Consider the following 53,031-nt stretch of genomic DNA (forward strand, 5'->3'; position numbering starts at 1 on the left):
ATACAGAAACAGGGAGTTCTGGTGCCGAGGGTACTATGTCGATACGGTGGGTAAGAACACGGCGAAGATACAGGACTACATAAAGCACCAGCTTGAAGAGGATAAAATGGGAGAGCAGTTATCGATTCCCTATCCGGGCAGCCCGTTTACGGGCCGTAAGTAACGAAGTTGGATGCAAATGTCAGATCGTGTGCGCCTGTTAGGGCGCGGCTGGTAAGAGAGCCTTATAGGCGCATTTGAAAAACCTCCGGCTATGCCGGAGGATATTTATTTATTGTGTTGATGGGTTAGGAATTGATGGAAAGTAAGAACAAGCTAAAGCGTGGGCTAAGTACCCGCCACATACGCTTTATGGCACTGGGTTCAGCAATTGGCACCGGGTTGTTTTACGGTTCGGCAGACGCCATCAAAATGGCCGGTCCGAGCGTGTTGTTGGCCTATATTATCGGTGGTGTCGCGGCGTATATCATTATGCGCGCGCTGGGGGAAATGTCGGTACATAACCCGGCCGCCAGCTCTTTCTCGCGTTATGCGCAGGAAAACCTCGGCCCGCTGGCTGGTTACATTACTGGCTGGACCTACTGCTTTGAAATCCTTATTGTCGCCATCGCCGATGTGACCGCTTTTGGTATCTATATGGGTGTCTGGTTCCCGACGGTGCCGCACTGGATTTGGGTACTGAGCGTGGTGCTGATCATTTGCGCCGTAAACCTGATGAGCGTGAAGGTATTCGGTGAGCTGGAGTTCTGGTTCTCGTTCTTTAAAGTCGCCACCATCATCATCATGATTGTCGCCGGTTTCGGCATCATCATCTGGGGGATTGGCAACGGCGGGCAACCGACCGGTATTCATAACCTGTGGAGCAACGGCGGCTTCTTCAGTAACGGCTGGCTTGGTATGGTGATGTCGTTGCAAATGGTGATGTTTGCTTACGGTGGGATCGAAATTATCGGGATTACCGCCGGTGAAGCGAAAGATCCTGAGAAATCTATTCCGCGCGCGATTAACTCCGTGCCGATGCGTATTCTGGTGTTCTACGTCGGTACGCTGTTCGTCATTATGTCTATCTACCCGTGGAATCAGGTTGGCACTGCCGGTAGCCCGTTCGTACTGACGTTCCAGCATATGGGGATTACCTTTGCCGCCAGCATCCTTAACTTTGTTGTGCTGACCGCTTCGCTTTCGGCAATTAACAGTGACGTATTTGGCGTAGGCCGTATGCTCCATGGTATGGCAGAGCAGGGCAGCGCGCCAAAAATTTTCAGCAAAACGTCGCGTCGTGGTATTCCGTGGGTCACGGTGCTGGTGATGACTACCGCGCTATTGTTTGCGGTATATCTGAACTACATCATGCCGGAAAACGTCTTCCTGGTGATCGCTTCGCTGGCGACCTTCGCCACGGTGTGGGTGTGGATTATGATCCTGCTGTCGCAAATCGCCTTCCGTCGCCGTTTACCGCCAGAAGAAGTTAAGGCGCTGAAATTTAAAGTACCGGGTGGGGTAGCAACGACCATCGGCGGTTTGATTTTCCTGCTCTTTATTATCGGGTTGATTGGTTATCACCCTGATACGCGTATCTCGCTGTATGTCGGTTTCGCGTGGATTGTTGTGCTGTTGATTGGCTGGATGTTTAAGCGCCGCCATGATCGTCAGCTGGCTGAAAACCACTAATCCTTGCGTTCTGTAAGCCGGTTCAGGAGGAAATCCTGATCCGGCTATTCCGAAAGTTATCCGCCTCCGTCCTCCTCCCCCAAATATCCTTCAGATGATGAGTGATCCTGCATTAGGCTATGGCAAGGTGATCAGATTTTCATCACAGGGGAATTATGATGTTAAATGCATGGCACCTGCCGGTGCCCCCATTTGTTAAACAAAGCAAAGATCAACTGCTCATTACGCTGTGGCTGACGGGCGAAGACCCACCGCAGCGCATTATGCTGCGTACAGAACACGACAACGAAGAAACGTCAGTAGCGATGCATAAGCAGCGCAGTCAGCCGCAGCCTGGCGTTACCGCATGGCGGGCGGCGATCGATCTCTCCAGCGGGCAACCCCGGCGGCGTTATAGTTTCAAATTGCTGTGGCACGATCGCCAGCGTTGGTTTACACCGCAGGGCTTCAGCCGAATGCCGCCAGCACGACTGGAGCAGTTTGCCGTCGATGTCCCGGATATCGGCCCACAATGGGCTGCGGATCAGATTTTTTATCAGATCTTCCCTGATCGTTTCGCCCGTAGTCTTCCTCGTGAAGCTGAACAGGATCATGTTTATTACCATCACGCAGCCGGACAAGAGATCATATTGCGTGACTGGGATGAACCGGTCACGGCGCAGGCGGGCGGATCAACGTTCTATGGCGGCGATCTGGACGGTATCAGCGAAAAACTGCCGTATCTGAAAAAGCTCGGCGTGACGGCGCTGTATCTCAATCCGGTGTTTAAAGCTCCCAGCGTACATAAATACGATACCGAGGATTATCGCCATGTCGATCCGCAGTTTGGCGGTGATGGGGCGTTGTTGCGTTTGCGACACAATACGCAGCAGCTGGGAATGCGGCTGGTGCTGGACGGCGTGTTTAACCACAGTGGCGATTCCCATGCCTGGTTTGACAGACACAATCGCGGGACGGGTGGTGCTTGTCACAACCCCGAATCGCCCTGGCGCGACTGGTACTCGTTTAGTGACGATGGCACGGCGCTCGACTGGCTGGGCTATGCCAGCTTGCCGAAGCTGGATTATCAGTCGGAAAGTCTGGTGAATGAAATTTATCGCGGGGAAGACAGTATTGTCCGCCACTGGCTGAAAGCGCCGTGGAATATGGACGGCTGGCGGCTGGATGTGGTGCATATGCTGGGGGAAGCGGGTGGGGCGCGCAATAATTTGCAGCACGTAGCCGGGATCACCGAAGCGGCGAAAGAAACCCAGCCGGAAGCGTATATAGTTGGAGAGCATTTTGGCGATGCACGGCAATGGTTACAGGCCGATGTGGAAGATGCCGCCATGAACTATCGCGGCTTCACATTCCCGTTGTGGGGATTTCTTGCCAATACCGACATCTCTTATGATCCGCAGCAAATTGACGCCCAAACCTGTATGGCCTGGATGGATAATTACCGCGCCGGACTTTCTCATCAACAGCAACTGCGTATGTTTAATCAGCTCGATAGCCACGATACTGCGCGATTTAAAACGCTGCTCGGTCGGGATATTGCGCGCCTGCCGCTGGCGGTGGTCTGGTTGTTCACCTGGCCTGGTGTACCGTGCATTTATTACGGTGATGAAGTGGGACTGGATGGTAAAAACGATCCGTTTTGCCGTAAGCCGTTCCCCTGGCAGGTGGAAAAGCAGGATACGGCGTTATTCGCGTTGTACCAGCGAATGATTGCGCTGCGTAAGAAAAGTCAGGCGCTGCGTCGTGGCGGCTGTCAGGTGCTGTATGCGGAAGATAACGTGGTGGTATTTGTCCGCGTGCTGAATCAGCAGCGTATACTGGTGGCAATCAACCGTGGCGAGGCCTGTGAAGTGGTGCTACCCGCGTCACCGTTTCTTAATGTCGTGCAATGGCAACGCAAAGAAGGCCATGGGCAACTGACAGACGGGATTCTGGCTTTGCCTGCCATTTCGGCTACGGTGTGGATGAACTAAAGCATCTGTTTTATTTGTTACGTCGTTAGTCACCAGCCCTGACACTACGCAGCGCAAAAAAGCTGCTCAATGTCAGGGCTGAATTTGTTAAATATTTGTCCCGATCGATATGAGCGATTTTTGGTATTCTTTGCCCATGATGTTATGTACAACATGCTCCAGGATAACCCTGTAGTGGAGCAAAGATATGACAATTTCAAATTCGAATTTATTAAAACCGTTTATTACTGGTACTGAGTTGCCACCTTTTAAAGAGGATGTTTTTTCTAAAACAGAAGAACAATTTAAAAAAAGCCCCCATGGCAAATTGCTTTTCATTTCCGGAAATGAAAACTTAGTAAACATTTCAGCGGAAAAAATCGATGAAATAAAAAATAGCAAAGATTTCTTTTCAAATATTGTAAATATAATAATTTTACTCATTAAGCATCCTGATAAAATTCTGCCCATTCTTCATGGTTGTCCTGTAGAGTCCATCGAACTCATTAAGAATGCGAAACGAACGGGGCAATGGTCATATGAGATGACTGATAAGAACGGGCAGAGTATTGAAGTGTCCTATATTTTCACTGATACCATAGATAATAATTATGATGGAAAATTATGCTTAAAAATCTGTAACCCCTGCAACCAAAATGATTCTAGTACACATGAATATAAAATAGATCATCAACAGTTGAAAAATCACATAAGGCAACTTGAGGAGTGGGCCCTTCTTGAAAAGTTTTATGATAACAACGCTTATTATTCTAAACGTACAAAACAATTAGAGAAGAAAATTGCCGATGCGGGGTTTATAGCAGGGAAGGTTAATGCCGATAACTTTAATGTAAAAGAGTTTAAAGACGATATAGCCTCGATGCTTTGTGAACAGCCCCCCATGCGAACACACCAGATATCTTCATCCGGATACTTATCTGCCGATAAAGTACCCGATCTCTATAAGACAAATTTGGAAGACGCGCAGAGAGATCTGAAAACAACACCGGTTGACATCGATGGTGTTAGTCTAAAACCAAAAACTCGGGAAAAAATTGCGGAAAAAATTGCGAAAAAAACTGAGGAAGAAAATGCGAAAAAAATTGCGAAACAAAATGCGAAGACCATTGAGGAGAAGAATAGTGAAAAAAACAAGAAAGAAACAAATCCTGAGGATAATTTTGTCTTAAAATTCTCACCGGAAGAAATCAATGAGATGCTCCTGGATTACAGCGATGAAGAACAAAAAAAATTAAGACCTTTTTTCACTAGTGATCATATCTATTGTTTGTTTGATGCTTTTAGTCAGGGTTTGTATAATGTTGCTCGTAATGGCAGTCCACGGTATGCAGGTTTACTACGTCAAATAGCATCCAAGTGTGCGATATTACAAGATTTTGACCAACAATTGTTCTGGCGCACGTTTTCAGGAGGAGTCTTCCATCGACGTATCTCTGTGAACAGCGAGCCAGAAAAGACAGATGTATGGCGATTCAGTACACAATTTGATTTTCCACATATAAATGACAACGGAGAGTTGTCCAGAACGGTACTCATGTTCGAGGGGGTTGCTGAAAGCAACTTTAAAGATATCGCCAATCATTCCAGCGAATGTTTTTCTTACAGTTGTTATGCCGCCCCGCTGGATGCGAATGCTAAAAAATAGTGACGCCGGAGCTTGAAGTTTCAGAGCGCCTTGCGTGACGCCTGCGCCATCATCCGCGGATAAAACTGCCAGAAGCGGGTTTCGAGGGCGGCATAATGGGCGTTTAAATCGTACCAGGAGTCACGCAGGGCATCCAGACGTGGGCGACGGCTTGCCATGCCGTTTAACACGTTCTGGATGAAATCCATATCGCGATAGCGCACCAGCCACTGCTCTGACCATAAGTAGTTGTTCAGATTGATAAAGCGCGGCGGTGAGTCCGGCAAAATCGTCATCACTTGTTCGCGGGCATAACAGACAAATTCCTGTAGCGGAAAGTCCGGCGACAGCTGCGACCAGTGGCGGGAAAGAAAGTGATCCCACATGACATCCAGGGTAATAGGCGCAACGCGGCGGGTTTCACTACGAAACCATTCCCGTGCTTCGCGGACTTCCGGCAGATTGTCGGTTAGTACATCAATGCGCCGATGCATATGAATGCCAGCCACGACGTCGGGCGGAAAACTTTCTTCAGGATTTCCGCGTACGAAATCAGCCAGTAAATTGCCAGAAAGCGAGCTTTCCGCCAGGTGAGCTAGATGCAGGTGAGCTAAAAAATTCATATACACTTCATCCTTCAAACTGCCTCTTCGTTGGCTGCCTTCACTCACCCCAGTCACTTACTTAATGTAAGCTCCTGGGGACTCATTCAGTTGCCATCTCGATGCATCTTGAATGATTTTGTGTATAGATTATGTCATCCATCAAGGAGGGTAAAGGTTGCAGGGAGAGCGCCCCGGCACTAGACTACCCGCCTCTTATTTTAGTCTGAGTCAGTGTCATGCGCGTTACCGATTTCTCCTTTGAATTGCCCGAATCCCTGATTGCCCACTATCCCATGCCTGAACGCAGTAGCTGTCGTTTACTGTCGCTGGACGGGCCGACGGGCGCGCTGACGCACGGTACTTTCACCGATTTACTCGATAAGCTCAACCCCGGCGATCTTCTGGTTTTTAATAATACCCGCGTGATCCCGGCGCGCCTGTTTGGGCGTAAAGCCAGCGGCGGCAAGATTGAAGTGCTGGTTGAGCGGATGCTCGACGACAAACGCATTCTTGCGCATATTCGCGCCTCGAAAGCGCCAAAACCTGGCGCAGAACTGTTACTGGGCGATGACGAAAGTATCAACGCAACAATGACCGCGCGCCACGGCGCACTGTTTGAAGTTGAATTTAATGATGATCGTTCGGTACTGGATATCCTCAACAGCATCGGCCATATGCCGCTGCCGCCGTATATCGACCGTCCGGACGAAGACGCTGACCGCGAACTTTATCAAACCGTTTATAGCGAAAAACCGGGCGCGGTTGCAGCCCCGACCGCTGGTCTGCATTTTGACGAACCTTTGCTGGAAAAATTACGCGACAAAGGCGTGGAGATGGCGTTCGTCACCCTGCACGTTGGTGCGGGCACCTTCCAGCCGGTGCGCGTCGACACCATTGAAGATCACATCATGCACTCGGAATACGCTGAAGTACCGCAGGATGTGGTAGACGCGGTACTGGCGGCGAAAGCGCGCGGTAACCGGGTGATTGCGGTTGGCACCACCTCGGTACGTTCACTGGAAAGCGCGGCTCAGGCGGCGAAAAACGATCTCATCGAACCGTTCTTTGACGACACCCAAATCTTTATCTATCCGGGCTTTCAGTACAAAGTGGTCGATGCGCTGGTGACGAACTTCCACTTGCCAGAGTCGACGCTGATTATGTTGGTTTCGGCCTTTGCCGGTTATCAACACACCATGAGCGCCTATAAAGCAGCGGTAGAAGAGAAATATCGCTTTTTTAGTTACGGTGATGCGATGTTTATCACGTACAATCCGCAGGCAATTAATGAGCGCGTCGGGGAGTAATTCCGCGGCGCTGGTTTAAAACGTTGGACTGTTTTTCTGACGTAGTGGAGAAAAAATGAAATTTGAGCTGGACACCACCGACGGTCGCGCACGCCGTGGCCGCCTGGTCTTTGATCGTGGCGTAGTGGAAACGCCTTGTTTTATGCCTGTTGGCACCTACGGCACCGTAAAAGGGATGACGCCGGAAGAAGTTGAAGCCACTGGCGCGCAAATTATCCTCGGCAACACCTTCCACCTGTGGCTGCGCCCGGGCCAGGAAATCATGAAACTGCACGGCGATCTGCACGATTTTATGCAGTGGAAAGGACCAATCCTTACCGACTCCGGCGGCTTCCAGGTCTTCAGCCTTGGTGATATTCGTAAAATCACCGAACAGGGCGTGCACTTCCGTAACCCGATCAACGGCGACCCGATTTTCCTCGACCCGGAAAAGTCGATGGAGATTCAGTACGATCTTGGTTCGGATATCGTCATGATCTTTGATGAGTGTACGCCGTATCCTGCTGACTGGGATTACGCAAAACGCTCCATGGAGATGTCTCTGCGTTGGGCGAAGCGTAGCCGTGAGCGTTTTGACAGTCTCGGAAACAAAAATGCGCTGTTTGGTATCATTCAGGGCAGCGTTTACGAAGATTTACGTGATATTTCTGTTAAAGGTCTGGTAGATATCGGTTTTGATGGCTACGCTGTCGGCGGTCTGGCTGTGGGTGAGCCGAAAGCAGATATGCACCGCATTCTGGAGCATGTATGCCCGCAAATTCCGGCAGACAAACCGCGTTACCTGATGGGCGTTGGTAAACCAGAAGACCTGGTTGAAGGTGTGCGTCGCGGTATCGATATGTTTGACTGCGTAATGCCAACCCGCAACGCCCGAAATGGTCATTTGTTCGTGACCGATGGCGTGGTGAAAATCCGCAATGCGAAGTATAAGAGCGATACTGGCCCACTCGATCCTGAGTGTGATTGCTACACCTGTCGCAATTATTCACGCGCTTACTTGCATCATCTCGACCGTTGCAACGAAATATTAGGCGCGCGACTCAACACCATTCATAACCTTCGTTACTACCAGCGTTTGATGGCGGGTTTACGCAAGGCTATTGAAGAGGGTAAATTAGAGAGCTTCGTAACTGATTTTTACCAGCGTCAGGGGCGAGAAGTACCACCTTTGAACGTTGATTAATATTAATAATGAGGGAAATTTAATGAGCTTTTTTATTTCTGATGCGGTAGCGGCAACGGGTGCACCGGCGCAAGGTAGCCCGATGTCTTTGATTTTGATGCTGGTGGTATTCGGTCTGATTTTCTATTTCATGATCCTGCGTCCACAGCAGAAGCGCACCAAAGAACACAAAAAGCTGATGGACTCCATTGCCAAAGGTGATGAAGTTCTGACGAACGGTGGCCTGGTTGGTCGCGTAACCAAAGTAGCGGAAAACGGCTACATTGCTATCGCGCTGAATGACACCACTGAAGTAGTTATTAAACGTGACTTCGTAGCTGCCGTCCTGCCGAAAGGCACCATGAAGGCGCTGTAATTAAAATTTTTCCCTAAGGGAATTGCCGTGTTAAACCGTTATCCTTTGTGGAAGTACGTCATGCTGATCGTGGTGATTGTCATCGGTCTGCTGTATGCGCTTCCCAACCTGTTTGGTGAGGATCCGGCTGTTCAGATCACTGGTGCGCGCGGAGTCGCCGCCAGTGAGCAAACGCTGATCCAGGTCCAGAAAACGTTACAAGAAGAAAAAATAACTGCTAAGTCTGTGGCACTGGAAGAGGGCGCTATTCTTGCGCGCTTCGACTCCACTGACACCCAGCTGCGCGCTCGTGAAGCATTAATGGGCGTTATGGGTGACAAATACGTCGTGGCGCTTAACCTTGCCCCGGCAACGCCGCGCTGGCTGGCAGCTATTCACGCTGAGCCGATGAAGCTCGGCCTTGACCTGCGTGGCGGCGTTCACTTCCTGATGGAAGTGGATATGGACACCGCGCTTGGCAAACTCCAGGAACAAAATATCGATAGCCTGCGCAGCGACCTGCGCGAAAAGGGCATCCCGTATACCACCGTTCGTAAAGAAAACAACTACGGCCTGAGCATCACTTTCCGCGATGCTAAAGCTCGTGATGAAGCCATTGCGTATCTGAGCAAGCGTCATCCGGACCTGGTGATTAGTAGCCAGGGCAGCAACCAGCTGCGTGCGGTAATGAGCGATGCTCGCCTTAGTGAAGCGCGTGAATATGCGGTGCAGCAGAACATTAATATCCTGCGTAACCGTGTAAACCAACTTGGTGTGGCGGAGCCGGTGGTTCAGCGTCAGGGTGCTGACCGTATCGTTGTTGAACTGCCAGGTATTCAGGACACCGCGCGTGCGAAAGAGATTCTGGGTGCGACGGCAACGCTGGAATTCCGTCTGGTAAACACTAACGTTGATCAGGCCGCAGCGGCATCCGGTCGCGTACCTGGCGACTCTGAAGTGAAACAGACCCGCGAAGGTCAGCCAGTTGTGCTGTACAAACGCGTAATTCTGACCGGTGACCATATCACCGACTCCACTTCCAGCCAGGACGAATACAACCAGCCGCAGGTTAACATCTCGCTCGACAGCGCAGGTGGCAACATTATGTCTAACTTCACCAAGGACAACATCGGCAAACCGATGGCGACCCTGTTTGTGGAGTACAAAGACAGCGGTAAGAAAGATGCAAACGGTCGTGCGGTTCTGGTGAAACAGGAAGAGGTGATTAACATCGCCAACATCCAGTCTCGTCTGGGTAACAGCTTCCGTATCACCGGCATCAACAACCCGAACGAAGCCCGTCAGCTGTCACTGCTGCTGCGTGCCGGTGCGTTGATCGCGCCGATTCAGATTGTTGAAGAACGTACAATTGGCCCGACCCTGGGTATGCAGAACATTGAGCAGGGGCTGGAGGCTTGCCTTGCCGGTCTGCTGGTTTCTATTCTGTTCATGATCATCTTCTATAAGAAGTTTGGTCTGATTGCGACCAGTGCTCTGATTGCCAACTTGATCTTGATTGTCGGCATTATGTCGCTGTTGCCAGGCGCAACGCTGAGTATGCCAGGTATCGCGGGTATCGTCTTAACTCTTGCGGTAGCGGTCGATGCGAACGTACTTATCAACGAACGTATTAAAGAAGAGTTGAGCAACGGACGTACTGTTCAACAGGCAATTGATGAAGGTTATCGTGGCGCATTCAGTTCTATCTTCGATGCGAACATCACCACGCTGATTAAAGTCATCATCCTGTACGCAGTGGGTACCGGGGCAATTAAAGGGTTCGCGATTACTACCGGTATCGGTGTGGCGACGTCGATGTTTACCGCGATTGTCGGTACGCGTGCCATCGTAAACCTGCTATATGGCGGCAAGCGCGTCAAGAAGCTGTCAATCTGAGGAGTGCGATGTGGCACAGGAATATACTGTTGAACAACTAAACCACGGCCGTAAAGTCTATGACTTTATGCGCTGGGACTACTGGGCTTTTGGCATCTCTGGTCTGCTGTTAATCGCCGCTATCGTTATTATGGGCGTGCGCGGCTTTAACTGGGGGCTGGATTTCACCGGTGGTACGGTTATCGAAATTACGCTCGAAAAACCGGCTGAAATTGACGTAATGCGTGATGCATTGCAAAAAGCCGGTTTTGAAGAGCCGATGCTGCAAAACTTTGGTAGCAGCCACGACATCATGGTCCGTATGCCGCCTGCTGAAGGCGAAACCGGCGGTCAGGTGCTGGGCAGCCAGGTCCTGAAGGTGATTAACGAATCCACCAATCAGAATGCGGCAGTGAAGCGTATTGAGTTCGTCGGTCCGAGCGTGGGGGCAGACCTTGCGCAAACCGGTGCGATGGCGTTGATGGCGGCGCTGCTGTCTATCCTCGTGTACGTAGGTTTCCGCTTTGAGTGGCGACTGGCGGCAGGGGTTGTTATTGCGCTGGCGCACGACGTTATCATTACGCTGGGTATTTTGTCGTTATTCCATATCGAGATTGACCTGACCATTGTGGCATCGTTGATGTCAGTTATCGGTTACTCGCTTAACGACAGTATCGTGGTATCGGACCGTATTCGTGAAAACTTCCGCAAGATCCGTCGCGGTACGCCTTACGAAATCTTTAACGTGTCCTTGACCCAGACGCTGCACCGTACCTTGATCACATCCGGTACTACCTTGATGGTTATCCTGATGCTGTACCTCTTCGGTGGTCCGGTACTGGAAGGCTTCTCGCTGACCATGCTGATTGGTGTTTCCATCGGTACTGCATCTTCCATCTACGTAGCATCGGCGCTGGCTCTGAAACTGGGTATGAAGCGCGAACACATGCTGCAGCAGAAAGTGGAAAAAGAAGGGGCGGATCAGCCGTCAATTCTGCCGTAATCAAGTTCCCGTTGATGTTGAAAATCCCGGTCAGAAGATCGGGATTTTTTTTGATGTATGGAGATTGCGAAAATCCCCGCATCTTGGGAAACTGCGCGTAACCCTACATTTCATCCAGGTAACTTTTCATGGCTATAATCCCAAAAAACTATGCGCGGTTAGAAAGCGGCTATCGCGAAAAAGCATTAAAAATCTATCCGTGGGTCTGCGGTCGCTGTTCTCGCGAGTTTGTTTATTCCAACCTGCGTGAACTTACCGTTCACCACATTGATCACGACCATACCAATAACCCGGAAGACGGCAGTAACTGGGAGTTATTGTGTCTTTATTGCCACGATCACGAGCATTCAAAATATACCGAAGCAGATCAGTATGGTACGACCGTTATCGCAGGGGAAGATGCGCAGAAAGATGTCGGTGAAGCGAAGTACAACCCATTCGCTGACCTGAAAGCGATGATGAACAAGAAGAAGTGATAAAAACGCAAAATTGCCTGATGCGCTACGCTTATCAGGCCAACGTAATCTCAGCAATGTATTGAATTTACGTGCTTTTGTAGGCCGGATAAGGCGTTTACGCCGCATCCGGCATGAACAAAGCGCACGTTGTTAACAAACTGAAATGCCGGATACAAGATCCGGCATTTCATTCATCAGAAGTTGTAACCTACTACCAGGTAACCACCCCAGCCGGTAGAGCGAACGTTGAAGTTGCCGTTGCCGAAGTTCAGTTCTGCATCGTCGTTCCACTGACCACCGTCGTGCCAGTAACGAGCTACGACAGAGTAGTGCCAGTGATCGTAGTTCAGAGCCAGAATATGGCTGGAAGCGATGGAGTTATTGGTACGGGTCTTAATACCGTTGATTGCATTACCGCTGTCATCCCCTAAATCGGAACCCCAGTCGAAGTTGGTAAAGCCGATGTAGCTCAGCTGACCGCCCCACAGATCGGTAATCGGCACAAAGTATTTAATTTTGAAACGGTAACCGTCCCACTCGTTTTCATTCGCTGCGCCATAGTTCTGCCACTGGTATTTCGCATAGACGTTCATGGACAGGCTCATCGGCAGGCCAGTATCGATATCGGTACCCAGACCCATGTACCAGGTGCTCTGGCGACCATCTTTATTACGACCCATGTCGTAAATGTAGTTGTTCGCGAAGTACCACTCTTTGAACGGACCAAAGCTAAGGTCAGTATTGGTCAGCTTGTCGATGGAGAAACGTGGTTCGATTTCCATAAACAGCGGAGAACCGTGGTTCCAGATACCTTTTGCATCGGAGTTACCGCCGAAGAATACCGGCGCATCCGCATAACCATAGAAGTCGAACCAGTCTTTTTTAGCGAATGCTTCGTACTCAAGGTAGGTATCGTTGCGGATCTGCGGTCCGAAACGGGTGTGATAGCTTCCGACAACGTTAACGCTCTGGTGCCACCAGTCGGAAAGATACTGCGGTTTGTCGTTTTCAGCTGCGTTGACAGTAAAAGACGAAGAGAGCGCCAGTACCGCACCGGCTGCCAGTAATGTTTTTTTCATATGTATGCCACTGTTTGAAAATCCCTTGCGGGAGTGAAAAAGGCGCAAATTGCGTTTCTAAATATTTCGTATACAGAGGAGCCTATTATAAAAATCATTGCTCACAAAAATATGTTTCGTTTCACAGTTCTATCATTTACGTAATCGATTGCGTTCACGTTTACACACATTCGGGCGGGGATTGTACTGACTTTCACCCTTGTTGCAAACTTTTACTATCAATCTGGGTGATGTAAGCAGAGTAACAAAATGACGGGGAAAGATGTTGCGGGACGCACAAAACGCCCCGCGAAACGTTTACTGCATAACAGGTTGAATGTCGTGGATACGTACAAAGCCTAACTGATCCACAGAAATACCCTTTAACTGTAACGGAATATCAACATCGCTGGGGGCGAGGACGCTGGCAGGGGCGTTAATCAATTGATTCTGCACATTGATTTCCTGAAAGTTGTCTATTGTTCCCTGAATTTGCCCATATTCAACAGTTCCGCTGAATGCGGGCAAGGGATCATTCGACTCGCCCTGAATACGTAGCGTCAGGGTGGTGCCATCTGTATCAGGCGTAATATTCACCAGCGACATACGTAAAGTACCGATCTGGCTTTCCAGTCTTGCTGGTGTTTTCGCTCCAGGCAGAAGGTAAACCCCACTGCTGGATTTTGCATTCAGCCTGTTTTGCTGAGTGATTTTGACTGTTTCTTTATCCGGTGCGCCGTAAAACCCCGTCCTTCAGGGCGGGGATATAAGGCGCGGTTTTCCACCTGACCAGGTGTTTGCTGTTGTTCAATGTATTGGCGGATGACGGATATTGGCGCACCTCCGCAGCTACTGGCAAAATAGCCAGGACTCCACAAAACGCCTTTGTAGTAATACCTGACTGCAATATCTGGTCGATCTCGTCGCAGTAACCTACCCGATACGCCTTTGAGGCTGTTTACCAGACTGGATATCGCCAGTTTGGGAGGTTAGTTAATTAACAAATGGACGTGATCTGGTTCGCCATCCATTTCAACCAGTTCAGCTTCAAAATCAGCACATACATTTGAAAAGTAAGTGCGTAGTTTTTCTGTCGCGTCATGGTCAAAAATCTGGCGTCGGTATCTGGTGACAAAGACCAGGTGAACATGCATCAGGAAAACACAATGCCTTCCACGCCGGATATCGGTTTCTTTTTTCATAGACCAAAGTATCATTTGACCTGTGAAACGATTACAGGCATTTAAATTCCAGTTAAGACCAGGTGGTCAACAGGAGTGTGAAATGAGGCGCTTCGCAGGCGCATGTCGTTTCGTTTTCAATCGTGCTCTGGCGCTTCAGAATGAGAATCATGAGGCCGGTAATAAATACATCCCTTACGGGAAAATGGCTTCCTGGCTGGTTGAGTGGAAAAATGCCACTGAAACGCAATGGCTTAAAGATGCCCCGTCACAGCCATTGCAACAGTCACTGAAAGACCTTGAGCGGGCTTACAAAAACTTCTTCCAGAAGCGGGCTGCTTTTCCCCGATTCAAAAAGCGGGGACAGAATGATGCATTCCGCTACCCGCAGGGCGTTAAGCTCGATCAGGAAAACAGCCGTATTTTTCTGCCGAAACTGGGCTGGATGCGCTACCGGAATAGCCGTCAGGTCACGGGTGTTGTGAAAAATGTCACGGTCAGCCAGTCCTGCGGTAAGTGGTACATCAGTATTCAGACAGAAAGTGAAGTATCAACTCCGGTTCACCCTTCAGCATCAATGGTCGGGCTGGATGCTGGCGTGGCTAAACTCGCCACGCTGTCAGATGGCACAGTCTTTGAGCCTGTAAACAGTTTTCAGAAAAACCAGAAGACGCTGGCGAGACTTCAGCGACAGTTAAGCCGCAAGGTCAAATTCAGCAACAACTGGCAGAAGCAGAAACGCAAAATACAGCGACTGCATTCCCGTATCGCAAATATCCGCAGGGACTACCTTCACAAAGTCACAACGACCGTCAGCAAAAACCACGCAATGATAGTCATTGAGGATTTGAAGGTCAGCAACATGTCAAAGTCAGCAGCGGGTACGGTCAGCCAGCCGGGGCGCAATGTCCGGGCAAAATCAGGTTTAAACCGTTCGATACTGGATCAGGGCTGGTATGAAATGCGCCGCCAGCTTGAGTACAAGCAGCTCTGGCGTGGCGGTCAGGTGCTTGCTGTTTCGCCAGCGTACACAAGCCAGCGTTGCACGTGCTGTGGTCATACAGCGAAAGAAAATCGCCTGTCACAAAGTAAATTCAGATGCCAGGTATGTGGATATACAGCGAACGCCGATGTAAATGGCGCTCGTAACATTTTAGCGGCGGGGCACGCCGTTCTTGCCTGTGGAGGGATGGTGCAGTCAGGCCGCCCGTTGAAGCAGGAACCCACCGAAATGATTCAGGCGACAGCCTGAACGTAGCAGGGATCCACGTCCTTCAGGGCGTGGAGGATGTCAATGAGTTGCGTCATCTCCTGGTTCAGCGTGCTGACGCTGTGTTTCATCTGTCGCACTTCGCTTTGCTGCACACAGGCGCTAAGGCTGAACAGGCTTCCCAGCAGGAGCAGTCGAAAAACGTTAGTATTCATAGGTCGTCCCTTTCTCGTCGCAATTAGTCTAATGGTAGAGGGTAAAAGCAGTGAAAGCATCGATCCTTTATCTCAAAAGCGTTGCGCCTTTGTTGTATCGTCAGTTCAGGGTAAAATAGATTTCTGTTAACCACCTGGTCAGGACGCCGTATGCATTGCCCATTCTGTTTCGCCGTGGACACTAAGGTAATTGACTCTCGTCTCGTGGGCGAGGGCTCATCTGTACGCCGCCGTCGGCAGTGTCTGGTGTGTAATGAACGTTTCACCACCTTTGAAGTGGCGGAGCTGGTTATGCCGCGTGTTGTAAAAAGCAACGACGTGCGTGAACCGTTTAATGAAGAGAAATTGCGTAGCGGAATGCTGCGGGCGCTGGAAAAACGTCCGGTGAGTTCCGATGATGTCGAAATGGCAATCAATCATATTAAATCGCAGCTGCGCGCCACGGGTGAGCGCGAAGTGCCGAGCAAGATGATTGGCAATCTGGTGATGGAGCAATTGAAAAAGCTCGATAAAGTCGCCTATATCCGTTTTGCCTCTGTCTACCGCAGTTTCGAAGATATCAAAGAATTTGGCGAAGAGATCGCGCGCCTGGAGGACTAAGCCGTGCAGGACGAGTATTACATGGCGCGGGCGCTAAAGCTGGCGCAACGAGGACGTTTTACCACGCATCCCAACCCGAATGTCGGGTGCGTCATTGTCAAAGATGGCGAAATTGTCGGTGAAGGTTACCACCAACGAGCGGGTGAACCGCATGCCGAGGTACACGCGTTGCGCATGGCTGGCGAAAAAGCCAAAGGCGCAACGGCGTATGTCACACTCGAACCCTGTAGCCATCATGGTCGTACGCCACCGTGTTGTGATGCATTAATTGCTGCGGGCGTGGCGCGCGTGGTTGCCTCGATGCAAGATCCTAACCCGCAGGTAGCTGGGCGAGGGCTATATCGCCTGCAACAGGCTGGTATTGACGTCAGCCACGGCCTGATGATGAGTGAAGCCGAGCAATTGAATAAAGGCTTTCTCAAGCGGATGCGCACCGGCTTTCCTTATATTCAGTTAAAACTTGGCGCATCGCTTGATGGTCGCACGGCGATGGAGAGTGGCGAAAGCCAGTGGATCACTTCGCCTCAGGCGCGACTCGATGTACAACGACTGCGCGCACAAAGTCATGCCATTTTAACCAGCAGTGCCACGGTGCTGGCGGATGATCCGGCCTTAACGGTGCGTTGGTCTGAACTGGATGAACAAACTCAGGGGCTCTACCCGCAACACAATCTCCGCCAGCCGGTACGTATTGTGATTGATAGCCAAAATCGCGTGACGCCGGAACATCGCATTGTGCAGCAGCCCGGCGAAACCTGGTTCGCGCGTACGCAGGAAGATTCTCGTGAGTGGCCGGAAACGGTGCGTACCTTGCTGATTCCAGAGCATAAAGGTCATCTGGATCTGGTTGTACTAATGATGCAACTGGGTAAACAGCAGATTAACAGCATCTGGGTGGAAGCGGGGCCAACGCTCGCTGGCGCATTGCTGCAGGCGGGTTTAGTCGATGAGCTGATTGTCTATATCGCACCTAAACTATTAGGCAGCGACGCCCGTGGATTATGCATACTACCAGGGCTTGAGAAATTAGCTGACGCCCTCCAATTTAAATTCAAAGAGATACGTCATGTAGGCCCGGATGTTTGCCTGCATTTAGTGGGTGCATGATCTCCCGGCTCGAAAGGGAAGCAGCGCACGAAATATTATGCTAAAATCCGCCCCCCTGCGGGGCCATACTCGAACCCGAAGGAAGAAAATGAACATTATTGAAGCTAACGTTGCTACCCCGGACGCTCGCGTCGCCATCACCATCGCGCGTTTCAACAACTTTATCAATGACAGCCTGCTGGAAGGTGCAATTGATGCACTGAAACGTATCGGTCAGGTAAAAGATGAAAACATTACCGTTGTTTGGGTGCCTGGTGCCTATGAGCTGCCGCTGGCGGCGGGTGCACTGGCTAAAACCGGTAAATACGACGCGGTGATTGCGCTGGGTACGGTTATTCGTGGTGGCACTGCCCACTTTGAATATGTCGCTGGTGGTGCAAGCAACGGCCTGGCGCATGTTGCCCAGGACAGCGAAATTCCGGTTGCTTTTGGGGTTCTGACCACTGAAAGCATTGAACAAGCGATCGAACGTGCTGGCACCAAAGCTGGCAACAAAGGTGCAGAAGCTGCACTGACCGCGCTTGAAATGATTAATGTATTGAAAGCCATCAAGGCCTGAAATTAGTAAGGGGAAATCCGTGAAACCTGCTGCTCGTCGCCGCGCTCGTGAGTGTGCCGTCCAGGCGCTCTACTCCTGGCAGTTGTCCCAGAACGACATCGCTGATGTTGAATACCAGTTCCTGGCTGAACAGGATGTAAAAGACGTTGACGTCCTGTACTTCCGTGAGCTGCTGGCCGGGGTGGCGACTAACACCGCATACCTCGACGGACTGATGAAGCCATACCTGTCCCGCCTGCTGGAAGAACTGGGCCAGGTAGAAAAAGCAGTACTGCGCATTGCGCTGTACGAGCTGTCTAAACGTAGCGATGTGCCATACAAAGTGGCCATTAACGAAGCGATCGAACTGGCGAAATCGTTCGGCGCAGAAGACAGCCATAAGTTCGTCAACGGCGTACTCGATAAAGCAGCACCTGTGATTCGCCCTAACAAAAAGTGATATCCAGGCCGGTAGATTCACGGAAGACCGTTCCGCGATCGCCGGCCTTTTCTTTTTTACCTGCTGAGGCATAACGTATGGCATGTGGCGAGTTCTCCCTGATTGCCCGTTATTTTGACCGTGTAAGAAGTTCTCGTCTTGATGTCGAACTGGGCATTGGCGACGATTGCGCACTTCTCAATATCCCCGAGAAACAGACCCTGGCGATCAGCACTGATACGCTGGTGGCGGGCAACCACTTCCTCCCTGATATCGATCCTGCTGATCTGGCTTATAAAGCACTGGCGGTGAACCTAAGCGATCTGGCTGCGATGGGGGCCGATCCGGCCTGGCTGACGCTGGCATTAACCTTACCGGACGTCGACGAAGCGTGGCTTGAGTCCTTCAGCGACAGTTTGTTTGATCTTCTCAATTATTACGATATGCAACTCATTGGCGGCGATACCACGCGTGGGCCATTATCAATGACGCTGGGTATCCACGGCTTTGTTCCGATGGGACGAGCCTTAACGCGCGCTGGGGCGAAACCGGGTGACTGGATCTATGTGACCGGTACACCGGGCGATAGCGCCGCCGGGCTGGCGATTTTGCAAAACCGTTTGCAGGTTGCCGATGTTAAAGATGCGGACTACTTGATCAAACGTCATCTCCGTCCATCTCCGCGTATTTTACAGGGACAGGCACTGCGCGATCTGGCAAATTCAGCTATCGATCTCTCTGACGGTCTGATTTCCGATCTCGGGCATATCGTGAAAGCCAGCGACTGCGGCGCAAGTATTGACCTGGCATTGCTGCCGTTTTCTGATGCGCTTTCTCGCCATGTTGAACCGGAACAGGCGCTGCGCTGGGCGCTCTCTGGCGGTGAAGATTACGAGTTGTGTTTCACGGTGCCGGAACTGAACCGTGGCGCGCTGGATGTGGCTCTCGGACATCTGGGCGTACCGTTTACCTGTATCGGGCAAATGACCGCCGATATCGAAGGGCTTTGTTTTATTCGTGACGGCGAACCTGTCACGTTCGACTGGAAAGGATATGACCATTTTGCCACGCCATAAAGATGTCGCGAAAAGTCGCCTGAAGATGAGTAATCCGTGGCATCTGCTTGCTGTCGGATTCGGAAGTGGATTAAGCCCAATCGTTCCTGGCACGATGGGATCGCTGGCGGCGATTCCGTTCTGGTATCTGATGACCTTTTTGCCCTGGCAGCTCTATTCGCTGGTGGTGATGCTGGGGATCTGTATCGGCGTCTATCTTTGTCATCAAACGGCGAAAGACATGGGCGTGCACGATCACGGCAGCATTGTCTGGGACGAATTTATTGGTATGTGGATCACGCTCATGGCGCTGCCGACCAATGACTGGCAGTGGGTCGCCGCCGGGTTTGTGATTTTCCGTATCCTGGATATGTGGAAACCGTGGCCGATCCGCTGGTTTGACCGCAATGTACATGGCGGCATGGGGATCATGATCGACGATATTGTCGCCGGGGTAATTTCCGCAGGCATCCTGTACTTTATCGGTCATCACTGGCCGCTGGGTATTCTTTAATGCCATTGACCGGGAGGTGTAGGCGATTCCAGACCACCCGGTTTGATTTATAAATGAACAGTGCCCCAATTTTGGGGCACTCTGTTAAAGTAAAACCCGACATCACCGAATATATTATACGGCGATATTTTAAGGTGTATCTTTGTCACTCATAATTCACGTACACTCAAATATCGTCAGTCGACGAACTCATAATAATTGCTCATATTCTCTGACTGTTGCCGAAAAATATCATCAAAGTTATCCTTAATGGTTTGGTTTATAGTGTTGAATAAATTTTTAGAAAGTTCATCTATTTTGTCTTGAATCTTTGGTTTTATTTCATCTTGAATTTCACGGGTAACCAAAAGTTGGTCCAATTGATCATCCATTTTGTATTTTGCAATTAATTGTGCAGTTAAAGGTATTTTCTTTAAATAATCATTTTTTGTTATTTTATACTGGTCGATAAAATATTGTCTGGCTTGTTCTTGTTTATAGTTAAAAATCTCATTGTATTTTTTTCTGCTTATTTTTCCTTCAAGATTCATTGCTTGATTGAATATGCTCTTTAAATGCTGATTATAGAAAATAAAATTATCAATATCTTGTATTATTTTAGTGGTTGTTGATTTTTCATCAAATTTTAATGACTCAGGGTTTTTATCTGATTCAATATAGTCAAGAATAATTTTTGCTAATGGGCTAATATCTTTTTCTTCTGTTGATTCTGCTTCTGCTTTTAATATCGGATTAAAAAGGTCGGTACGGTAAAGTTTCGTGCCTTTCATCCTGACGATGTCAGGAAGAATAGTGTTTGAAAGATTAGCCTCGCTAAAGTCCACATTTTGGCAATCACTTTCTGATAAATCTGCCCAATTGAAAGTGGTTTTAACACAGGAGCAGTTAGTTAGAATCATCCCTTTCGTTTCATTCCCATGTGATTTCTGATAAGTTATCCTTTGTATTATTTGATCTGCTTCTGGATATTGCATCTCAGGTTCTTTTTCTTTACCATATATCACCGCATTATCAAGAATTGCGCCAGTGCAATTCATATTTGTTAGATCGCATTTGATAAATCTACAACTGTTAAAATTCGCATTTGTACAATTCGTATTTGTAAACTTGACGCTATCAAAATAAGTATGTTCGAAGTTGACATTTGAGCAGTTACAGTTTCCCAGATCTATACCGAAATCTATATCGGGATCTTTATTGGGATCTTTACCGGAAATATTGCTGTGTGCTAGATATAGACCGCTGAAATCGTAATATCCATTGTCATCCTTTTCTATTGGGAGTGAATAAGTCTTTACTACCTCGTTAACAATAGAGATAGTTCCACGTATCATCAGATTTTCTCCGACTTTATAAAAAATAATGTTATGTTTGATGGTGCTGTTGTATGGCTCTGGCAATGAGGATGCAATTTTATTCCAGAAACAACAAAGCGTGGTCTGCTTTTGTTTGGGCGAGAGGTTATCAAATTTCAGGTTTAAATATGAGTCTAAATCTGACGATGCATCTATATTAAAATTGGGATCTGGAGATGACGCTGAATTATAATTTAGAACTGACAATGTATTGATGTATTTATGAATCGATTTAAATGCTTTTTGTTTATCACTGCCCAGAAAAAAATCACGAATTTTGTTCCATAGCCTTTCGATAAGATTTTGATTTAAATCGTGCTTCATTGAGTTTCTTAAATCTGCAACCGGTACATCAGTAAACAGGATCGGTTGTTTGGTGATAGTTTTCATCATGATTGTAATCCTCTTACGTTGACTAAATAAGACAGTTTTAGGGAGTATTACCTGGAGAAACTATCAAAAATCGCTCAAAGGGATGAAGATGATGAATAGCTGCAAACTCATTCACGAAGAATTTCTCTTGCAGAGGTGGATTATGGTTACAGAAGATGATGGGAGGTACGTTGTCCCCATCATCGCAGACGATGGGGAATTCAGCAGATAAAATGGCTGAAAAGCGAAATTTACTTAAATCCTACTACCGGATGCGGTTTATACGGCGTTTCCAGTTCAGCAATCTGTTCCGGCTTCAAGGTGATATCCACCGCGTTCAGCAGCTCATCAAGCTGTTCTTCCCGCGAAGTTCCGATAATCGGTGCGGCAATGCCCGGTTTACTCAACAACCAGGCCAGCGCAACTTGTGCTCGTGTTGCACCCAGTTCTTCACTGACGCCCGTTAACCGCTCTGCGATCTGCGCGTCATTTTCATCGCTTTCTTTATAGAGATTTTTCCCCACCTCATCAGACACCAGTCGTGCGGTAGTTTCTCCCCACGGACGTGTCAGACGACCCCGCGCCAGCGGGCTCCATGGAATCACCGCTACGCCCTCCTGGTAACACAGTGGCAGCATCTCGCGCTCTTCTTCTCGATAAATCAGATTGTAGTGATCCTGCATACTGACAAACTGCGCCCAGCCGTGCTGTTTTTGTAGTTCCAGTGCCTGAGCAAACTGCGAAGCGTGCATGGATGACGCGCCGATATAACGCGCTTTCCCGGCTTTTACCACGTCGTTGAGGGCTTCCAGCGTCTCTTCGATCGGCGTGTTGTAATCCCAGCGATGAATTTGCAGGATATCGACATAATCCATGCCGAGACGGCGCAGGCTGTCGTCGATAGAGCGCAATATTTGCGCACGGGATAATCCTTCCGGCAAATCACCAACGCGATGGAACACTTTGGTGGCAACGACCACGTCTTCACGACGGGCGAAATCCCGCAGTGCGCGACCAACGATCCCTTCGCTGCTGCCATCGGAATAGCTATTGGCGGTATCAAAGAAATTTATGCCGCCTTCCAGCGCGCGTTTAATGATGGGACGGCTGCTTTCTTCCGGCAGTGTCCATGCGTGATTACCACGATCTGGCTCGCCAAAGGTCATACAGCCGAGGCAAAGTCGGGAAACGCGAAGGTCGGTTTTTCCTAAGGGGTTGTATTGCATGCTGCCACTCCTGCCATGAATAATTTCTTAAGCATAGCAGGAGTAGAGTAGGGATTATGCCAGCCAGGCCTTGATTTTGGCTTCCATACCGGCGGCATCGAGGCCGAGTTCGGCGCGCATTTCTTCCTGTGTTCCTTGTGGAATAAAGAAGTCAGGCAGGCCAATGTTCAGCACGGGTACTGGTTTACGATGGGCCATCAGCACTTCGTTCACTCCGCTGCCTGCGCCGCCCATAATGGCGTTTTCTTCTACGGTGACCAGCGCTTCATGGCTGGCGGCCATTTCCAGAATTAACGCTTCATCAAGCGGTTTCACAAAACGCATATCGACCAGCGTAGCGTTCAGCGATTCAGCGACTTTCGCCGCTTCTGGCATCAGCGTACCAAAGTTAAGGATCGCCAGTTTCTCGCCACGACGCTTCACAATGCCTTTGCCAATTGGCAGTTTTTCCAGCGGCGTCAGTTCCACGCCAACCGCGTTGCCACGCGGGTAGCGTACCGCTGACGGGCCATCGTTATAGTGATAGCCGGTATAGAGCATCTGGCGACATTCGTTTTCATCGCTCGGGGTCATAATGACCATTTCCGGAATACAGCGCAGGTAAGAGAGATCAAAAGCGCCCTGGTGGGTTTGACCATCAGCACCAACAATGCCCGCGCGGTCGATGGCGAACAGGACCGGGAGTTTTTGAATCGCCACGTCATGCAGCACCTGATCATAGGCGCGTTGCAGGAAGGTGGAGTAGATCGCGACAATGGGTTTGTACCCACCAATCGCCAGACCCGCAGCAAAGGTCACTGCGTGTTGCTCGGCAATTGCCACATCGAAGTAGCGATCCGGGAATTTACGTGAAAACTCGACCATGCCGGAACCTTCACGCATCGCCGGAGTAATCGCCATCAGCTTGTTATCTTTCGCTGCCGTTTCGCACAACCAGTCGCCAAAGATTTTTGAATAGCTTGGTAAACCGCCGCTACTTTTCGGCAAACAACCGCTGGAGGGATCAAATTTAGGCACGGCGTGGAAGGTGATTGGGTCTTTTTCTGCCGGTTCATAACCACGACCTTTTTTGGTCATGATATGCAGGAACTGCGGGCCTTTCAGGTCGCGCATGTTCTTAAGCGTGGTGATAAGCCCCAGCACATCGTGACCGTCAACCGGGCCGATGTAGTTAAAGCCCAGCTCTTCAAACAACGTGCCAGGCACCACCATGCCTTTAATATGTTCTTCGGTACGTTTGAGCAGCTCTTTAATGGGGGGCACGCCAGAGAAAACTTTTTTCCCGCCTTCGCGCAGTGAAGAGTAAAGCTTACCGGAAAGCAGCTGCGCCAGATGGTTGTTGAGCGCGCCAACATTTTCGGAAATCGACATTTCATTGTCGTTGAGAACCACCAGCATATCAGGACGGATATCGCCCGCGTGATTCATCGCTTCAAACGCCATGCCAGCGGTAATCGCACCGTCGCCAATCACACAAACGGTGCGGCGATTTTTGCCTTCTTTTTCGGCAGCGACCGCAATACCAATTCCGGCACTGATGGAGGTTGATGAATGCCCGACGCTTAATACGTCATATTCGCTTTCGCCGCGCCACGGGAACGGGTGCAGACCGCCTTTCTGACGGATGGTGCCGATCTTGTCGCGGCGTCCGGTCAAAATTTTATGCGGATAAGCCTGATGCCCCACATCCCAAATCAATTGGTCAAACGGGGTGTTGTAGACATAGTGCAGCGCCACGGTCAGTTCGACCGTGCCCAGCCCGGAGGCGAAGTGCCCGCTGGAACGGCTCACGCTGTCGAGTAAATAGCGGCGCAGTTCGTCGCAGAGTTTCGGTAAACTCTCTTTCGGCAACAGTCGTAACTCCTGGGTGGAGTCGACCAGTGCCAGGGTCGGGTATTTGGCAATATCAAAACTCATCAGGGGCCTATTAATACTTATTGTTTATTTATTACGCTGGATGATGTAGTCCGCTAGCGCTTCCAGTGCCGAGGTATCGAGTGACTGCTCAGCCAGTTGTTTCAGCGACTGACGGGCATCGTCGATCAGATCCCGGGCTTTCTTCCGGGCTTGCTCAAGACCCAGAAGTGCAGGGTAGGTACTTTTACCAAGTTGCTGGTCGGCACCCTGGCGTTTTCCCAACGTTGCAGTATCTCCTACCACATCCAGGATGTCATCCTGAACCTGGAAGGCAAGGCCGATGCTCTCTGCGTACTTGTCGAGTACTGGCAGAGCACGACGTCCTTTATCTCCGGCGCTTAATGCACCAAGGCGAACGGCGGCGCGAATCAATGCGCCGGTTTTATGACGATGAATACGCTCAAGCGCGTCCAGAGGTACGTGTTTGCCTTCCGCGTCTAAATCTAATGCCTGACCACCGCACATTCCGGCAATACCGCTGGCGCTCGCCAGTTCTGAAATCATCGAAATTCTGTCGCGATCCGACACTTCCGGCATATCGGCATCGCTTAAAATCGAGAACGCCAGCGTTTGTAAAGCGTCACCAGCGAGAATCGCGTTTGCTTCGCCAAACTTCACATGGCAGGTTGGCAAACCGCGACGCAGATCGTCATCATCCATTGCCGGTAAATCATCATGAATTAATGAGTAAGCGTGGATACACTCTACGGCGGCAGCGGGCGCGTCCAGCGTGTTTGTGCTAACGCCGAACATATGACCGGTGGCATAAACCAGGAAAGGTCGCAGGCGCTTACCACCTAATAATGCGCCATACTGCATGGTTTCGACCACGGGAGTGTTCTGAAAGGGCAGTGGGGCGATAAAACGGCTCAGCGCCTGGTTGGCCTGCTTAACGCAGGCTTCGAGTTGCTGCGGAAAGTCCATTACTCATTGTCCGGTGTAAAAGGGGTTAGAGAGGCGTCTTCATTGTCAGACAGCAGAATTTGTACGCGCTGTTCGGCTTGTTGTAATTTGGCCTGCCCCTGACGTGCCAGCTGCACGCCGCGTTCGAACTCGTTCAGCGCCTCTTCCAGCGGCAGGTCACCACTTTCCAGACGGGTTACAATCTGTTCCAGCTCGCTCAGCGCCTTTTCAAAGCTGGCGGGCGCCTCATTTTTCTTCGGCATAATGAATGTCTGACTCTCAATATTTTTCGCCCCGTCATGGTAACGGACTCAGGGCAAATAGCAAATAACGCGCAATGGTAAGGTGATGTGCGCAGCAAAGCGATGTTAGTGGTATACTTCCGCGCCTGGATGCAGCCGCAGGTGTGGGCTGCTGTATTTTTCCCTATACAAGTCGCTTAAGGCTTGCCAACGAACCATTGCCGCCATGAAGTTTATCATTAAATTGTTCCCGGAAATCACCATCAAAAGCCAATCTGTGCGCTTGCGCTTTATAAAAATCCTTACCGGGAACATTCGTAACGTTTTAAAGCACTATGATGAGACGCTCGCTGTCGTCCGCCACTGGGATAACATCGAGGTTCGCGCAAAAGATGAAAACCAGCGTCTGGCTATTCGCGACGCCCTGACCCGTATTCCGGGTATCCACCATATTCTCGAAGTCGAAGACGTGCCGTTTACCGACATGCACGATATTTTCGAGAAAGCGTTGGTTCAGTATCGCGATCAGCTGGAAGGGAAAACCTTCTGCGTACGCGTGAAGCGCCGTGGCAAACATGATTTTAGCTCGATTGATGTGGAACGTTACGTCGGCGGCGGTTTAAATCAGCATATTGAATCCGCGCGCGTGAAGCTGACCAATCCGGATGTGACTGTCCATCTGGAAGTGGAAGACGATCGTCTCCTGCTGATTAAAGGTCGCTACGAAGGTATTGGCGGTTTCCCGATCGGCACCCAGGAAGATGTGCTGTCGCTCATTTCCGGTGGTTTCGACTCCGGTGTTTCCAGTTATATGTTGATGCGTCGCGGCTGCCGCGTGCATTACTGCTTCTTTAACCTCGGCGGCGCGGCGCATGAAATTGGCGTGCGTCAGGTGGCACATTATCTGTGGAACCGCTTTGGCAGCTCCCACCGCGTGCGTTTTGTCGCTATTAATTTCGAGCCGGTCGTCGGGGAAATTCTCGAGAAAATCGACGACGGTCAGATGGGCGTTATCCTCAAACGTATGATGGTGCGTGCCGCGTCTAAAGTGGCTGAACGTTACGGCGTACAGGCGCTGGTCACCGGCGAAGCACTGGGCCAGGTGTCCAGCCAGACGCTGACTAACCTGCGCCTGATTGATAACGTCTCCGACACGCTGATCCTGCGTCCGCTGATTTCTTACGACAAAGAGCACATCATCAACCTGGCTCGCCAGATTGGCACTGAAGACTTTGCCCGCACGATGCCCGAATATTGCGGTGTGATCTCCAAAAGCCCGACGGTGAAAGCGGTTAAATCGAAGATTGAAGCGGAAGAAGAGAAGTTCGACTTCAGCATTCTCGATAAAGTGGTTGAGGAAGCGAATAACGTTGATATCCGCGAAATCGCCCAGCAGACCGAGCAGGAAGTGGTGGAAGTGGAAACCGTCAATGGCTTCGGCCCGAACGACGTGATCCTCGATATCCGTTCTATCGATGAACAGGAAGATAAGCCGCTGAAAGTCGAAGGGATTGATGTGGTTTCTCTGCCGTTCTATAAACTGAGCACCAAATTTGGCGATCTCGACCAGAACAAAACCTGGCTGCTGTGGTGTGAGCGCGGGGTGATGAGCCGCCTGCAGGCGCTCTATCTGCGCGAGCAGGGCTTTAACAATGTGAAGGTATATCGCCCGTAATTTGTGTTTTTTACGTCGCATCTGGTCAGATGCGACGTTTGCCGCATCCGACACTACTCGTAATAATTATAAATCCCTGCCGCCATCACCAGTTGTGATGCCACTTCATGGGCTTTTTCACGCCCAACCAGCAGGTCGATAATTTTCAGACCAAAGTCGATAGCTGTACCCGGCCCCTGACTGGTCAGCAATTTTACCCGTGCATCCCAGACGACGCGCTTGTCCTGCCATTGTTCGGCGGGTATTTTGTCTTTCAGCGTCGGGAAGCCGGTCATATTGCCAATCGGGAAGATATCGTGCGGGACCAGCACGGTGGCTGGTGCGGCGCAAATAGCCGCGACGATACGCCCGGAACGGTGGAACTGTTTAATGGTTTCAACCAGCAGGGTGCTATCGCGAAAACACTCTGCGCCTTTAATGCCTCCAGGCAGCACGATCACGTCATATTCGCCATCAGCTACTTCGACCAGCGGCGCATCCGCCAGCAGCTTCACGCCGCGCGAGCAGGTAATCGCCAGGTTACCATCGCTGGCGACGCTGGCAGTGGTGACTTTGATACCGCCGCGAACCAGCAGATCGATAGTGGTGACGGCTTCAGTCTCTTCACTACCAGGGGCGAGGCAAACCAGTGCCGATGCGCTCATATTCACTCTCCTTTCTTTTTACCATTTCAAACAGGCGGGTGTTTTCCGGTACGGCAATCCCATGCGCGCGGGCGCGGCGTAAGAGAAAACCATTGATATAGTCGATTTCGGTGTGGCGCAGCGCGCGGATATCCTGCAACATCGACGAGATATTTTCCGCTGTGGCATCAATCACCTGCATCACGTAATCACGCAAATCTTCTGCTGAAGTATGATGCCCTTCGCGTTCGATTACTGCCGCGACTTCTTCGCATATCTGCATAATTTCTTGCGGATGATGACGTAATTCACCATTCGGGCAATTCCAGATGGCGGTCAGTGGATTAATCACACAGTTGACTGCCAGCTTGCGCCACAGCTCGGCGCGAATATTGTTATGCCACGCGACGTCAGGTAACACGGTTTGCAAAATATCCGCCAGATAACTGTAATCGCCGTCCTGTTGCCGTGCCGGACCAATATGCGTGATTCCGTTTGCCACATGAATAATGACATTGCCGTCGCGGCGGGCGGCATGGGTGGTGGTGCCCATCAGTAATGGCTGCTGAATGTTTTGCAACTCTTCGATGGTGCCCATGCCGTTGTGAATTAACAGTATTGGCGTAGTTACAGGCAGTGTGGACGCGAGGCTTTTGACGGCATCGGAAACCTGCCATGCTTTCAGCGTCACCAGGAGCAGATCGCTGGTGGCGAGAAAATCGGGATCGTTGGCGGTCAGCGATTCGTTAAATATCGAACCATCTGTCTCAACCAGATTCACACTACAATAAGGTTGTGGTACGCGCAGCCAGCCCTGAACCTCGTGACCCTGTTTACAAAGTGCTGTAAGCCATAATTGCCCTAAGGCACCGCATCCCAATACGGTAATTTTCATTGTTCCTCCTCACCCGCAACCACTCCGGGTGTTCAATAAGGCTATCCCTTAATTGTGCATGCTGTTGCGACTATGCACAATTAAGGGATACGTCCTGGTGCAGGACTGTTGGTTATTTAACTTTGCAGGTATTATGCTTCGCATCAAAAATGAAGGGAGAGGAAAAGATGCCATCTTTCGATATTGTCTCTGAAGTTGATCTTCAGGAAGCACGTAACGCGGTCGATAACGCGAGCCGCGAAGTGGAGTCCCGTTTTGACTTCCGTAATGTTGAAGCCTCATTTGAGCTGAACGACGCCAGCAAAACCATCAAAGTGTTGAGCGAGTCCGATTTCCAGGTCAATCAGTTGCTGGATATTCTGCGTGCCAAGCTGCTGAAGCGCGGCATTGAAGGCAGTTCACTGGATGTACCGGAAAATATCGTTCATAGCGGTAAAACCTGGTTTGTGGAAGCGAAACTGAAACAGGGCATTGAGAGCGCGACCCAGAAGAAAATCGTCAAGATGATCAAAGACAGCAAACTGAAAGTGCAGGCGCAAATTCAGGGTGATGAGATCCGCGTAACGGGTAAATCTCGTGATGATTTGCAGGCTGTCATGGCGATGGTACGTGGTGGCGATCTCGGTCAGCCGTTCCAGTTCAAAAACTTCCGCGATTAATCGCGACAATGTGCGTTTTGTTCATGCCGAATGCAGCATGAACAGCTAATTCGGCCTACAACGATTTGTAACTCAGGAACTTTGTAGGCCTGGTAAGCGTAGCGCAGCAGGCAATTCGCCTCGTTTTTTATGCCTGACGAATTGCCTGTTCAACCTCAAAGCGATTCGTCACTTTGCTGTCGATTTTCACATAAGCTGAATGTTCTTCTTCTGCAATCAACACTTCTTTGACGCCCGCGGTTTCCAGCAAACGCACTTTTAACGCCTCGTTTGCGGCAATGTCCGCCGGGATTTCAATGCGCAAGCTGCTGACATACGGCGGTTCTTTCATGGTACTGGCGACTGCCAGCCACACTGCGGCCAGCATTGCGCCAGCGAGAAATACTCCCTGACCGTCAAACATGCCGTCAATCCAGCCGCCCAGCGAACCGCCAATCGCCACGCCAAGAAACTGGCTGGTGGAGTAAACACCCATCGCCGTACCTTTGTAACCTGCTGGCGACTCTTTACTGATAAGTGAAGGCAGAAGGGCTTCCATCAAATTAAACGCTACAAAGAAAAGCTGCACGCCGACCACCAGTTGCCAGAACTGCGTTTGTGCGTTCCACAACACAATTTCCGCAACCACGATCAACCCAACGCAGAAGACAAAGACTTGCTTCATTTTGCGCTTAACTTCAGCGTAGATAATGAAAGGCACGACCGAGCCAAAGGCGATTAGCATTGTCGCCAGATAGACCTTCCAGTGTTCAGCCGCCGGGAACCCCGCATCAGCCAGTTGTCCGGGCAGGGCAACAAACGTCGACATCAGCAAAATATGCAGACACATAATGCCAAAGTTGAGTTTCAGCAGCCGCGGTTCCGCCAGCACTTTACTGAAACTGCCTTTCACCATTCCGGACTCACGATTAAGTACGTGAGTGCTACTGTTGGGCACAACCCAAATGGTCAACGCAATGCCGGTCGTTGCCAGAATAGCGATCATCCAGAACAGCGCGTGCAGCCCAAGTTTGTGAGTGATGATCGGGCCAAGCACCATCGCAATGGCAAAGGTAATGCCAAAGCTCACGCCGATAAACGCCATTGCTTTGGTGCGGTTTTGTTCGCGCGTGAGATCGGAAAGCAGCGCCATAACGGCAGCGGCAATCGCACCGGAGCCTTGTAGCGCCCGGCCCAGAATAATTCCCCAGATGGAGTCAGAGAGCGCAGCGATAACGCTACCGGCGGCAAACACTGCCAGCCCACCGACAATTAATGGTTTGCGACCAATGCGGTCGGAAAGCAGGCCAAACGGAATCTGAAAAACGGCCTGAGTCAGACCATAAATACCAATGGCAATACCGATTAATGCTTCGCTGGCACCTTGCAGAGCCATGCCGTACGTGGTCAGAACCGGCAGAACCATAAACATGCCCAGCATGCGCAACGAGAATACGGTCCCTAAACCCCAGGTCGCGCGCCGCTCACCTGGCGTCATTTTATAATCGTTCATTACCACCTCTGTTTTAAATTCGCGACTAGTGTAAAGCGGCAAACGAATGGGGTAAACATACGGATTTTTTAGTAAATATTTCGAGAGGGATATGTTTCTAATGCTAAGAAAAAAGGTGCCGCAGCACCTTTTTAACTGAGAGGTTGTATTACCACACAGCAGCCAGCAGCGTATGCGAATCCGGCACCATAAAATCAACGGACATCATCACCGAGAGGGCAGTGATGGCGATGATAGAGAAGCCGAACAGCTTGCGCGCCCAGATTCTGTCATCAGCAACTTTATAACCGCGCAGGGCCATACCTAACCACCAGACGCTAACCGCCGCGGCGACTACCAGATATTTATACCCAGCGTAACCGCCAAGAGAGAGCATCAGCGTGGCAACGGCAAAGGCGATGATATACAGCGTGATGTGATTCTTCGCCACCGAAATGCCTTTTACCACTGGCAATACCGGAATGTTTGCCGCCTGGTAATCCTTAAAGCGGAAAATGGCGATGGCATAGGAGTGAGGCATCTGCCACAGACTGAAGATAGCAAGCAGGATCGCTGCGCCACTATCGAACTCGCCGGTTACTGCACAGTAGCCGATCACCGGCGGCGCAGCGCCGGAGAGCGAACCAATCAATGTGCCGTAGACTGAGTGGCGTTTCATGTACAGGCTATAAACGCCGACGTAAACCACAAAGCCCATCACCCCCAGCCAGCAGGCCAGCGGATTCGCGCCAAACCACAGCAGCATAAAGCCAGCAATACCCAGCAAGGTGGCGTACACCAGCGAGACAGCAGGAGAGATCAGGCCTTTAACCAGCACCCGATTCTTCGTCCTTTCCATCTTTCTGTCGATATCCCTGTCGATGTAGTTGTTAAACACACAACCCGACGCCACAACCAGTGACACCCCAACCAGCGTGTAGATAAACAGGGGATAATCAATGCGGCCCTTTGAGGCCAGCAGGAATCCCCCAATCACCGAGATCAGGTTGCCAAAGATGATGCCTGGTTTCGTTACTTGCAGGTATTGCTTAAACATCATAACCGCCGCTCTTAGTGCATCATCATGTTGTAGTTAAGGTTCCACATAATCCAGATGGAGCCTACAACCAGGATAGCGATGATTAGCACGGTGAAGACAAACGCCGTCATGTTCCAGCCTTCATCTGATTTGGTATTCATGTGCAGGAAGCACACCAGATGCACCAGAACCTGTACCACTGCCATTGCCAGGATTGTTCCCAGAATTACGGCCGGAGAGGCAGCCCCTGTCATCACCATCCAGAACGGAATCACCGTCAGAATGATCGACAGGATAAAGCCTGTCATGTAGGTTTTTACGCTGCCATGGGACGCGCCGCTGTGATCGGTAGAATGACTCATTACATCGCCCCCATCAGATAAACAACAGTGAACACACAGATCCAAACCACATCCAGGAAGTGCCAGAACAGGCTCAGGCACATGATGCGGGTACGGTTAGTGCTGGTCAGGCCGCGACGGGCGATTTGCACCATCAACACCGCCATCCAGATAAGACCGGAAGTGACGTGCAGACCGTGCGTGCCGACCAACGCAAAGAACGCTGACAGGAAGCCGCTGCGATCCGGACCCATGCCGTTAACAATCAGGTGATGGAATTCATAGATTTCCATCCCGATAAATCCGGCACCAAACAACCAGGTCAACGCCAGCCAGGAGATAACCTGGCTTTTGTTGTTTTTGTACATGGCGATAGCCGCCATGCCGTAGGTGATGGAGCTGAACAACAGCAAGAAAGTTTCAACCAGAACGAACGGCAGTTCGAAAATGTCCTTACCTGTCGGGCCGCCTGCGGTGCCGTTAACCAGAACGGCATAGGTAGCAAACAAGATAGAGAACAGAATGCAGTCGCTCATCAGGTAGATCCAAAATCCGAAGATTTTGGTTCCGCCTGCATCGTGGTGCCCGTGTTCGTGCGCGTGGGCAGTCGCGTGCGTCAAAGTATCAGTTGCCATTTTTCAGCCCTGCCTTAGTAATCTCATCGAAATGCTGGTTTTCCAGTTTTTCGATTTCTGCCACCGGCACGTAGTAATCCACGTCCTCGTCGAAGCTTTTCACGATCCAGGTGATGATCATGCCTGCGAAGCCAACAATCGCCAGCCACCAGATATGCCAGATCATGGCGAAACCGAAGATGGTGGAGAAAGCTGCAATGACGATACCTGCACCGCTGTTTTTCGGCATATGAATTTCTTCATAGTGGTCAGGCTTTTTGTACGCTTCGCCTTTCTCTTTCATTTCCCAGAATGCATCACGCTCGTGAACGTGCGGCACAACGGCAAAGTTATAGAACGGAGGCGGGGAAGAGGTTGCCCACTCCAGCGTACGGCCACCCCACGGGTCGCCAGTCAGGTCACGGTTCTGGTCGCGGTCACGAATAGAAACGTACATCTGAATAACGAGGCAGAGAATACCCAGCGCAATCAGTACTGCACCGCTGGCTGCAATCATCAGCATGGTGTGGAACTGCGGGTCAATCTGCTGGCTCAAACGACGGGTCATGCCCATGAAGCCCAGCGCATACAGCGGCATAAAGGCAACGAAGAAGCCGATGATCCAGAACCAGAACGCGCGTTTACCCCAGGTTTCGTTCAGTTTGAAACCGAACGCTTTAGGCCACCAGTAGGTCATCCCTGCGAAGCAGCCGAAGACCACGCCGCCGATGATCACGTTATGGAAGTGCGCAATCAGGAACAGGCTGTTATGCAGAACGAAGTCCGCGCCCGGTACTGCCAGCAGCACGCCAGTCATCCCGCCCACCGAGAAGGTGACGATAAAACCGATAGTCCACAGCATCGCAGAATGGAACACGATGCGGCCCTGATACATGGTGAACAGCCAGTTGAAGATCTTCACCCCGGTCGGGATGGCGATAATCATGGTGGTGATACCAAAGAAGGCGTTTACGTTCGCGCCCGCACCCATCGTAAAGAAGTGGTGCAGCCAGACGATGAACGACAGCACGGTGATACAGACGGTTGCCCATACCAGCGAGGTATAACCAAACAGACGTTTACGCGAGAAGGTTGCCGCAATTTCGGAGAACACACCGAAAACAGGCAGGATCAGGATGTAAACTTCCGGGTGGCCCCAGGCCCAAATCAGGTTGATGTACATCATCATGTTGCCACCCATATCGTTGGTAAAGAAATGGGTGCCCAGATAGCGATCCAGGGTCAACAACGCGACGGTAACCGTCAGAATTGGGAAGGAAGCAATAATCAGAACGTTCGCGCACAGTGATGCCCAGGTAAATACTGGCATCTTGAACATGGTCATGCCCGGTGCGCGCATCTTCAGAATGGTAACGAAGAAGTTGATACCGGTTAGCGTCGTACCTATACCGGATAGCTGGAGACTCCATATCCAGTAATCGACACCGACTCCCGGACTGTACTCTATTCCCGATAGCGGTGGATAGGCCAGCCAGCCGGTCTGCGCAAATTCGCCCACGCCGAGAGAAACGTTAACCAGAATCACACCAACAACGGTAAACCAGAAGCTTAGGTTGTTGAGGAACGGGAACGCAACGTCACGCGCGCCGATCTGCAGCGGAACCACCAGGTTCATCAGACCGATAACGAAAGGCATCGCCACGAAGAAGATCATAATCACGCCGTGCGCGGTGAAGATCTGATCGTAGTGGTGAGGTGGCAGGAAGCCCGCTTCGCCCGCCGAGGCAAGAGCCTGCTGGCTACGCATCATAATGGCGTCAGCAAAACCACGCAGCAACATCACAATCGCCACGATGATATACATGATACCGAGGCGTTTATGGTCGACGGAGGTCAGCCACTCTTTCCACAGGTAGGTCCACTTACCGAAGTAAGTGATCAGGCCAACGAGCGCCAGACCTCCCAAAATAATGCCAGCGATCGTAACCATGACGATAGGTTCATGGAACGGGACTGCATCAAGTGATAATTTTCCGAACATCTTTATTCTTCCTCAACCCCTTTAATGGGCGGATTCCGCGTGGCTCATGTCCATGCCTTCCATACCTTCGTGTGCGCTGTGCTCACCTTCTGGCTGGGTCATGTTCATGCTCTTACCGTGAGCCATAAACTTGTTAATCACATCGGCAAACAAGTCTGGTTTCACGTTGGAGAAATATTCCACCTGGTTGTATTCGCTAGGCGCGGCCAGTTTTTCGAACGCTGCCATGTCAGACATGGTGTTCGGCGACTGTTTCGCTTTTGCGACCCACTGGTCGAATGCGGCGCGATCCGGTGTTGCAATAGCTTTGAACTTCATGCCTGAGAAGCCCGGGCCGCTGTAGCTGGCGGAGATACCGTCATAAGTACCGGGTTCGTTGGCGATCAGATGCAGGCGAGTCTGCATACCGGCCATGGCATAAATCTGGCTACCCAAACGCGGAATGAAGAAGGAGTTCATCACGGAGTTGGAGGTCACTTTGAAGTACACCGGAGTGTTCGCCGGGAAAGCGATTTCATTCACGGTAGCAATGCCCTGTTCCGGGTAGATGAAGAACCATTTCCAGTCCATGGAAACCACTTCGATGGTAATGGGCTTCTCGTCGTGTGCCAGCGGCTTGCTAGGCTCAAGAGCGTGAGTGGTTTTCCAGGTCAGTACCGCAAGGAAGATGATGATTAAGATAGGTACCGTCCAGACCACAGCTTCCACTTTATTGGAGTGTGACCAGTTCGGGCTGTACTTAGCATCTTTATTGCTCGCACGGTACTTCCAGGCGAAACCAACAGCCATCAAGATTGCGGGAATAACGACAATCAACATCAGGCCAAATGCCGTCAGTATCAGTGAACGTTGCTCCAGACCAATCTGTCCTTTGGGATCTAACAGCGCAGAATTACAGCCACTGAGCAATACAGTGCCTGCAAATAATGACAACCATCCCAAACTTTTATTGTATTTCCTGAGTCTCATTTAACGACCTCAATTCCACGGGATCTGGTGGCGTTTAAAGTGTGTGGGCATTTTACGGGAAGGTTACATTACTGTAAACATGATTAAATTCCTGTTACTTGGATTTGGCTTCCAGGTCACATATGTTGCAAAACATATCAGGTTGATTTTAAGAAGCTGTTGCAAAAGGGCGTTATAACAAAAGGGGAGTGCAGAAGGAGTCTGGGCGGGCAATTGGTATAACCAATGCGAAATAAAACAATTATTTAACAAATAATTATCATTAAGGTGACAACTGGGTAGTGAGAAAATAAAGACTCATTAGCTGAATCGTGTAAGAAAAATAGAATTCATAAATGGCGTCAATAATTTCCAGACGCTAAGCCGCACAAAAGAACAAATATTAATAAGCGATGCTGATGTTTATTTAGCCGTAATAATTACGGCGAGTGATTACTACAGCTAAATAATATTTACAGATTACGTCAGATGCGTTTTTCGTAGCGCCAGATAATCCAGTAAACCACCAAGCACGACGCCAGAAAGGGCGACTAAAACCCCGACTTCCAGCAGAGCAGGCAGGAAAGAGAAGTGCGTCAAATCCAGCGCGTCCATCGTCAACAGCAGTAACCACACGGCCAACAGGCTGACGCCCGCCGCCAGTGTCCACATGGCAAAGGCATAACCTGCAGGATATTCGGTACGGGAGATAAAGTTGTCATTTACTCGTGTATATTCAAGCGTCTGGCGGCAAACCAGCAGCAAAATAAGCCCTGGTACGGCAGCGGCGACGGAGAACAGATAGAATGTCGACCAGCCGTGTGCTTCAACAAACCAACCCGCCACGGGGCCGACATAAACTCGCCCTACAGCAGAAAGCGCTGAGAGCAGGGCAAATTGAGTAGCGGAAAATGACTTATTACACAGCGTCATTAACAGCGCGACAAAGGCTGATGTACCCATCCCGCCACAGAGGTTTTCGAAAAAGACGGCTGCGCCCATGCTGTAGAGATGCTTATCAGTAATCGACAGCAGCCAGTAACCGGCGTTAGACGCACCTTGTAAAATACCGAAAATTAGCAGCGCCCGGAACAGTGACAGGCGCTGCATCAAAATCCCACCGTACAATGCGCCAACAATGGTCGCCAGTAAGCCAAGCGTTTTGTTAACCACGCCTACTTCACCCGCATCAAACCCGACGCCACGAATCAAAAACGTGGTTGTCAGGCTCATGGCGAATGCGTCGCCCAGCTTATACAGCACGATAAGAAGCAAAATAAGCCAGGCATTATTGCGACCAAAGAAATCTCGCAGAGGTGCAACAACCGCTTGTTCCAGCGTTTTTGGCACAGGAATGGTGTCGGTTGGTTCTGGTGCAAGCAACGTCGCGATAATACAGGGGATCAACAGCGCCGCCATCAACCAGTACATGCCCTGCCAGCCCAGCCATTTATCTGCCAGCCATAGGGCTAAGCCGCCGGAAACCAGCATCCCTAAACGGTAACCCAGCACGCTGATTGCCGCGCCCGCGCCACGTTCTTCTGCCGGGAGCACATCGGTTTTCCACGCATCGAAGACAATATCCTGGGAGGCAGAGCAAAAAGCGATCACCACTGCCAGTGCCGCCATCCAGCGGAGTTGGGTGCCAGGTTCGAGAAAACCCATCGCCGCAATGGCGACTAATAACAGGATTTGCGTGGCGAGCAGCCAACCGCGCCGCCGCCCAAAAAATGGGGGCGTGTAGCGGTCCATCAGCGGTGACCAGAGGAATTTAAAAACGTAAGCCTGGCCTACCAGCGAGAAGAAACCAATGGTTTTGAGGTCGATATTCTCGACCGTCATCCAGGCCTGTAAGGTGCCGGATGTCAGGGCGAGCGGTAGCCCGGAAGCAAAACCCAGGATCAGCAATATGGCTGAACGCGGCTGTTGAAAAATACGTAAATATTGACTGGACATGGGCGTCTACAGGCCCGGCTTGCACCGGGCCAGAGGGCAGAAATTAACGCGCGTTCTGCTTGATGAATTCGTGGATGCTGGTGTCCTGAGACATATCAGCGATGGTATCGGTCAGCACACTGTTAACCGCATCGGCGATATTTTTGTTGGAGGCCTGGAACGCACCTTCAATGTTGTAGCTGGCACGATAGTTCTTGGTCATTTTGTTGCCATTCTGCGCGGTAGCGATGATGGCGATATCCGCTTTGGTCGCGATGTTATAGCGCACGTTGCCCTGGGACACATCAGCATACAGTTGGCTAACGATGATTTGCAGATTAACCGGGCCATTCGGACCGACCATGTAACCACGCGCGGTCATCTGTTTTTCCAGCACTTCTTGCAGCAGGAAACGCAGATCGCGGGAGGCGGTCAGGGTAACGATTTGATTATCGCGGGTGACTTTTGCCAGCGCCTGATCGGTACGCTGATCGGCACCATTAATGCTTACGGTGACGCCCATCAGGCTTGGATCCTGCTGTGGCAGTGTCATCGTCGGGGAAACTTCAATAGTTGTTGGCGGTTTTGCGCATCCTGCAAGCATAAACAGAGCAACTAACGGGAAGAGGATTTTTTTGAACATGTTCGGGCTCTCAGAGACTCTTAAGCGTGTTTGGTAAAAATTCCCGCCATCATAACATTGCCAACGGCGAGGGGAAGTGGGTAAGGCATGTAAATTCATCATGTTGACGAAATAATCGCCCCTGGTAAAAGAAACGCTGATGCGAGGCCTGTGTTTCAATCTTTAAATCAGTAAACTTCATACGCTTGACAGAAAAACCAGGACGAAACCTAAATATTTGTTGTTAAGCTGCAATGGAAACGGTAAAAGCGGCTAGTATTTAAAGGGATGGATGACATCTCAGCGTTGTCGGAGGAGATATTTCATGATGATACGTGAGCGGATAGAAGAAAAATTAAGGGCGGCGTTCCAACCCGTATTCCTCGAAGTAGTGGATGAAAGCTATCGTCACAATGTCCCAGCCGGCTCTGAAAGCCATTTTAAAGTTGTGCTGGTCAGCGATCGTTTTACGGGTGAACGTTTTCTGAATCGTCATCGAATGATTTACAGTACTTTAGCGGAGGAACTCTCTACTACCGTTCATGCGCTGGCTCTGCATACTTACACTATTAAGGAGTGGGAAGGGTTGCAGGACACCGTCTTTGCCTCTCCTCCCTGTCGTGGAGCAGGAAGCATCGCGTAAAAACGCATTTGCAACTGTCGGCGCTTTTCCAGTATGTTGCTAAAGATTTTATGAAAAACGGCCTGCGGGCCGTTTTGTTTTGTCTGGATTTTGCGCTTTTTGCCCAGCATTCAGACGAAAATTGCCCGGGAATTGTGAAAAAATACGCGACAGCGCGCAATAACCGTTCTCGACTCATAAAAGTGATGCCGCTATAATGCCGCGTCCTATTTGAATGCTTTCGGGATGATTCTGGTAACAGGGAATGTGATTGATTATAAGAACATCCCGGTTCCGCGAAGCCAACAACCTGTGCTTGCGGGGTAAGAGTTGACCGAGCACTGTGATTTTTTGAGGTAACAAGATGCAAGTTTCAGTTGAAACCACTCAAGGCCTTGGCCGCCGTGTAACGATTACTATCGCTGCTGACAGCATCGAGACCGCTGTTAAAAGCGAGCTGGTCAACGTTGCGAAAAAAGTACGTATTGACGGCTTCCGCAAAGGCAAAGTGCCAATGAATATCGTTGCTCAGCGTTATGGCGCGTCTGTACGCCAGGACGTTCTGGGTGACCTGATGAGCCGTAACTTCATTGACGCCATCATTAAAGAAAAAATCAATCCGGCTGGCGCACCGACTTATGTTCCGGGCGAATACAAGCTGGGTGAAGACTTCACCTACTCTGTAGAGTTTGAAGTTTATCCGGAAGTTGAACTGCAGGGTCTGGAAGCGATCGAAGTTGAAAAACCGATCGTTGAAGTGACCGACGCTGACGTTGACGGCATGCTGGATACTCTGCGTAAACAGCAGGCGACCTGGAAAGAAAAAGACGGCGCTGTTGAAGCAGAAGACCGCGTAACCATCGACTTCACCGGTTCTGTAGACGGCGAAGAGTTCGAAGGCGGTAAAGCGTCTGATTTCGTACTGGCGATGGGCCAGGGTCGTATGATCCCGGGCTTTGAAGACGGTATCAAAGGCCACAAAGCTGGCGAAGAGTTCACCATCGACGTGACCTTCCCGGAAGAATACCACGCAGAAAACCTGAAAGGTAAAGCAGCGAAATTCGCTATCAACCTGAAGAAAGTTGAAGAGCGTGAACTGCCGGAACTGACTGCAGAATTCATCAAACGTTTCGGCGTTGAAGATGGTTCCGTAGAAGGTCTGCGCGCTGAAGTGCGTAAAAACATGGAGCGCGAGCTGAAGAGCGCCATCCGTAACCGCGTTAAGTCTCAGGCGATCGAAGGTCTGGTAAAAGCTAACGACATCGACGTACCGGCTGCGCTGATCGACAGTGAAATCGACGTTCTGCGTCGTCAGGCTGCACAGCGTTTCGGTGGCAACGAAAAACAAGCTCTGGAACTGCCGCGCGAACTGTTCGAAGAACAGGCTAAACGTCGCGTAGTTGTTGGCCTGCTGCTGGGCGAAGTTATCCGCACCAACGAGCTGAAAGCTGACGAAGAGCGCGTGAAAGGCCTGATCGAAGAGATGGCTTCTGCGTACGAAGATCCGAAAGAAGTTATCGAGTTCTACAGCAAAAACAAAGAACTGATGGACAACATGCGCAATGTTGCTCTGGAAGAACAGGCTGTTGAAGCTGTACTGGCGAAAGCGAAAGTGACTGAAAAAGAAACCACTTTCAACGAGCTGATGAACCAGCAGGCGTAATTTACGCAGCATAACGCGCTAAATTCGCACAAAGGCCCGTCACCGCCAGGTGGTGGGCTTTTTTTTTGTCATGAATTTTGCATGGAACCGTGCGAAAAGCCTCTTTCGGTGTTAGCGTAACAACAAAAGATTGTTATGCTTGAAATATGGTGATGCCGTACCCATAACACAGGGACTAGCTGATAATCCGTCCATAAGGTTACAATCGGTACAGCAGGTTTTTTCAATTTTATCCAGGAGACGGAAATGTCATACAGCGGCGAACGAGATAACTTTGCACCCCATATGGCGCTGGTGCCGATGGTCATTGAACAGACCTCACGTGGTGAGCGCTCTTTTGATATCTATTCTCGTCTACTTAAGGAACGCGTCATTTTTCTGACTGGCCAGGTTGAAGACCACATGGCTAACCTGATTGTGGCGCAGATGCTGTTCCTGGAAGCAGAAAACCCAGAAAAAGATATCTATCTGTACATCAACTCCCCAGGCGGGGTGATTACTGCCGGGATGTCTATCTATGACACCATGCAGTTTATCAAGCCTGATGTCAGCACCATCTGTATGGGCCAGGCGGCTTCGATGGGCGCTTTCTTGCTGACTGCAGGGGCAAAAGGTAAACGTTTCTGCCTGCCGAATTCGCGCGTGATGATTCACCAGCCGTTGGGCGGCTACCAGGGCCAGGCGACCGATATCGAAATTCATGCCCGTGAAATTCTGAAAGTTAAAGGACGCATGAATGAACTTATGGCGCTTCATACGGGTCAATCATTAGAACAGATTGAACGTGATACCGAGCGCGATCGCTTCCTTTCCGCCCCTGAAGCGGTGGAATACGGTCTGGTCGATTCGATTCTGACCCATCGTAATTGATGCCAGAGGCGCAACTGTGCCGCTATACTTATCCAGGGCGGCACAACGCTGTAAGCGGCTTGCGCCTGAGAATGGCATTTGCGTCGTCGTGTGCGGCACAAAGAACAAAGAAGAGGTTTTGACCCATGACAGATAAACGCAAAGATGGCTCAGGCAAATTGCTGTATTGCTCTTTTTGCGGCAAAAGCCAGCATGAAGTGCGCAAGCTGATTGCCGGTCCATCCGTGTATATCTGCGACGAATGTGTTGATTTATGTAACGACATCATTCGCGAAGAGATTAAAGAAGTTGCACCGCATCGTGAACGCAGTGCGCTACCGACGCCGCATGAAATTCGTAACCACCTGGACGATTACGTTATCGGCCAGGAACAGGCGAAAAAAGTGCTGGCGGTCGCGGTATACAACCACTACAAACGTCTGCGCAACGGCGATACCAGCAATGGTGTCGAGTTGGGCAAAAGTAACATTCTGCTGATCGGTCCGACCGGTTCCGGTAAAACGCTGCTGGCCGAAACGCTGGCGCGCCTGCTGGACGTCCCGTTCACCATGGCCGACGCAACCACGCTGACCGAAGCCGGTTATGTGGGCGAAGACGTTGAAAACATCATTCAGAAGCTGTTGCAGAAGTGCGATTACGACGTACAGAAAGCGCAGCGCGGGATTGTCTACATCGATGAAATCGACAAGATTTCTCGTAAGTCAGACAACCCGTCCATTACCCGAGACGTTTCCGGTGAAGGCGTACAGCAGGCACTGTTGAAACTGATCGAAGGTACGGTAGCTGCTGTTCCGCCGCAAGGTGGGCGTAAACATCCGCAGCAGGAATTCTTGCAGGTTGATACCTCTAAGATCCTGTTTATTTGTGGCGGTGCGTTTGCCGGTCTGGATAAAGTGATTTCCCATCGTGTAGAAACCGGCTCCGGCATTGGTTTTGGCGCGACGGTAAAAGCGAAGTCCGACAAAGCAAGCGAAGGCGAGCTGCTGGCGCAGGTTGAACCGGAAGATCTGATCAAGTTTGGTCTTATCCCTGAGTTTATTGGTCGTCTGCCGGTTGTCGCAACGTTGAATGAACTGAGCGAAGAAGCTCTGATTCAGATCCTCAAAGAGCCGAAAAACGCCCTGACCAAGCAGTATCAGGCGCTGTTTAATCTGGAAGGCGTGGATCTGGAATTCCGTGACGAGGCGCTGGATGCTATCGCTAAGAAAGCGATGGCGCGTAAAACCGGTGCCCGTGGCCTGCGTTCCATCGTAGAAGCCGCACTGCTCGATACCATGTACGATCTGCCGTCCATGGAAGACGTCGAAAAAGTGGTTATCGACGAATCGGTAATTGATGGTCAAAGCAAGCCGTTGCTGATTTATGGCAAGCCGGAAGCGCAACAGGCATCTGGTGAATAATTAACCATTCCCATACAATTAGTTAACCAAAAAGGGGGGATTTTATCTCCCCTTTAATTTTTCCTCTATTCTCGGCGTTGAATGTGGGGGAAACATCCCCATATACTGACGTACATGTTAATAGATGGCGTGAAGCACAGTCGTGTCATCTGATTACCTGGCGGAAATTAAACTAAGAGAGAGCTCTATGAATCCTGAGCGTTCTGAACGCATTGAAATCCCCGTATTGCCGCTGCGCGATGTGGTGGTTTATCCGCACATGGTCATCCCCTTATTTGTCGGGCGGGAAAAATCTATCCGTTGTCTGGAAGCGGCGATGGACCATGATAAAAAAATTATGCTGGTCGCGCAGAAAGAAGCTTCAACGGATGAGCCGGGTGTAAACGATCTTTTCACCGTCGGGACCGTGGCCTCTATATTGCAGATGCTGAAACTGCCTGACGGCACCGTCAAAGTGCTGGTCGAGGGGTTACAGCGCGCGCGTATTTCTGCGCTCTCTGACAATGGCGAACACTTTTCTGCGAAGGCGGAGTATCTGGAGTCGCCGACCATTGATGAGCGGGAACAGGAAGTGCTGGTGCGTACTGCAATCAGCCAGTTCGAAGGCTACATCAAGCTGAACAAAAAAATCCCACCAGAAGTGCTGACGTCGCTGAATAGCATCGACGACCCGGCGCGTCTGGCGGATACCATTGCTGCACATATGCCGCTGAAACTGGCTGACAAACAGTCCGTTCTGGAGATGTCCGACGTTAACGAACGTCTGGAATATCTGATGGCAATGATGGAATCGGAAATCGATCTGCTGCAGGTTGAGAAACGCATTCGCAACCGCGTTAAAAAGCAGATGGAGAAATCCCAGCGTGAGTACTATCTGAACGAGCAAATGAAAGCTATTCAGAAAGAACTCGGTGAAATGGACGACGCGCCGGACGAAAACGAAGCCCTGAAGCGCAAAATCGACGCGGCGAAAATGCCGAAAGAGGCAAAAGAGAAAGCGGAAGCAGAGTTGCAGAAGCTGAAAATGATGTCTCCGATGTCGGCAGAAGCGACCGTAGTGCGTGGTTATATCGACTGGATGGTACAGGTGCCGTGGAATGCGCGTAGCAAGGTCAAAAAAGACCTGCGTCAGGCGCAGGAAATCCTTGATACCGACCATTATGGTCTGGAGCGCGTGAAAGATCGCATCCTTGAGTATCTTGCGGTTCAAAGCCGTGTCAACAAAATCAAGGGACCGATCCTCTGCCTGGTAGGGCCGCCGGGGGTAGGTAAAACCTCCCTGGGTCAGTCCATCGCCAAAGCAACCGGGCGTAAATATGTCCGTATGGCGCTGGGCGGCGTGCGTGATGAAGCGGAAATCCGTGGTCACCGCCGTACTTACATCGGTTCTATGCCGGGTAAACTGATCCAGAAAATGGCGAAAGTGGGCGTGAAAAACCCGCTGTTCCTGCTTGATGAGATCGACAAAATGTCTTCTGACATGCGTGGCGATCCGGCCTCCGCACTGCTTGAAGTGCTGGATCCAGAGCAGAACGTAGCGTTCAGCGACCACTACCTGGAAGTGGATTACGATCTCAGCGACGTGATGTTTGTCGCGACGTCGAACTCCATGAACATTCCGGCACCGCTGCTGGATCGTATGGAAGTGATTCGCCTCTCCGGTTATACCGAAGATGAAAAACTGAACATCGCCAAACGTCACCTGCTGCCGAAGCAGATTGAACGTAATGCACTGAAAAAAGGTGAGCTGACCGTCGACGATAGCGCCATTATCGGCATTATTCGTTATTACACCCGTGAGGCGGGCGTGCGTGGTCTGGAGCGTGAAATCTCCAAACTGTGTCGCAAAGCGGTTAAGCAGTTACTGCTCGATAAGTCATTAAAACATATCGAAATTAACGGTGATAACCTGCATGACTACCTCGGTGTTCAGCGTTTCGACTATGGACGCGCTGATAACGAAAACCGTGTCGGTCAGGTAACCGGTCTGGCGTGGACGGAAGTGGGCGGTGACTTGCTGACCATTGAAACCGCATGTGTTCCGGGGAAAGGCAAACTGACCTATACCGGTTCGCTCGGTGAAGTGATGCAGGAGTCCATTCAGGCGGCGTTAACGGTGGTTCGTGCGCGTGCGGAAAAACTGGGGATCAACCCTGATTTTTACGAAAAACGCGACATCCACGTCCACGTACCGGAAGGTGCGACGCCGAAAGATGGTCCGAGTGCCGGTATTGCTATGTGCACCGCGCTGGTTTCTTGCCTGACCGGTAACCCGGTTCGTGCCGATGTGGCAATGACCGGTGAGATCACTCTGCGTGGTCAGGTACTGCCTATCGGTGGTTTGAAAGAAAAACTACTGGCAGCGCATCGCGGCGGGATTAAAACAGTGTTAATTCCGTTCGAAAATAAACGCGATCTGGAAGAGATTCCTGACAACGTAATTGCCGATCTGGACATTCATCCTGTGAAACGCATTGAGGAAGTTCTGACTCTGGCGCTGCAAAATGAACCGTCTGGCATGCAGGTTGTGACTGCAAAATAGTGACCTCGCGCAAAATGCACTAATAAAAACAGGGCTGGCAGGCTAATTCGGGCTTGCCAGCCTTTTTTTGTCTCGCTAAGTTAGATGGCGGATCGGGCTTGCCCTTATTAAGGGGTGTTGTAAGGGGATGGCTGGCCTGATATAACTGCTGCGCGTTCGTACCTTGAAGGATTCAAGTGCGATATAAATTATAAAGAGGAAGAGAAGAGTGAATAAATCTCAATTGATCGACAAGATTGCTGCAGGGGCTGATATCTCTAAAGCTGCGGCTGGCCGTGCGTTAGATGCTATTATTGCTTCCGTAACTGAATCTCTGAAAGAAGGGGATGATGTAGCACTGGTAGGTTTTGGTACTTTTGCCGTTAAAGAGCGTGCTGCCCGTACTGGCCGCAACCCGCAGACCGGTAAAGAGATCACCATCGCTGCCGCTAAAGTACCGAGCTTCCGTGCAGGTAAAGCACTGAAAGACGCGGTAAACTAAGCGTTGTCCCCAGTGGGGATGTGACGAAGTTCAAGGGCGCATCTACTGATGTGCCTTTTTTATTTGTATTCGGTGACTTTCTGCGTCTTGTGGGCTGACAATTGCCCCCGTTTCTTGTCACAATAGGCCTTTGCGCGCATCGATACGTTGCGTGAGGTACACAGTCATCTACAGCGGAGTGTTGTTACACCATGATGGACAGCTTACGCACGGCTGCAAACAGTCTCGTGCTCAAGATTATTTTCGGTATCATTATCGTGTCGTTCATATTGACCGGCGTGAGTGGTTACCTGATTGGCGGAGGCAATAACTACGCCGCAAAAGTGAATGACCAGGAAATCAGCCGTGGGCAATTCGAGAACGCCTTCAACAGCGAGCGTAATCGCATGCAGCAACAGCTGGGCGATCAATACTCTGAGCTTGCAGCGAACGAAGGCTATATGAAAACCCTGCGTCAACAGGTGCTGAATCGTCTGATCGACGAGGCGCTGCTGGAGCAGTACGCTCGTGAGCTGAAACTGGGTATCAGCGATGAGCAGGTTAAACAGGCGATTTTCGCGACCCCAGCCTTCCAGGTTGACGGCAAATTTGATAACAGCCGCTATAACGGTATCCTCAACCAGATGGGGATGACCGCCGATCAGTACGCCCAGGCGCTGCGTAACCAGCTCACTACCCAACAGCTGATTAACGGCGTTGCCGGTACCGATTTTATGCTGAAAGGTGAAACCGACGAGCTGGCGGCACTGGTAGCTCAACAACGCGTGGTGCGTGAAGCGACTATCGATGTTAACGCGCTGGCGGCGAAGCAGCCTGTGACCGAACAGGAAATTGCCAGCTACTACGAACAAAACAAAAACAATTTCATGACGCCGGAACAATTCCGCGTGAGTTACATCAAGCTGGATGCCGCAACGATGCAGCAACCGGTTAGCGATGCGGATATCCAGAGCTACTACGATCAGCATCAGGATCAATTCACCCAGCCGCAGCGTACCCGCTACAGCATCATCCAGACCAAAACTGAAGATGAAGCGAAAGCGGTACTTGATGAGCTGAATAAAGGCGGTGATTTTGCTGCGTTAGCCAAAGAAAAATCTGCCGATATTATCTCTGCCCGTAACGGCGGCGATATGGGTTGGTTAGAAGATGCCACTATCCCGGACGAACTAAAAAATGCTGGCCTGAAAGAAAAAGGCCAACTGTCTGGTGTCATCAAATCTTCGGTCGGTTTCCTGATTGTACGTCTGGACGACATTCAGCCAGCGAAAGTGAAGTCGTTAGACGAAGTGCGTGACGATGTCGCGGCGAAAGTGAAACACGAAAAAGCCCTCGATGCGTACTACGCACTGCAACAGAAAGTGAGCGATGCGGCAAGCAACGACACCGAGTCTCTGGCCGGTGCAGAGCAAGCAGCCGGCGTTAAAGCCACTCAGACGGGTTGGTTCAGCAAAGATAACCTGCCGGAAGAGTTGAACTTCAAGCCGGTTGCTGACGCTATCTTCAACGGCGGTCTGGTAGGTGAAAACGGCGCGCCGGGCATCAACTCTGACATCATCACCGTCGATGGCGACCGCGCATTCGTGCTGCGCATCAGCGAGCACAAACCGGAAGCGGTGAAACCGTTGGCAGATGTTCAGGAACAAGTTAAGGCACTGGTTCAGCATAACAAAGCTGAACAACAGGCGAAAGTGGATGCTGAGAAACTGCTGGTTGATTTGAAAGCCGGCAAAGGTGCGGAAGCTATGCAGGCTGCCGGTCTGAAATTTGGCGAGCCGAAAACCTTAAGCCGTTCCGGTCGTGACCCGATTAGCCAGGCGGCGTTTGCACTGCCACTGCCAGCGAAAGACAAACCGAGCTACGGTATGGCGACCGATATGCAAGGTAATGTGGTTCTGCTGGCGCTGGATGAAGTGAAACAAGGTTCAATGCCGGAAGAACAGAAAAAAGCGATGGTGCAGGGTATCACCCAGAACAACGCACAAATCGTCTTTGAAGCTCTGATGAGTAACCTGCGTAAAGAGGCGAAAATCAAAATTGGCGATGCGCTGGAACAGCAATAATCCTGAAGCCGCCTCGCAAAAAAATGCTTTGCAGCTGTAACAAGAAAAGGTCGCTTTCGCGGCCTTTTCCATTTCTGAACATTGCCATTTGTTTACTGTTTTCACTGCCGTTAAGGTGATTCCACTGTTAACAAACAAGGAGAAAACAGTATGAAACACGGAATTAAAGCACTGATCATTACCCTGTCTCTGGCCTGTGCCGGAATGTCTCATAGCGCGCTGGCGGCAGCTCCTGCGGCGAAACCGACAACGGTAGAAACCAAAGCGGAAGCTCCTGCAGCACAAAGTAAAGCAGCAGTACCGGCGAAAGCCAGTGACGAAGAAGGCACTCGGGTCAGCATTAATAATGCCAGCGCGGAAGAGCTAGCCCGCGCGATGAATGGCGTTGGCCTGAAGAAAGCGCAGGCGATTGTCAGTTATCGCGAAGAGTACGGTCCGTTTAAAACGGTGGAGGATCTCAAGCAGGTGCCAGGGATGGGCAATTCGCTGGTGGAACGTAATCTGGCGGTATTAACCCTGTAATTAATTTGCATAGTGGCAATTTTTTGCCAGACTGAAGAGGTCATACCAGTTATGGCCTCTGTACTTATAACAGTTTTTATAAAAACAACGTAAGGTTATTGCGCTATGCAAACACAAATCAAAGTTCGTGGATATCATCTCGACGTTTACCAGCACGTAAACAACGCTCGCTATCTGGAGTTTCTCGAAGAAGCCCGCTGGGATGGGTTGGAAAATAGCGACAGTTTTCAGTGGATGACGGCCCATAACATCGCCTTCGTCGTGGTCAATATCAATATTAACTATCGTCGCCCGGCGGTATTAAGCGACCTGTTAACCATTACCAGTCAGTTGCAGCAATTAAACGGTAAAAGCGGCATCTTAAGCCAGGTCATTACACTGGAGCCGGAAGGGCAGGTGGTAGCGGATGCGCTTATTACGTTTGTTTGTATTGATCTTAAAACGCAGAAAGCGTTAGCTCTGGAAGGGGAATTGCGCGAAAAGCTCGAGCAGATGGTTAAGTAAACGTTTTGTGGTGCCGGATGCTCAAGCCGCATCCGGCGACACCCGGAATAATTACCTCAACCCGGTTTTCTGCTTCATCGCTGCCATCACCGTCGGTTTATCGGCCAGATAATGATTCAAACCGTTGGCGCGTAAATTACATGCCGCACAATGACCGCAACCGTCGCCTTTAATGCCGTTATAGCAGGTCAACGTTTCGTTACGGACTAAATCCAGTTTGCCGTAATAATCTGCCAGCGCCCAGGTTTCCGCTTTATCAATCCACATCAGCGGCGTTTCAAAACGAATATCTTTCGCCATGCCCAAACTGACGGCATGGTTTAGTGCTTTCACAAACTCATCGCGGCAATCCGGGTAGCCGGAGAAATCCGTTTCACAGACGCCGGTAATCACCGCTTCTGCTTTTACCTGATACGCATATATTGCCGCCAGCGTCAGGAACAAAATATTACGCCCAGGGACAAACGTATTCGGGATGCCATCAGCTTCAGGTTCATAATCAGGCACCGGAATGCTGTCACGCGTCAGGCTACTGACCGCCAGCTCGTTGAGCAGGGTGACATCCAGCACCTTATGCGCGCGTGCCCCCAGTTTCAGCGCCAGTTCGCGTGCCACGTCGATTTCTGCGCGATGCCGCTGACCGTAATCGAACGTCACGCAATGGACTTCATCATATTGTTGTAATGCCTGCACCAGACAGGTGGTGGAATCCTGGCCTCCACTGAACACAACGACAGCACGTTTCATAGATAATCCTGCTTGAACAATAAAAGCGTTATGGTAACGCCTGCGATTAACCCGGACCAGCTATTCATTGCGACGGCGCGGGAAGCCAGGCTTCGGTAAATTCAAACCAGCCGCGCGGTGTCAGTCGCACACCGTTCACGCCGGGAGGGGCACTAATGCGATAGTGATAGTTGAATAGCGGCGTCAGCGTCGCGTCTGCCATTAACTGGCTAAAAACCGCTTTTAGGGCATTAAATCGGTTTTCCTCATCAGGCATTACTTGCACCGCGTCCAGTGTCGATTGCAAATGTGCATATGCTGGAGCGTCGAAAACATGTGGCCATAGTGGATCGCAACGCAGCCATTGCTCCAGGGTATATTCCGGTGCTTCGCCAATTAATCTGTCGCCCATCATGAGGTCTGCGTGTGCCAGTAGGGTCGTGTCGTCCCAGTTTTTTGCGTTATGAAAAATAATTGTGAGTTCACAGCCTTCCGCTGCCAGTGTCGCCTGTAGACGTTCTGCCATGGTATGAAGTTCTATCGGTAGGTGATAAACCAGTGTCAAGGTTTTCGGTAGTTTGACCTCATCCGGTACTTGCCATTGCGGAATAGTCCAGCCTGGCAGTAATGCATGACTGGCGGTGATCAGGTTTTCTCCGACTTCTAACGTTTGTAATAAACCGGATTGATGAATAATGGAGATCACTTTTCGCGCCTGCCAGAGGGACAGTCGGGGACTTTTGCGCAACGTTAAATAGCAAAAACCTAAACTGATGCCACTACTGACCTGGCTGACCCGTTGCAACTCCTCCGGTTTGCCGATAGTGATTTGCACGGGATGCCGACAACTGGTTCCCAAATCTTTTTCGAAAAGCGGCGGAGTTATCCAGTACTCAACCGCTTTAAGCAGCGGATGACGTAAATGGTAATAATCATGACTCTCCAGGCGCACCAGTTCCACTGTGAATTGTGTTAAGCGAAAAGGACCAGTGCCGATCAGGGGGAATTGCGGATGCGCCAGATGGCTGCAATAGCTCGCCAGCCGGTGCGCAAGCCAGTAATCGGGGCGATGTAAAAAGAAGGTCAGACACTGCGGATGGGTGACTTCAATACGCTTCACGCTAATAAATAATTGATCCAGTGCTGGCAGTTGTAACAGCATCAATAATCGCTGGTGTAAGTGTGAGGCTTTTACTGCATCGCCGTTATGCCAGTGTAGGGTTGAACGAAGATAAAAGTCCCAGCGTAACCCGTCAGCAGAGGTTTCCCAGTGATGCGCTAAATCGCCAATCGGGCGCTGGGTATTATTATCGAAGCGGGTCAGGCCGGAAAATATCTGTCCGGCGAGATGCTGCTCGGCACGGCCGGGCAAAAAGCCCGGTTGTAGCGGTTCGAGCGGGCGATAGTAGGGAATACGCAACGTGGGCGTATCGTTTTGCCATTGTCCGCCCATAAACGGCTGTAACAGAGTGCGCAGCTCACCTGGGGCCAGTTGCGCCAGCTCCAGCACATCTTGCTGCTTTCCGGTTTCCAGCGCCTGTTCCATCATCGCATTGCGTAGCGATTCTGGCGTGACCAGAAAGCGTAGTTGCCCGCGCTTTCCGCGTCCTGACTGCGCCTGCCACTCCAGCCATCCCGCCTCCTGTGCCTGGCGTAACAGCGTACGAACATGGCGTTCGCTGCAAAAACAGCGTTCGGCCAGTTCGCTGACGGTGACGGTTTGCGGCTTTCCGGCGGAAGGTTGCCACAGACGTTGATACTGGTTAAGACGGTTGAGCAGTCGCATATAAACCCGGAACAATATTATTTAACTATTCACTATTACTTCCGTATATATCAGGTGATACTCAATCACCATTAACCGTGTCACAGAGTGGAGAAAGAAATGGCTCGTCTGGCAGCATTTGATATGGATGGCACTTTATTGATGCCTGACCATCATTTAGGTGAGAAAACCCTCTCTACTTTGGCGCGACTGCGTGAACGCGACATTACCCTCACTTTTGCCACGGGGCGTCATGCGCTGGAGATGCAGCATATTCTCGGGGCGCTATCGCTGGATGCATATTTGATTACCGGCAACGGAACGCGCGTGCATTCTCTGGAAGGTGAACTTTTACATCGTGATGATTTACCTGCGGATGTCGCGGAGCTGGTGCTGTATCAGCAATGGGATACCCGAGCCAGCATGCATATCTTCAATGACGACGGTTGGTTTACCGGGAAAGAGATCCCTGCGTTGTTGCAGGCATTTGTCTATAGCGGTTTTCGTTATCAGATAATCGATGTCAAAAAAATGCCACTCGGCAGCGTCACCAAGATCTGCTTCTGTGGCGATCACGACGATCTTACACGCTTGCAGATCCAGCTATACGAAGCATTAGGCGAGCGTGCACATTTGTGTTTTTCCGCTACGGATTGCCTCGAAGTGCTGCCGGTGGGCTGCAATAAAGGCGCTGCATTGACGGTGCTGACCCAACATTTAGGTTTATCGTTGCGCGATTGCATGGCCTTTGGTGATGCGATGAACGATCGCGAAATGTTAGGCTGCGTCGGTAGCGGATTTATTATGGGCAATGCGATGCCGCAATTGCGCGCGGAGCTCCCGCATTTACCGGTGATTGGACATTGCCGAAATCAGGCTGTCTCTCACTATTTGACGCACTGGCTGGACTATCCACATCTACCTTATTCCCCCGAATAACGAGATCCCTTCCAGCACCGGGCAATTGCCCGGTTTTTTTGTGCACAGAAAACCCCCAGCTAGGCTGGGGGTTCCGGAAAGCTTTCAGCTTTGAGCCAGTTATTCAAACCCCTTTTGATTTGTTAAAACACCTTGCGGTCTGGCA

The 53,031-nt window shown here is 50.6% G+C and carries 48 protein-coding genes and 3 pseudogenes; 29 read left to right on the plus strand and 22 right to left on the minus strand.

Annotated features, from left to right (window positions below; genetic code table 11):
- The 4 genes from ACJHYD_RS22155 to ACJHYD_RS22170 form a co-directional block, all read left to right on the plus strand.
- The coding region (locus ACJHYD_RS22155) for an IS200/IS605 family transposase (RefSeq protein ID WP_000329475.1) at window positions 1–163 on the plus strand (163 nt) is incomplete at its 5' end.
- 134 nt (window positions 164–297) lie between these two features.
- Window positions 298–1,671, plus strand: coding sequence for a proline-specific permease ProY (gene proY / locus ACJHYD_RS22160; protein ID WP_001550721.1), 1,374 nt, complete (start codon window positions 298–300; stop codon window positions 1,669–1,671).
- Between the two features lie 155 nt (window positions 1,672–1,826).
- Window positions 1,827–3,644: a maltodextrin glucosidase gene (malZ, locus tag ACJHYD_RS22165; RefSeq protein WP_001550722.1), complete on the plus strand. Its 1,818-nt coding sequence runs from the start codon at window positions 1,827–1,829 to the stop codon at window positions 3,642–3,644.
- Between the two features lie 187 nt (window positions 3,645–3,831).
- Complete coding sequence (locus ACJHYD_RS22170; RefSeq protein WP_001550723.1) at window positions 3,832–5,289, plus strand: hypothetical protein; 1,458 nt, start codon at window positions 3,832–3,834, stop codon at window positions 5,287–5,289.
- A gap of 20 nt (window positions 5,290–5,309) precedes the next feature.
- Here ACJHYD_RS22170 and acpH read toward each other — a convergent pair whose 3' ends face one another.
- A complete protein-coding gene (gene acpH, locus ACJHYD_RS22175; protein ID WP_001009886.1) occupies window positions 5,310–5,891 on the minus strand; it encodes an ACP phosphodiesterase in 582 nt (193 codons plus the stop codon).
- A gap of 218 nt (window positions 5,892–6,109) precedes the next feature.
- Here acpH and queA point away from each other — a divergent pair, with 218 nt between their 5' ends.
- The 6 genes from queA to yajD all read left to right on the plus strand — a co-directional run bounded on the left by queA (window position 6,110) and on the right by yajD (window position 12,051).
- Complete coding sequence (gene queA, locus ACJHYD_RS22180) at window positions 6,110–7,180, plus strand: tRNA preQ1(34) S-adenosylmethionine ribosyltransferase-isomerase QueA (protein WP_001550724.1); 1,071 nt, start codon at window positions 6,110–6,112, stop codon at window positions 7,178–7,180.
- A gap of 55 nt (window positions 7,181–7,235) precedes the next feature.
- A complete protein-coding gene (tgt, locus tag ACJHYD_RS22185) occupies window positions 7,236–8,363 on the plus strand; it encodes a tRNA guanosine(34) transglycosylase Tgt (RefSeq protein WP_000667319.1) in 1,128 nt (375 codons plus the stop codon).
- Between the two features lie 22 nt (window positions 8,364–8,385).
- On the plus strand, window positions 8,386–8,718 hold the full coding sequence (yajC, locus tag ACJHYD_RS22190; RefSeq protein ID WP_000007629.1) for a preprotein translocase subunit YajC: 333 nt from the start codon (window positions 8,386–8,388) through the stop codon (window positions 8,716–8,718).
- A 27-nt stretch (window positions 8,719–8,745) separates the two neighbouring features.
- On the plus strand, window positions 8,746–10,593 hold the full coding sequence (gene secD, locus ACJHYD_RS22195) for a protein translocase subunit SecD (RefSeq protein WP_000934822.1): 1,848 nt from the start codon (window positions 8,746–8,748) through the stop codon (window positions 10,591–10,593).
- A gap of 10 nt (window positions 10,594–10,603) precedes the next feature.
- The gene (gene secF, locus ACJHYD_RS22200) at window positions 10,604–11,575 is read left to right on the plus strand and encodes a protein translocase subunit SecF (RefSeq protein ID WP_000046637.1); all 972 of its coding nucleotides are present in this window, start codon (window positions 10,604–10,606) and stop codon (window positions 11,573–11,575) included.
- Between the two features lie 128 nt (window positions 11,576–11,703).
- The gene (gene yajD / locus ACJHYD_RS22205; protein ID WP_000974813.1) at window positions 11,704–12,051 is read left to right on the plus strand and encodes an HNH nuclease YajD; all 348 of its coding nucleotides are present in this window, start codon (window positions 11,704–11,706) and stop codon (window positions 12,049–12,051) included.
- A 176-nt stretch (window positions 12,052–12,227) separates the two neighbouring features.
- Here the strand turns inward: yajD and tsx are convergent, their stop codons facing one another.
- The 3 genes and pseudogenes from tsx to tnpA all read right to left on the minus strand — a co-directional run.
- Window positions 12,228–13,112, minus strand: a complete 885-nt coding sequence (tsx, locus tag ACJHYD_RS22210; protein WP_001295328.1) for a nucleoside-specific channel-forming protein Tsx — start codon at window positions 13,110–13,112, stop codon at window positions 12,228–12,230.
- Between the two features lie 297 nt (window positions 13,113–13,409).
- A pseudogene (locus tag ACJHYD_RS22215) lies at window positions 13,410–13,820 on the minus strand (DUF3251 domain-containing protein); the annotation flags it as partial.
- A 62-nt stretch (window positions 13,821–13,882) separates the two neighbouring features.
- Window positions 13,883–14,308: pseudogene (tnpA, locus tag ACJHYD_RS22220) on the minus strand (IS200/IS605 family transposase); the annotation flags it as partial.
- 7 nt (window positions 14,309–14,315) lie between these two features.
- On the opposite strand from tnpA, the gene ACJHYD_RS22225 reads away from it, so the two are divergent.
- Window positions 14,316–15,524 carry an RNA-guided endonuclease InsQ/TnpB family protein gene (locus ACJHYD_RS22225; protein WP_024189688.1) on the plus strand — a complete coding sequence of 403 codons (1,209 nt, stop codon included), beginning with the start codon at window positions 14,316–14,318 and terminating at the stop codon, window positions 15,522–15,524.
- A gap of 44 nt (window positions 15,525–15,568) precedes the next feature.
- Here the strand turns inward: ACJHYD_RS22225 and ACJHYD_RS22230 are convergent.
- Window positions 15,569–15,697, minus strand: a pseudogene (locus ACJHYD_RS22230) (DUF3251 domain-containing protein); the annotation flags it as partial.
- Between the two features lie 150 nt (window positions 15,698–15,847).
- Here ACJHYD_RS22230 and nrdR point away from each other — a divergent pair.
- The 6 genes from nrdR to pgpA all read left to right on the plus strand — a co-directional run bounded on the left by nrdR (window position 15,848) and on the right by pgpA (window position 19,950).
- Window positions 15,848–16,297 (plus strand): transcriptional regulator NrdR, encoded by a 450-nt coding sequence (nrdR, locus tag ACJHYD_RS22235; RefSeq protein ID WP_000543535.1) that lies wholly within the window; start codon window positions 15,848–15,850, stop codon window positions 16,295–16,297.
- Between the two features lie 3 nt (window positions 16,298–16,300).
- On the plus strand, window positions 16,301–17,404 hold the full coding sequence (gene ribD, locus ACJHYD_RS22240) for a bifunctional diaminohydroxyphosphoribosylaminopyrimidine deaminase/5-amino-6-(5-phosphoribosylamino)uracil reductase RibD (protein ID WP_001150479.1): 1,104 nt from the start codon (window positions 16,301–16,303) through the stop codon (window positions 17,402–17,404).
- 88 nt (window positions 17,405–17,492) lie between these two features.
- Complete coding sequence (gene ribE / locus ACJHYD_RS22245) at window positions 17,493–17,963, plus strand: 6,7-dimethyl-8-ribityllumazine synthase (protein ID WP_001021161.1); 471 nt, start codon at window positions 17,493–17,495, stop codon at window positions 17,961–17,963.
- Between the two features lie 19 nt (window positions 17,964–17,982).
- Window positions 17,983–18,402: a transcription antitermination factor NusB gene (gene nusB, locus ACJHYD_RS22250; RefSeq protein ID WP_000801125.1), complete on the plus strand. Its 420-nt coding sequence runs from the start codon at window positions 17,983–17,985 to the stop codon at window positions 18,400–18,402.
- Window positions 18,403–18,479: 77 nt separating this feature from the next.
- The gene (thiL, locus tag ACJHYD_RS22255; RefSeq protein ID WP_001550726.1) at window positions 18,480–19,457 is read left to right on the plus strand and encodes a thiamine-phosphate kinase; all 978 of its coding nucleotides are present in this window, start codon (window positions 18,480–18,482) and stop codon (window positions 19,455–19,457) included.
- Complete coding sequence (pgpA, locus tag ACJHYD_RS22260; RefSeq protein WP_000154043.1) at window positions 19,435–19,950, plus strand: phosphatidylglycerophosphatase A; 516 nt, start codon at window positions 19,435–19,437, stop codon at window positions 19,948–19,950. Before thiL ends, pgpA begins: the two co-directional genes overlap by 23 nt.
- 176 nt (window positions 19,951–20,126) lie before the next feature.
- On the opposite strand, the gene ACJHYD_RS22265 is transcribed toward pgpA, so the two are convergent.
- The 5 genes from ACJHYD_RS22265 to xseB form a co-directional block, all read right to left on the minus strand.
- Entirely contained in the window at window positions 20,127–21,698 is a 1,572-nt protein-coding gene (locus ACJHYD_RS22265; protein WP_001550728.1) for a pentapeptide repeat-containing protein, read from the minus strand.
- Window positions 21,699–21,928: 230 nt separating this feature from the next.
- Window positions 21,929–22,903 carry a 1-deoxyxylulose-5-phosphate synthase YajO gene (gene yajO / locus ACJHYD_RS22270; protein WP_001550729.1) on the minus strand — a complete coding sequence of 325 codons (975 nt, stop codon included), beginning with the start codon at window positions 22,901–22,903 and terminating at the stop codon, window positions 21,929–21,931.
- A 54-nt stretch (window positions 22,904–22,957) separates the two neighbouring features.
- On the minus strand, window positions 22,958–24,820 hold the full coding sequence (gene dxs, locus ACJHYD_RS22275; protein ID WP_000006815.1) for a 1-deoxy-D-xylulose-5-phosphate synthase: 1,863 nt from the start codon (window positions 24,818–24,820) through the stop codon (window positions 22,958–22,960).
- 24 nt (window positions 24,821–24,844) lie between these two features.
- Complete coding sequence (ispA, locus tag ACJHYD_RS22280; RefSeq protein WP_000347217.1) at window positions 24,845–25,744, minus strand: (2E,6E)-farnesyl diphosphate synthase; 900 nt, start codon at window positions 25,742–25,744, stop codon at window positions 24,845–24,847.
- Complete coding sequence (xseB, locus tag ACJHYD_RS22285) at window positions 25,744–25,986, minus strand: exodeoxyribonuclease VII small subunit (protein ID WP_001124935.1); 243 nt, start codon at window positions 25,984–25,986, stop codon at window positions 25,744–25,746. The genes ispA and xseB overlap by 1 nt, the downstream gene beginning before the upstream one ends.
- Window positions 25,987–26,191: 205 nt before the next feature.
- On the opposite strand from xseB, the gene ACJHYD_RS22290 reads away from it, so the two are divergent.
- Window positions 26,192–27,640, plus strand: a complete 1,449-nt coding sequence (locus tag ACJHYD_RS22290; protein WP_000668662.1) for a tRNA 4-thiouridine(8) synthase ThiI — start codon at window positions 26,192–26,194, stop codon at window positions 27,638–27,640.
- 53 nt (window positions 27,641–27,693) lie between these two features.
- On the opposite strand, the gene yajL is transcribed toward ACJHYD_RS22290, so the two are convergent.
- Window positions 27,694–28,284: a protein deglycase YajL gene (gene yajL / locus ACJHYD_RS22295; RefSeq protein WP_001550730.1), complete on the minus strand. Its 591-nt coding sequence runs from the start codon at window positions 28,282–28,284 to the stop codon at window positions 27,694–27,696.
- The gene (gene panE / locus ACJHYD_RS22300) at window positions 28,247–29,158 is read right to left on the minus strand and encodes a 2-dehydropantoate 2-reductase (protein WP_000705865.1); all 912 of its coding nucleotides are present in this window, start codon (window positions 29,156–29,158) and stop codon (window positions 28,247–28,249) included. Before panE ends, yajL begins: the two co-directional genes overlap by 38 nt.
- Before the next feature lie 167 nt (window positions 29,159–29,325).
- Here panE and yajQ point away from each other — a divergent pair, with 167 nt between their 5' ends.
- Complete coding sequence (yajQ, locus tag ACJHYD_RS22305) at window positions 29,326–29,817, plus strand: nucleotide binding protein YajQ (protein ID WP_001138904.1); 492 nt, start codon at window positions 29,326–29,328, stop codon at window positions 29,815–29,817.
- 127 nt (window positions 29,818–29,944) lie between these two features.
- Here yajQ and ACJHYD_RS22310 read toward each other — a convergent pair whose 3' ends face one another.
- The 8 genes from ACJHYD_RS22310 to ACJHYD_RS22345 all read right to left on the minus strand — a co-directional run bounded on the left by ACJHYD_RS22310 (window position 29,945) and on the right by ACJHYD_RS22345 (window position 38,810).
- A complete protein-coding gene (locus ACJHYD_RS22310) occupies window positions 29,945–31,309 on the minus strand; it encodes an MFS transporter (RefSeq protein WP_001000953.1) in 1,365 nt (454 codons plus the stop codon).
- 148 nt (window positions 31,310–31,457) lie between these two features.
- Window positions 31,458–32,348, minus strand: a complete 891-nt coding sequence (cyoE, locus tag ACJHYD_RS22315; protein WP_000971326.1) for a heme o synthase — start codon at window positions 32,346–32,348, stop codon at window positions 31,458–31,460.
- Between the two features lie 11 nt (window positions 32,349–32,359).
- Entirely contained in the window at window positions 32,360–32,689 is a 330-nt protein-coding gene (locus ACJHYD_RS22320) for a cytochrome o ubiquinol oxidase subunit IV (protein ID WP_000019869.1), read from the minus strand.
- Entirely contained in the window at window positions 32,689–33,303 is a 615-nt protein-coding gene (locus ACJHYD_RS22325; RefSeq protein ID WP_000179819.1) for a cytochrome o ubiquinol oxidase subunit III, read from the minus strand. The genes ACJHYD_RS22320 and ACJHYD_RS22325 overlap by 1 nt, the downstream gene beginning before the upstream one ends.
- A complete protein-coding gene (gene cyoB / locus ACJHYD_RS22330; protein ID WP_000467180.1) occupies window positions 33,293–35,284 on the minus strand; it encodes a cytochrome o ubiquinol oxidase subunit I in 1,992 nt (663 codons plus the stop codon). Before cyoB ends, ACJHYD_RS22325 begins: the two co-directional genes overlap by 11 nt.
- A gap of 21 nt (window positions 35,285–35,305) precedes the next feature.
- Window positions 35,306–36,253 carry a cytochrome o ubiquinol oxidase subunit II gene (gene cyoA, locus ACJHYD_RS22335; RefSeq protein WP_001550732.1) on the minus strand — a complete coding sequence of 316 codons (948 nt, stop codon included), beginning with the start codon at window positions 36,251–36,253 and terminating at the stop codon, window positions 35,306–35,308.
- Window positions 36,254–36,712: 459 nt separating this feature from the next.
- Window positions 36,713–38,188 (minus strand): muropeptide MFS transporter AmpG, encoded by a 1,476-nt coding sequence (gene ampG / locus ACJHYD_RS22340; protein ID WP_000098438.1) that lies wholly within the window; start codon window positions 38,186–38,188, stop codon window positions 36,713–36,715.
- A 43-nt stretch (window positions 38,189–38,231) separates the two neighbouring features.
- The gene (locus ACJHYD_RS22345; RefSeq protein ID WP_001550733.1) at window positions 38,232–38,810 is read right to left on the minus strand and encodes a lipoprotein; all 579 of its coding nucleotides are present in this window, start codon (window positions 38,808–38,810) and stop codon (window positions 38,232–38,234) included.
- A gap of 304 nt (window positions 38,811–39,114) precedes the next feature.
- On the opposite strand from ACJHYD_RS22345, the gene bolA reads away from it, so the two are divergent.
- The 9 genes from bolA to fadM all read left to right on the plus strand — a co-directional run bounded on the left by bolA (window position 39,115) and on the right by fadM (window position 49,456).
- Entirely contained in the window at window positions 39,115–39,432 is a 318-nt protein-coding gene (gene bolA, locus ACJHYD_RS22350) for a transcriptional regulator BolA (protein WP_000973448.1), read from the plus strand.
- 343 nt (window positions 39,433–39,775) lie between these two features.
- Window positions 39,776–41,074, plus strand: a complete 1,299-nt coding sequence (tig, locus tag ACJHYD_RS22355) for a trigger factor (protein ID WP_001198386.1) — start codon at window positions 39,776–39,778, stop codon at window positions 41,072–41,074.
- Between the two features lie 246 nt (window positions 41,075–41,320).
- Window positions 41,321–41,944, plus strand: coding sequence for an ATP-dependent Clp endopeptidase proteolytic subunit ClpP (gene clpP / locus ACJHYD_RS22360; protein ID WP_000122253.1), 624 nt, complete (start codon window positions 41,321–41,323; stop codon window positions 41,942–41,944).
- Window positions 41,945–42,069: 125 nt separating this feature from the next.
- A complete protein-coding gene (gene clpX, locus ACJHYD_RS22365) occupies window positions 42,070–43,344 on the plus strand; it encodes an ATP-dependent protease ATP-binding subunit ClpX (RefSeq protein WP_000130305.1) in 1,275 nt (424 codons plus the stop codon).
- Window positions 43,345–43,531: 187 nt separating this feature from the next.
- The gene (lon, locus tag ACJHYD_RS22370) at window positions 43,532–45,886 is read left to right on the plus strand and encodes an endopeptidase La (protein WP_001295325.1); all 2,355 of its coding nucleotides are present in this window, start codon (window positions 43,532–43,534) and stop codon (window positions 45,884–45,886) included.
- A 190-nt stretch (window positions 45,887–46,076) separates the two neighbouring features.
- Window positions 46,077–46,367, plus strand: coding sequence for a nucleoid-associated protein HU-beta (hupB, locus tag ACJHYD_RS22375; RefSeq protein WP_254892905.1), 291 nt, complete (start codon window positions 46,077–46,079; stop codon window positions 46,365–46,367).
- 191 nt (window positions 46,368–46,558) lie between these two features.
- Entirely contained in the window at window positions 46,559–48,430 is a 1,872-nt protein-coding gene (gene ppiD / locus ACJHYD_RS22380; protein ID WP_001550735.1) for a peptidylprolyl isomerase, read from the plus strand.
- 150 nt (window positions 48,431–48,580) lie between these two features.
- Window positions 48,581–48,952 carry a helix-hairpin-helix domain-containing protein gene (locus ACJHYD_RS22385; protein ID WP_001550736.1) on the plus strand — a complete coding sequence of 124 codons (372 nt, stop codon included), beginning with the start codon at window positions 48,581–48,583 and terminating at the stop codon, window positions 48,950–48,952.
- 105 nt (window positions 48,953–49,057) lie between these two features.
- On the plus strand, window positions 49,058–49,456 hold the full coding sequence (gene fadM / locus ACJHYD_RS22390; RefSeq protein WP_001194534.1) for a long-chain acyl-CoA thioesterase FadM: 399 nt from the start codon (window positions 49,058–49,060) through the stop codon (window positions 49,454–49,456).
- A 51-nt stretch (window positions 49,457–49,507) separates the two neighbouring features.
- Here fadM and queC read toward each other — a convergent pair whose 3' ends face one another.
- Window positions 49,508–50,203, minus strand: a complete 696-nt coding sequence (queC, locus tag ACJHYD_RS22395; RefSeq protein WP_000817229.1) for a 7-cyano-7-deazaguanine synthase QueC — start codon at window positions 50,201–50,203, stop codon at window positions 49,508–49,510.
- A 64-nt stretch (window positions 50,204–50,267) separates the two neighbouring features.
- The gene (locus ACJHYD_RS22400) at window positions 50,268–51,968 is read right to left on the minus strand and encodes an SgrR family transcriptional regulator (RefSeq protein WP_001238217.1); all 1,701 of its coding nucleotides are present in this window, start codon (window positions 51,966–51,968) and stop codon (window positions 50,268–50,270) included.
- A gap of 99 nt (window positions 51,969–52,067) precedes the next feature.
- Here ACJHYD_RS22400 and cof point away from each other — a divergent pair, with 99 nt between their 5' ends.
- Window positions 52,068–52,886 carry an HMP-PP phosphatase gene (gene cof / locus ACJHYD_RS22405; protein WP_001309304.1) on the plus strand — a complete coding sequence of 273 codons (819 nt, stop codon included), beginning with the start codon at window positions 52,068–52,070 and terminating at the stop codon, window positions 52,884–52,886.
- Window positions 52,887–53,031: the final 145 nt, after the last annotated feature.

It is taken from the genome of Escherichia sp. WS1368, from assembly GCF_046487485.1.
GTDB lineage: Bacteria > Pseudomonadota > Gammaproteobacteria > Enterobacterales > Enterobacteriaceae > Escherichia > Escherichia coli.

What these genes read in the sequence shown, in the direction of transcription:
- proY (WP_001550721.1), top strand. Translation starts at nt 298, where the DNA reads ATGGAAAGTAAGAACAAGCTAAAGCGTGGGCTAAGTACCCGCCACATA.
- malZ (WP_001550722.1), top strand. Translation starts at nt 1,827, where the DNA reads ATGATGTTAAATGCATGGCACCTGCCGGTGCCCCCATTTGTTAAACAA.
- ACJHYD_RS22170 (WP_001550723.1), top strand. Translation starts at nt 3,832, where the DNA reads ATGACAATTTCAAATTCGAATTTATTAAAACCGTTTATTACTGGTACT.
- acpH (WP_001009886.1), bottom strand. Translation starts at nt 5,891, where the DNA reads ATGAATTTTTTAGCTCACCTGCATCTAGCTCACCTGGCGGAAAGCTCG.
- queA (WP_001550724.1), top strand. Translation starts at nt 6,110, where the DNA reads ATGCGCGTTACCGATTTCTCCTTTGAATTGCCCGAATCCCTGATTGCC.
- tgt (WP_000667319.1), top strand. Translation starts at nt 7,236, where the DNA reads ATGAAATTTGAGCTGGACACCACCGACGGTCGCGCACGCCGTGGCCGC.
- yajC (WP_000007629.1), top strand. Translation starts at nt 8,386, where the DNA reads ATGAGCTTTTTTATTTCTGATGCGGTAGCGGCAACGGGTGCACCGGCG.
- yajD (WP_000974813.1), top strand. Translation starts at nt 11,704, where the DNA reads ATGGCTATAATCCCAAAAAACTATGCGCGGTTAGAAAGCGGCTATCGC.
- tsx (WP_001295328.1), bottom strand. Translation starts at nt 13,112, where the DNA reads ATGAAAAAAACATTACTGGCAGCCGGTGCGGTACTGGCGCTCTCTTCG.
- nrdR (WP_000543535.1), top strand. Translation starts at nt 15,848, where the DNA reads ATGCATTGCCCATTCTGTTTCGCCGTGGACACTAAGGTAATTGACTCT.
- ribE (WP_001021161.1), top strand. Translation starts at nt 17,493, where the DNA reads ATGAACATTATTGAAGCTAACGTTGCTACCCCGGACGCTCGCGTCGCC.
- thiL (WP_001550726.1), top strand. Translation starts at nt 18,480, where the DNA reads ATGGCATGTGGCGAGTTCTCCCTGATTGCCCGTTATTTTGACCGTGTA.
- pgpA (WP_000154043.1), top strand. Translation starts at nt 19,435, where the DNA reads ATGACCATTTTGCCACGCCATAAAGATGTCGCGAAAAGTCGCCTGAAG.
- ACJHYD_RS22265 (WP_001550728.1), bottom strand. Translation starts at nt 21,698, where the DNA reads ATGATGAAAACTATCACCAAACAACCGATCCTGTTTACTGATGTACCG.
- yajO (WP_001550729.1), bottom strand. Translation starts at nt 22,903, where the DNA reads ATGCAATACAACCCCTTAGGAAAAACCGACCTTCGCGTTTCCCGACTT.
- dxs (WP_000006815.1), bottom strand. Translation starts at nt 24,820, where the DNA reads ATGAGTTTTGATATTGCCAAATACCCGACCCTGGCACTGGTCGACTCC.
- ispA (WP_000347217.1), bottom strand. Translation starts at nt 25,744, where the DNA reads ATGGACTTTCCGCAGCAACTCGAAGCCTGCGTTAAGCAGGCCAACCAG.
- xseB (WP_001124935.1), bottom strand. Translation starts at nt 25,986, where the DNA reads ATGCCGAAGAAAAATGAGGCGCCCGCCAGCTTTGAAAAGGCGCTGAGC.
- ACJHYD_RS22290 (WP_000668662.1), top strand. Translation starts at nt 26,192, where the DNA reads ATGAAGTTTATCATTAAATTGTTCCCGGAAATCACCATCAAAAGCCAA.
- yajL (WP_001550730.1), bottom strand. Translation starts at nt 28,284, where the DNA reads ATGAGCGCATCGGCACTGGTTTGCCTCGCCCCTGGTAGTGAAGAGACT.
- panE (WP_000705865.1), bottom strand. Translation starts at nt 29,158, where the DNA reads ATGAAAATTACCGTATTGGGATGCGGTGCCTTAGGGCAATTATGGCTT.
- yajQ (WP_001138904.1), top strand. Translation starts at nt 29,326, where the DNA reads ATGCCATCTTTCGATATTGTCTCTGAAGTTGATCTTCAGGAAGCACGT.
- ACJHYD_RS22310 (WP_001000953.1), bottom strand. Translation starts at nt 31,309, where the DNA reads ATGAACGATTATAAAATGACGCCAGGTGAGCGGCGCGCGACCTGGGGT.
- cyoE (WP_000971326.1), bottom strand. Translation starts at nt 32,348, where the DNA reads ATGATGTTTAAGCAATACCTGCAAGTAACGAAACCAGGCATCATCTTT.
- ACJHYD_RS22320 (WP_000019869.1), bottom strand. Translation starts at nt 32,689, where the DNA reads ATGAGTCATTCTACCGATCACAGCGGCGCGTCCCATGGCAGCGTAAAA.
- ACJHYD_RS22325 (WP_000179819.1), bottom strand. Translation starts at nt 33,303, where the DNA reads ATGGCAACTGATACTTTGACGCACGCGACTGCCCACGCGCACGAACAC.
- cyoB (WP_000467180.1), bottom strand. Translation starts at nt 35,284, where the DNA reads ATGTTCGGAAAATTATCACTTGATGCAGTCCCGTTCCATGAACCTATC.
- cyoA (WP_001550732.1), bottom strand. Translation starts at nt 36,253, where the DNA reads ATGAGACTCAGGAAATACAATAAAAGTTTGGGATGGTTGTCATTATTT.
- ampG (WP_000098438.1), bottom strand. Translation starts at nt 38,188, where the DNA reads ATGTCCAGTCAATATTTACGTATTTTTCAACAGCCGCGTTCAGCCATA.
- ACJHYD_RS22345 (WP_001550733.1), bottom strand. Translation starts at nt 38,810, where the DNA reads ATGTTCAAAAAAATCCTCTTCCCGTTAGTTGCTCTGTTTATGCTTGCA.
- bolA (WP_000973448.1), top strand. Translation starts at nt 39,115, where the DNA reads ATGATGATACGTGAGCGGATAGAAGAAAAATTAAGGGCGGCGTTCCAA.
- tig (WP_001198386.1), top strand. Translation starts at nt 39,776, where the DNA reads ATGCAAGTTTCAGTTGAAACCACTCAAGGCCTTGGCCGCCGTGTAACG.
- clpP (WP_000122253.1), top strand. Translation starts at nt 41,321, where the DNA reads ATGTCATACAGCGGCGAACGAGATAACTTTGCACCCCATATGGCGCTG.
- clpX (WP_000130305.1), top strand. Translation starts at nt 42,070, where the DNA reads ATGACAGATAAACGCAAAGATGGCTCAGGCAAATTGCTGTATTGCTCT.
- lon (WP_001295325.1), top strand. Translation starts at nt 43,532, where the DNA reads ATGAATCCTGAGCGTTCTGAACGCATTGAAATCCCCGTATTGCCGCTG.
- ppiD (WP_001550735.1), top strand. Translation starts at nt 46,559, where the DNA reads ATGATGGACAGCTTACGCACGGCTGCAAACAGTCTCGTGCTCAAGATT.
- ACJHYD_RS22385 (WP_001550736.1), top strand. Translation starts at nt 48,581, where the DNA reads ATGAAACACGGAATTAAAGCACTGATCATTACCCTGTCTCTGGCCTGT.
- fadM (WP_001194534.1), top strand. Translation starts at nt 49,058, where the DNA reads ATGCAAACACAAATCAAAGTTCGTGGATATCATCTCGACGTTTACCAG.
- queC (WP_000817229.1), bottom strand. Translation starts at nt 50,203, where the DNA reads ATGAAACGTGCTGTCGTTGTGTTCAGTGGAGGCCAGGATTCCACCACC.
- ACJHYD_RS22400 (WP_001238217.1), bottom strand. Translation starts at nt 51,968, where the DNA reads ATGCGACTGCTCAACCGTCTTAACCAGTATCAACGTCTGTGGCAACCT.
- cof (WP_001309304.1), top strand. Translation starts at nt 52,068, where the DNA reads ATGGCTCGTCTGGCAGCATTTGATATGGATGGCACTTTATTGATGCCT.